Source organism: Prevotella sp. P5-92 (assembly GCF_002251245.1).
Lineage (GTDB): Bacteria > Bacteroidota > Bacteroidia > Bacteroidales > Bacteroidaceae > Prevotella.
The window spans coordinates 1-57671 of sequence record NZ_NPJG01000079.1; the positions used below are offsets into that span (position 1 = coordinate 1).

Sequence of the window (57671 nt, forward strand, 5' to 3'; positions counted from 1 at the left end):
ATAATCAATTAACATTAATCATCATGAGTTCTACATCTAAATCAAGCACTTGGAAGCTGGTATTGCAGCTTATTGTGGCAGCGCTGTCTGCTATTGCTACAACTCTCGGAGTGACGAGTTGTATGGGAGTGAATCAGTACGTGTGACTATACGATTTAACGGAAATTGTTTCAAAATAATAGGGCAAAAAAATCCTGAACCTTTTTGCAGGTCCAGGATTTTTGATTATAACAAATGATGTTTGCTCTAAAAAACATTATTCTGCAACAGGTGCTTCCTCTGCCTCAGCAGCAGGAGCCTCTGCTGGTGCCTCTTCTACGGCTACAGGAGCTTCCTGAGCGGCAGGAGCGGGAGCGTTCTCAGCTACTACTGTAACAGGAACTTCAACAGACACTTCCTTGTGGAAGCAAACGGTGGCAACATAGTCGCCAACCTTCTTGATGTCGCGCATAACAATGATCTTGCGGTCGATGTCGTGACCGAGCTTCTTCAGCTCCTCAGCAACGTGAGCGGCTGTAACCGAACCGTAAGTAACGCCTGTAGCGCTGACCTTAGCTGCGATGGTGAGAGCAACGCCGGCGAGGGCGTTTGCCTTCTGCTGTGCAGCGTCCTTGATGGCAGCGAGCTTGTGAGCCTGCTGCTTGAGGTTTTCTGCAAGAACTTTCTTAGCCGACTCAGATGCGATAACACCCTTGCCCTGTGGGATGAGGTAGTTACGGCCGTAGCCAGACTTTACGTTGACGATGTCGTTCTTGAATCCCAGACCTATGATATCTTCTTTAAGTATGATTTCCATATAAGTTACCTCCTCTTTTAATTATTTCATCAAGTCAGTTACGTATGGCAGAAGTGCTATCTGGCGTGCGCGCTTTACGGCCTGGGCCACACGACGCTGGTACTTCAGTGAAGTTCCAGTGATGCGGCGAGGAAGGATCTTGCCTTGCTCGTTGAGGAACTTCTTGAGGAATTCAGGATCCTTGTAGTCGATATACTTGATACCGCTCTTCTTGAAACGGCAGTACTTCTTCTTCGTTGTGTCCACTGAAGGTGGAGTCAAATAACGGATTTCTGTGTCTTGTGCCATGATTTATGCCTCCTGTTTGTTAGCGTACTTGTTCTTTCTCTTGATCGCATAAGCAGCGGCATACTTGTCGAGCTTGACGGTCATAAAACGGATCACTTTCTCGTCGCGACGATAGTTCACTTCGAGCTTGTTTACGAGCGATGGCTCAGCCTTGAACTCCAACAGGCAGTAGAAGCCTGTAGATTTCTTCTGAATAGCGTAAGCCATCTTCTTGAGTCCCCAGGCCTCCTCGTTCAGTATTTCTGCGCCATTGTCGGTGAGCAGCTTCTTGAATTTGGCGACCGTTTCCTTCATCTGTTCATCAGACAAAACGGGAGTTAAAATGAAAACGGTTTCGTATTGATTCATACTACTTTTAAAATGTTATTAAATGTTATTTTGCAAAATGCGGGTGCAAAGGTACTAATTTTTATTGAGAATTAATACTTTGCACCCGGATATTTTTGCTGATGCCATGATATTTAGGGATATTTAACAAAATATCTTGACCAACTGGCAATTACTCTTCGTCTGGAGTGATGAGTTTGTAGCCTTTTCCGTGGATGTTGATGATTTCTATCTGGTCGTCGTCCTTGAGGTGCTTGCGCAGCTTGGTGATATAGACGTCCATGGAGCGTGCGTTGAAGTAGTTGTCGTCGATCCAGATGGTCTTCAGTGCAAAGTCGCGCTGGAGTATCTCGTTGGCGTGGCTGCAAAGGAGGGCAAGCAGCTCGTTTTCCTTTGTGGTGAGCTTTGTCTGCTTGTCGCCGATGGTGAGGAGCTGCTTCTGTGTGTCGAACGTGAATCGTCCGAGGCGGTAAGTAGAGCTCTCTTTGTTTTTCTTTCCTCTTACGCGGCGGAGGATGGCTTCAATACGGAACACGAGTTCTTCCATCGAGAATGGTTTGGTGATATAGTCGTCGGCACCGATCTTGAAACCGTCGAGGATGTCTTCCTTGAGTGTCTTGGCGGTAAGGAAGATGATAGGAATCTCAGCGTTGGCCTGCCTGATTTCCTGTGCGAGTGTGAATCCGTCTTTTTTGGGCATCATCACGTCGAGCACGCAGATGTCGAACTTTGTCTTGAGGAATGCCTTGTATCCTATTTCTCCATCGGCGCAGAGTTCTGCTTCATATCCTTTTGCGGCAAGATATTCGCGCAGCAACATACCTAAGTTTTCGTCATCTTCACAAAGAAGAATCTTCAAGTTTTCTTCCATAATTCTCATAACTTTAGTGTATTAATGTGTTTATTATTGTTTATTTTATATTCTGTCGTGTGGTGTGCCTGAGACTTACTCTTTGCACACTGGCAGGGTGATGGTGAATGTCGTGCCCCTGCCGTATTCGCTCTCTACGTGGATCTCGCCCTTATGGAGATCGATGATCTTTTTCACGTATGCCAGTCCGAGTCCGAAGCCCTTGGCGTCGTGCAGGTTTCCTGTATGTACGCGGTAGAACTTCTCGAATATCTTCTTGAGGTTCTCTTTCTTTATTCCCATGCCTGTATCTCTTACCGAGAGGTAGAGATGGCTATTGTCGTTCCACGTCTTGAGATAGATGTCGAGCGGCTTGTCGGGATTGCGGTATTTCACGGCGTTGTCCATGAGGTTGTACACCACGTTTTGGAAGTGGGTCTCATCGACGTATATCGTGGAGTCGATGGCCTGGATGTCAGCAAATACCTTTCCTCCTGTGTGTTCCACTCTCAGCGTGAACGAGTGGGCAGCATTCTCGACAAGTTCGTTGAGGTCGAGTCTCTTTTTCTTGAACACCGCCTTTTTCTTGTCGAACATCGACATCTGTAGCACTTTTTCCACGAGGAACCTGAGGCGTTTCGACTCGTCGTTGATCACTCCGCCGAGGTGAGCCATCATGGTGTCGCTCTTCGGCACGCTCTTGTCGTTGAGCATCTGTGCTGCTAATGAGATGCTTGCTATTGGCGTCTTCAGCTCGTGTGTCATGTTGTTGATGAAGTCGTTTTTGATCTCCGTGTATCGCTTCTGTCGGAATATGACCACGATGGTGAAGATGAACGTGACGAGCAGCACGAGGGTGAATACGACTGACGGTATCATAAACCTGATGCTCGAGAAGATGTAGCTGTTGATGTCGGGGAAGTGGATTTTCACCACGCCCATCTTCGACGAGGGGTCGTTGCGGAACAGCACCTGCGAGTAAGTGTAGGCCTGTCCTTCCTCGGTATAGTCCTGGCATCGGTACACCTCACGGCCGTCAGAAGTGGAAACGGTGACGTGGTATGGTATGTTGATGCCGTTGTTGAGCAGTTCGGCTCGGATGTCCTGGTCGAGGAGTTTGAAGTTGATGCGCTCCTTCAGGGGCTTCTCGCTGGCCTGATAGAGTATGCTATATACCACTTCGTCGAGCAGGGCCTTCTGATATACGTATCTGTTTCTAACTATCTCCTGCAGCGACCTTGACGCCTCGTTAAGTGTGTTCTTGTCTGACCGCAGTATGATGCCCTTTGGTATGGTGGAGGGCTTTGTCGTGATGGTCTTGAGTTGGAACGACGAGTATATAGTGCCGTCTTTGCCTGTCACGGCATACTGATGAGAGTGCTGCACCACGTCGTTTATCTTGCCCGAACGTGTCATCACAGAGTCTTGACGGAATGCCCTGCGCTCGGTTTCGTTGACGTCCTTTTCGAGATAACGTAGTGTCTCGTTGACTTCAAGATTTCTTGAGGCCTGATAGAGACTGCGGTTGACCGATTCGTCAAACTGTTCTTTCTTCATCTTCGCCATCTCTTCGATGTAGGAGAGTTGCAGGTAGAGAAGAACCACGAACGACAGTCCCATTATTATTGCTATTGCCCAAATTGTTGACTTCTTCATGTCGGCAAAGTTAGTGTGTTTTGTCCGAACTACAATGGATAATGTTAATGAATTTTGTTAAATTTTGAATTGTTAACTTGTTTTCTCTGTTTTAATTGCAAATATGTAACTATAATAAATCCCGCTAAGTATAAAAATAACAAAACTGGAAGAGATATACATTCTATTCGTACTGCGGCAAAGGGCAGTGAGGAGATGGCGGCGAGGAGGTTGTTGAGCAAGGAGACTATTGCTTGCAGGATGGGTGTGGCCATGGAGGGAACAATAGGTAGTGGCGACATGACGAGGATCACCATTGTAAGGTAGATGACAATCGTGGCGAGAGGCAGGGTGATGAAGTTGGTGAGGATGAAATAGAGGGGCAGCCGTCCGAAGTAATATGCGGCGAGAGGTGCGGTGGCTGTTTGTGCGACGATGGTGAGTATCGTAGCCGACACGACATATTTCAGGGCGTTGCCTTCTGACAGGTGAAACAGATGGATTCCCATGAGTTCGATTTTGTTCATCAGGCTACCAGTGAGAGGGGTGACGAGAGTGACAATGGCTATCACTGCCATCATTGACATCTGCAGGCTGATGTCGAATATGGCCATAGGGTTGGCGATCATCAAGATGAGTGCTGTGAGCGAGATGTTGTGTAGCTGGGAGGACGATTTGGAATAGATGCGGGTCATGGTGAGCCACGAGAGCATCACCGCCGCACGCACGGCAGATGTGGGTAGGCCGACGAGGAATACGTAGCCCCAGATGGTGATAATGGTAAACGCTCGCACATACCATTTGCTCCTGATCGGTTTGACGAAGATGGTGATGAGGAAGAACAAGATGGAGAGATGGGTGCCGGAGAGGGCGAGCACGTGGGCGGCTCCAGAGGAAGAGAAACTGTCATATACCTTTTGGGAAAGGTGCGACTTGTCGGCGAGGACCATGGCTGAGACGGTGGCGAGGGCGTCGCCGTTGAGACCGTTGTCGCGCAGCGTACAGATTGCTTTATGCCTGATTGTCAGGGCGCCGATCCGCGCCCGTTCCCAAAGAGTCAAACCGCGCGTAGATACTGCTTTCTTGCGGTAGTTGTGATGAGAGAGGAAGGCGAAAAAGGCGATTCCTTGCGACTGTCGGTGGAGTGTGAAGCGAGGATCGTCGTTTGGTCCAGCTGGCTTTTTCAGCATACACAGTGCCTCGATGCCCATTCCTGGCGTGAGGGCCATTGCTGTGGAGTCTTTCTCGAAAGCGAGGCTTACTTTCTTCCCTTCGTAATGTCCAGAGGCAATGATGCCGTTAAGGCCTATGGAGTTTGTCCTTATGATGGGTTCAGAGGTGATGACGATGTCGTACTGAGCGATATGACTGGGATAGACGGTATGGTTTATGATTTTGTAGGTGAGCGTGTATGAAGAGCCGCATGCCATGGTGGAAAGCATCACCAAGGGCGTAGTTAAATGCCTTTTGGCGGGATGATGTATAAAGAGTGTCGCTACAATAGCCATGATGCAGCATGTGGCAACCGCGAGCGAGATCCATGCCGCAGAAGTGTCGAGGAAGAAGGTGGCGATGACTATGCCAAGGGCAAAGGCTGTTGCTATGCGAGACATGGGGATATTGATTGTTGATTGATGATTGTTGATTGATGATTGTTGATCGGTGATTATTGATCGGTGATTATTGATCGGTGATTATTGATCGGTGGGTGGTAATTATTGATAATTGATGAGGCAGGGTGGAGGTGAAGAGCGGTAGAAAAGGAGAGGGAGAGAGTTGAGGACTCCTCCTCTGACTCTCTCCCGAAGGGAAATGTTTATTACTAAGAATATGGATTTCAATCTTCCTTTTCTTCCTCCTCGTGCTCCTTGATGAGCTGCTGTTGTATGTCGTTTGGCACGAGTTCGTAGCTTGCAAACTTGGTGGTGAAGGAGGCGCGTCCACCGGTGATTGAGCTCAGAGCGATGCTATAGTTTGCGAGCTCCTTGAGAGGAATCTTGGCTTGGAGCTTCTGGTAGCCAGCCTCGCTGTCCATACCCATGATGAGGGCGCGGCGTCCCTGCAGGTCGCTCATCACGTCGCCCATGAAGTCGGCAGGAACGTAAACCTCGAGGTCGTAGATAGGTTCGAGGATCTTTGGTCCAGCATCCTTAAAGGCTGCGGCGAAGGCGTTGCGTGCTGCGAGCATGAATGAGAGTTCGTTAGAATCTACCGGGTGCATCTTTCCGTCATAGACGATGACGCGCACGTCGCGGGCATAGCTGCCAGTGAGAGGTCCGCGTTCCATTCTCTCCATGATACCTTTCAGAATAGCTGGCATGAAACGGGTGTCGATGGCACCGCCGACAACAGAGTTGAGGAAGACGAGCTTTCCGCCCCATTCGAGGTCGATCTCTTCACGTCCTTTGATGTTCATGCGGTATTCCTGTCCGCCGAACTTGAACACGGTCGGATCTGGCATGCCTTCAGCATAAGGCTCGACGATGAGGTGTACCTCGCCAAACTGTCCTGCGCCACCCGACTGCTTCTTGTGACGATAGTCGGCACGGGCAGACTTGGTGATAGTCTCGCGGTAAGGGATTTTTGGCTCGTCGAATTTCACCTGTATCTTCTCGTTGTTTTCGAGTCTCCATTTTAGGGTTCTGAGGTGGAATTCACCTTGTCCGTGAACGATGGTTTGTCGGAGTTCCTTCGACTGTTCTACTACCCATGTCGGGTCTTCCTGTCTCATCTTGGTCAGAGCCACCATGAGTTTCTCCATCTCCTGTTCGTTGACAGCCTTGATGGCGCGAGAGTATTTTGCGTTAGGATATTTGATGAAGTCGTATCTCCAGTCGCAGTCCTTGCCGTTGAGGGCATTACCAGTCTTCACGTCCTTGAGCTTCACGGTACAGCCGATATCACCGGCGCATAGCTCATCAACGGGGATACGGTTGGCTCCGGCGCAAGCGAAGATCTGTGCGATGCGTTCTTTCGAGCCACGGTCGGCATTGGCGAGGTCGGCACCGGCCTTCACCTTACCGCTCATCACCTTGAAGTAAGACACTTCGCCGATATGTGGCTCGACGCCGGTCTTGAAGAAGTAGAGTGAAGTAGGTCCGTCGCTTTCTGCTGCCACTTCCTCGCCGCGAGTGTTGTGAACCTTTGGCATCTCGCTGACGAAAGGCACTACGTTGCCGAGGAACTCCATGAGGCGTCTTACGCCCATGTCCTTACCGGCGCATACGCAGAACACGGGGAATATGGAGCGTGTAACGAGGCCCTTTCTGATGCCTTCTCTCAGCTCGTCCTCGGTGAGGGTCTCTTCCTCGAAGAATTTCTCCATAAGACCCTCGTCGTTTTCGGCGGCAGCCTCTACGAGCGCCTTGTGCAGTTCCATTGCCTTGTCCATTTCCTCGGCAGGTATATCTTCGATGATAGGAGCACCGCCTTCAGGCTTCCACGAGTATTTCTTCATGAGGAGCACGTCGATGAGCGAGTTGAATCCTGCTCCAGTGGCGATAGGGTATTGTATCTGTACGCATTTCGGACCATAGATGTCCTGCATGGTAGAGATAAGCGAGTCGAAGTCGCACTTGTCGCTGTCGAGCTGGTTAATAAGGAATATCACAGGCTTCTTCAGCTTTTCAGTGTATCTGAAGTTGTTTTGCGTGCCTACCTCGGGACCGTACTGTCCGTTGATGAGGATCACGGCTTGGTCAGTCACGTTGAGAGCCGTAATGGCACCTCCGACGAAATCGTCAGATCCCGGACAGTCGATGATGTTCAGCTTCTTGTTGTTCCATTCAACGTGGAACACGGTCGAGAAGACCGAGTAGCCGTATTCCTGCTCTACCGGGAAGTAGTCGCTGACTGTGTTTTTAGCTTCGATGGAGCCGCGGCGCTTGATGATGCCGGCTTCATAAAGCATAGACTCGGCAAGTGTTGTCTTGCCGCTACCCGCACTGCCAAGCAGTGCAATGTTTTTGATTTCACTTGTCTGATATACTTTCATATCTGATTGTTTTTTTAAAAGTGAATACTATTAGGTTCTTCCTGATTTTAGTTATCGGGGGTCTAAGTTAGTGGTTTTTTTTGAGATGACCAAAGAAACAGTGGCAGAAACTTGCATTTATTAAATAAAATTAGTACTTTTGCATTAAAATTCAAGAAAAATGGCAGGTCTTTATGTTCATATCCCATTTTGCAAGTCGCGTTGCGTGTATTGCGGATTCTATTCCACGTCGCTCTTCTCAATGAGTCGTCGTTATGTGGATGCGCTCATCCAAGAGTTGCGTCGTCGTGTCTCGGACTATGACGGGGCTTGGCGTACGGTATATCTCGGCGGAGGCACGCCGAGCACCTTGGCGGCAGACGAACTCGGACGGTTGTTCTCTGCCATCGATTGTTCGTCGGCACGCGAGGTCACCATTGAGTGTAATCCCGACGACGTCACCGCTGACTTTGTGCGTCAGTTGTCGGCATTGCCCGTCAACAGGGTGAGCATGGGAGCCCAGACCTTTGACGACGACCGTCTCCGTTTTCTTCGCCGTCGTCACAAGGCGGCCGATGTGGCGCAGGCTGTGGCACGGTTGCGTGATGCCGGCATAGCCAACATTAGCGTAGATCTCATGTATGGTTTTCCCGGCGAGACATTAGCCGACTGGAATCACGACATCGACGAGGCGCTGGCTCTTGACGTAGAACATATCTCGGCCTACTGTCTCACCTATGAGGAAAGCACGCCGCTCTATGACATGCTTCTTCGCGGCGAGGTGAGCGAGGCGAGCGAGGAACTCACCCGAGAGATGTACTATGGTCTTATAGCCCGCTTGTCAGCATTAGGCTACGAACACTATGAGGTGAGCAACTTCTCACGTCAGGGAGGGCGCTCGCTGCATAACAGCGGTTACTGGACTGGCGAGCCATATCTTGGCATTGGCGCGGCGGCCCACTCCTATGACGGAACGCGCCGGCTCTGGAACATCTCCGATCTTCCTATATATATAAATAAGGTGGAACGAGGCGAATGTGCCTATGAGAGCGAGTCGCTCACGGAGCGGGAGCTATATAACGACATGGTGATGCTTGCGCTGCGCACCAGCGAAGGCATCGACCTGAAGAAGTTAGGCGAGCGCTTTGGCAGCGATGCCGTTGACTATTGCCTGAAGAGCGCCCGCCGATATGTTGACTCATCGTTGCTTGAGCATGACGCCAACACGCTGCGTCTTGCGCATGACGGTTGGTATGTGAGCGATATGATAATATCTGACCTGATGAAAGTGTGACAAAAAAAGACAAACATAGCGTTATATGCAAATTTTAACACATAAGATTTGCCTGTTCAAAATTTTTATCGTACCTTTGCACAAGAAAATGACAGCCACGTCGTTTCCTTTATGCTTCAGTAATGCGGTAATAGCTCAGTTGGTAGAGCATTGGCTTCCCAAGCCGAGGGTCGCGGGTTCGAGTCCCGTTTACCGCTCCATTCATGGGTTTTCATGTCTTTGATGTTGTTCAGAACCGGGTCATGAACTCCACTACAATCTTGTCTTTTTCAGAAGGTTTCGCCATCGCTCCGTCGCGATAGTAGTATTTCTCATAGTTGACGCGGATATCGGAAACAAACGGCGTGGCTAGACTAATGGTCAGTCCGCCGGTGATGCGATGACGCTTGTAGTCGGTGATGGTCAGTTTTCCCTCGTCGTCGGCATTCTTTCCGTCGCTATGGTCGGTCATCATATCGTATCTCAGCAGTGGCGACACCTTTTTTACAAGACTCTTTTTGTTTTTCAAGTTGATGTCGTAGCATGCGAAAGAGTCAAACGAGTGGACGTTGGCGAAAGCATTGTCGCTATAGTGCTTAAAGAGATATTCCGCTTCCACATGCCATCCCCTTGCATGCCAATACACGCCTCCGTCATACATCATCACGATGTGACGTCCAGGTGTGATCTTCTGTGCACTCAGCATCAGGTTAAAGCCACTGGGAATCAGCACCTGAGCCTTAGCAGAGAAGTTCATGGCCTTGGTCCAATAGTCTTTCTGATCGGTCAGTCCCGAACCGTTGAACAGTCCCGCTTCCAGTATCAGCGGACATGCCCCTTTCAGCTTGTAGGCAACGGAAGCACCTACGTCGCGCACGTTGCCCACCTGTTTAGCGATGAACGAGCGGTTGGCAAAATACTGCTGATGAGGCGAACGATGGGCGTCGATGGTGAAAGGCACACGGAACTGTCCGATCTTGAAGTCGAGTCGCTCAGCCGGTGTCACCTTGGTGTATGCGTCGAGCATCTTTATCTTTCCCTCGTCAGAGAGGTCTATCTCAGCCTTGTAGCTCACGGCGTCGATCACCTTTCCCGTGACGCTTATTCTCGCGTTTCTCACTTCAAAGCGTCCTTCTCCATCTTCTGTCTGGTATTCATATTTTCCGCGTATAGTGCCGTGAATCTCAGGCGTAAGCATTTGTGTCTTAGCCTTGTTGTCGTTCTGTGCCATGGCACTTGTCGTTGCTATCATGGCTATTGCCGCAGTGGCCAGAATACGTTTTCTTTCTTTCATATCAGTTAGTGTGTAAAACAAAAATATTTCGGCTGCAAAGGTACAACCGAAATATTACAACAACGCTAATCTGATGTTACAATTCTGTTACAATTAGGTGTGAGTAAATTATGGAAGTTAAATATTATTTGGAAGTTAAAGAAGTAAAAGATGTATGTTCGAGCCGAGAAAACATCAATCTCCGAAGCGAAAAGACTATCTCTTTAACTTCTTTAACTTCAGATAATAAGTACTTCAGATTTGAATTACAATGCAATGGCAGTCTCGAGAGCGAGAACCATCATCTCTCGGAAAGAGTTCTGACGTTCTTCTGACGACAGTTCGATGTGGTTGATAAACGAGTCGCTGATGGTGAGAAGGCATGCAGCCCTCTTACCGCACATGTTGGCATTGTGGAAGAGAGCAAAGCTCTCCATCTCCACGCAGTCGCCGCCGGTACGCTCGGCTATATCCTGCCATGATCCTTGTGACGGATCGCCATAGAAGACATCGCTGGAGTGGACAACAGACGGTTTGCATGTGATGCCTAACTCAGCTGCCTTACGTTTGATAAGATCGTTGATGTCCTGGCTGGGTTTGATGGCCTTGTCGTTGCATCCGCCCTGCACCTTAGCGTAAGATGACTCGCTGACAGCAGTCTCGACGAGGGTGACGTCCATGACGTTGAGCCAGTCGCGATAGCTGCCGGCTGACCCGATGCGGATGATGTTTTCCACGCCGTAGAAGCTGAAGAGCTCGTACGAATAGATGCCTATGCTTGGCATGCCCATGCCGCTTGCCATCACAGATACAGGCTTGCCCTTATAGGTGCCGGTATATCCGAGGGTGTTGCGTACGGATGTTACTAACTTCGCATTCTCGAGGAATGTGTCTGCTATGAATTTTGCCCTTAGCGGGTCGCCTGGCATGAGGACGGTCTTGGCGAAGTCGCCCTCTGCTGCGGAAATGTGTGGTGTTGCCATAATAATTTGTTTATGAGTTATTTGTCTATTCTTATCCAGTCGATATCCATAAAGCCCATGACTCCCTTGCCGGCAGGTTCCTCGGCGCAGAAGCCAAACTTTGCGCCTATCCACTTGCCCTCTTTCATCAGGAACTCGTCGCCACACGCCTTGTATCTCTTTCCGTCGAGGCTATAAGCAAATGTCATCTTTGCGCCTTCGCTGACTTTGAGTCGGAGATATATGGTGCGGTATATGGCAGGATCGTAGTCTATCTTGTCGGCTGCTGACGGCTGGAAGGTGGCGAGTGTCTTGACGATCTCGGTCTTGCCGTGGTCAGCGCCATAGCAGGTGAGTTGCTGTAGCTGAAACTCGTTGCCGACGCGACGCACCACGAGAGCCGAATAGTCGCGTCCCATCATGATGATGCCGCCATACTGTCCTTCTTTCTTGGCTGCAAAGGTGAGCTTTGACGTTGCGGTGAAAGTGTCAGCCGGCGTCTTCTGCAGCAGCAGGTTAGGTGCTTCCCACAGACTCTTGAAGTCGGGTGAGAGTTTATGTGTGTACATTCGGAAGAAACCGTTAGATGTAGGCATGCCGAACTTCTGTTGGTAGTTGGCGTGCCACTGCCATTGCAGTCCGAGTGTGGTAGAGTCGAACTCGTCGCTCTCTACGGGGTTGACGACGGTTACAGGCGATGCCGTCTTTGGCTTGCGGTAAACGCTGACGGGCTCGCCGCAGAGGTCGCCGTTGCGGTCAATGCCCATCACCGGCCATCCCTTGGTCCATGTCACGGGATTGAGATGAACGACACGTCCATAAGCACCTTTATCTTGGAAATGCAGAAACCAGTCTTCACCCTGGCTGGTGTGGACCCATCCGCCCTGATGAGGCCCGTTGATATTGGTGTTGCCCTGAGCCATGACGGTTTTGTGCTCGTATGGTCCGTAGGGACTCTTGGAACGCATGGCGAGTTGCCATCCGGTAGCCACGCCGCCAGCGGGACACATTATCCAATAGTAACCGTCATGCTTATAGAACTTCGGACCTTCGGCGGTATGGTGTTCGTTGTTGCCGTCGAAGACAATGACGGGCTGGCTAATGGCGCAAGTGCCATCGGCACTGAGTTCCCTCACGGTGAGCACGCTTTTGAACTCAGCTCTGCTGCCGGCCCATCCGTTGACAAGATAGCATCGTCCGTCGTCGTCCCACAGTGGAGTGGTGTCGATCATTCCTTTTCCCTCGATCACGCATACTGGTGCGTCCCATCTGCCAGCGGGATCCTTGGTTTTTACCATGAACACACCACGGTCAGGATCGCCCCAGTAGATATAATAATAACCATTGTGATATCGTATGCTTGGAGCCCAGATACAACCGCCGTGTTGTGGAGTGTCATTGTCGGGCAGTGAGCTTACGGCATAGTTGATGATCTTCCAGTTGACGAGGTCGCGGCTGTGCAGGACAGGCAGTCCGGGAATGCATTGGAAAGAGCTGGCAGTCATGTAATAATCTTCGCCGCTGGCTCCTACACACACGTCGGGGTCGCTGTAGTCGGCGTTGATTACGGGGTTGGTGAAGGTGCCGTCTCCATTGTCGGGCGACCATACCTTCGACTTGTAGTTGTCTTTTGCGTCAGTTGTAGCGATGAGAGCTGCAACGAAAATGATAGAGATTAGTTTCATAATGTTTTTTATATTAAAATTTGTCTTGTTTCTTGCGTAGAGGCTTTGAGCCTCAGTTTGAATTTGCCTTCATACACCACCTGCATCACGCCTTCGATATCGTCGTCGGGGGGTGTGAACTGAAGGGCGAGATGTCCCATGGTGCGCCGCAGGTTGATCTCCACGCAAGGGTGCAGCAGATATCCGTTGCCCGTCTTTGTGCCCACAATCATCATGTCGATGCCGAAAGCTCCTTGGTGTCGTGACGTGATGCAGGAGAAGTCGGACGAGCAGACACGAGTGCGGACGGCGTCGAGCAGCGACGGGTCGATATAGCGGGCGAGCATCTCTCTCTTGTGAGTCTCGGTGGCAATGATATTGCCCGAATATGCGCCGTGTGAGGTGGTGAAGATCGACAGTCCCGCATATCTGGCAGTGCCGTCGCCGAGGCTTGTAAACTCCATGCCGAAGTCGATGATTCGGTTGTACATCGGTTCCACCATGATGCCGCCTTGTTTCGCTATTACGTTTGCCGTCCAGTCGAGCATGTGCGGGTCGATGTCGCCATCCACGAATCTCACTCCTCTACCGCTGCTGCTCCATGGCGCTTTCAGCACCGCTTTCCCCTGAAAATCTGCCACATATCCAAGGAGCTCGTCTTGTGTTTCTGCCAGACGCATCTCCCCGATGGTGTTTTCCATGCGGAGAGCCTGAAGCAGATATAGAGCCGTAGATCGGTGAGACATGTTCCTTATTAAGTTGAGTTCGTTATCAGACGGCAGTTGGACACCTTTAGGCAAATGCTGTCTGAGGATGGCTTTCAAGGTGTAGTCCCATCCCCATGGGTCGATGCTCTGGGGAATAGCGTCACGAAGCGATGTCAACTCGCGGAACGTCACGTCGTGTGTCTCCAGTCCAAAAAGTCTTTTTGCCATCATTCTCACCTTGGCATAGGCTCGAGTGGCATGTTGGCAGTCGTCAACCAAAACCGTGTCGCCTTGGTCGGCCCAGAAGGCGGGAATAAAGCCAAGATCGGCGTGAAGTTGTCTTGCCGCATGCGGCGGTGTGATTCTCCTTTGTCCGTTGGCAAGGGCGATGTCATGCTCGGGATTGAATATGTGAAGTGTCATTTCTCTTGCGTCGTTGATGTAAAAATACGAATTTGAGTGCAAAACTACGACTAAAAAACGGATTATTATTCAAAATAAGAGAAAATTAATACTTTTTTTCAAGTTTTTGCTATATACACTTTGCAAATTACGAAGAAAGTTGTACCTTTGCACCAACTTAGAAAACAAAGTAGAAGAGAGACAAGAAATGGAAGAATTCTTCAGGACACATACATATCTTGTGGAGCATACCAATGCTACTGTCCGTCGCACCCTAATGGATGAGATAGACTGGAGCGACCGTATGATAGGCATCAAAGGTACGCGAGGTGTCGGCAAGACGACCTTTCTGTTGCAATATGCCAAGGAGCATTTCCATACAGGCGACCGTCAATGTCTCTATGTGAACATGAACAATTTCTACTTCCAGGGACGTAGCATGGTGGATTTTGCAGGCGAGTTTTATCGCCGAGGAGGAAAAGTGCTGCTGGTGGATCAGGTGTTCAAGCGTTCGGACTGGAGTCAGGAGCTGCGCCGCTGTTATGACCTGTATCCAGGATTGAAGATTGTGTTCACTGGATCGAGCGTGATGAGGCTGAAGGAAGAGAATCCCGAGCTGAACGCCATAGTGAAGAGTTATAATCTCAGGGGCTTTTCTTTTAGGGAGTTTCTCAATCTCCAGACAGGGCTCTCGATGAAGCCATATACGCTTGATGAGATACTCACAGGGCACGAGCAGATTGCGAAGATGATATTACCCAAGGTGTCGCCGATGAAATATTTCCAGGACTATCTCCACCATGGCTTTTATCCATTCTATCAAGAGCAGCGAAACTACTCGGAGAATCTGCTTAAGACGATGAACATGATGATAGAAGTGGATATACTTCTGATAAAACAAATCGAACTGAAATATCTTACTAAGATAAAGAAGCTGTTCTACCAGCTTGCTGTCGAAGGTACAATAGCACCCAATGTCAGCATGCTGGCACAAGAGATAGAGACAAGTCGTGCTACGGTGATGAACTACATAAAATACCTTGCCGATGCTCGTCTTATCAATATGATATATCCCGAGGGACAGTCTTTCCCGAAGAAGCCCACGAAGGTGATGATGCACAACACCAACCTGATGTATGCCATTTATCCCATTAAGGTGGACAAGCAAGAGGTGATGGAGACATTCTTTGTGAACTCGATGTGGAAAGACCACAAGGTGAATCAACGTTTGCACGACAACACGTTCGTCGTTGACGGAGACTTGAAGTTCAAGGTGACAGATGCCACTGCCGTTCGCAAGACGCGCGTGTCAAACGACACCTATTATATCAGATACAACACAGAGATAGGCTTCGGCAACCAGATACCGCTTTGGATGCTCGGCTTCCTCTATTGAAAAGAAAAGCGATACACATTATTTATAATATAAGAGACAAGTTTAATTTTTTAATATCAACAACAAATGGCTAAAGAAAAAAAATTTATCACTTGTGATGGTAATGAGGCTGCCGCTCACGTGAGCTATATGTTCTCAGAAGTAGCTGCCATCTATCCTATCACACCGTCATCACCAATGGCGGAGCATGTTGACGAGTGGTCGGCCCGCACACGCAAGAACTTGTGGGGTCAGACAGTTAGCGTACAGGAAATGCAGTCAGAGGGTGGTGCTGCTGGTGCCGTTCACGGTTCTCTGCAGGCTGGTGCCCTGACTACTACATTCACTGCATCGCAGGGTCTGCTGCTGATGATTCCAAACATGTACAAGATTGCTGGTGAGCTGCTGCCATGCGTGTTCGACGTTTCGGCACGTACACTGGCTTCACACTCTCTCTGTATCTTCGGTGACCACATGGACGTGATGGCTTGCCGTCAGACAGGTTTCGCAATGTTCTGCTCTGGTTCTGTTCAGGAGGTTATGGACCTTACAGCCGTTCCTCACCTCGCTACTCTGAAGACTTGGGTTCCATTCGTTAACTTCTTCGATGGCTTCCGCACTTCTCACGAGTATCACAAGATTGAGGTTATGGACCAGGACGACATCGCTCCACTGGTAGATCCAGCAGACATCAAGGCATTCCGCGACCGCGCTCTCTCTCCCGAGCGTCCTGTCACACGTGGTACAGCTGAGAATCCTGAGACATTCTTCACACACCGTGAGGCTTGTAACCAGTACTATGACAAGGTGCCTGAGGTTGTTGAGTATTACCTCGGCAAGATCTCTGAGATCACTGGTCGTGAGTATCACCTCTTCAACTACTACGGAGCAGAGGATGCCGAGAATGTTATCATCCTTATGGGTTCTGCCACCGAGGCAGCCCGCGAGGCTATCGACCACCTGCTCAAGGAGGGCAAGAAGGTAGGTATGATCAGCGTTCACCTCTATCGTCCATTCTCTGTAAAGCACCTCATCGCTGCCGTTCCAAAGAGCTGCAAGCGCATAGCAGTGCTCGACCGTACAAAGGAGCCAGGTGCAGAAGGCGAGCCTCTGTATCTTGACGTGAAGAGCGCATTCTACGATGTTGAGAATCGTCCTCTCATCGTTGGCGGTCGCTACGGTCTTGGTTCTTCCGACGTTACTCCTGCCAAGATTATCTCTGTATTCAACAACCTCGAGTTGCCCGAGCCAAAGAACCACTTCACTGTTGGTATCGTTGATGACGTTACCTTCACCTCACTGCCTGAAGTTGAGGAGATGGCTCTTGGTGGACAGTCAATCCAGGAGTGCAAGTTCTTTGGTCTGGGTGCTGACGGTACTGTTGGTGCCAACAAGAACTCGGTTAAGATCATCGGTGAGAACACCGACAAGCACTGCCAGGCTTACTTCTCTTACGATTCGAAGAAGTCGGGTGGCTTCACTTGCTCACACCTCCGCTTCGGCGACGAGCCTATCCGCTCTACATATCAGATCACAACACCTAACTTCGTAGCATGCCACGTTCAGGCTTACCTGCACATGTACGACGTTACACGTGGTATCCGTGAAAACGGTTCATTCCTCTTGAACACTATCTTCGACGGCGAGGAACTCATCAACTTCATTCCTAACAAGGTGAAGCGTGTATTCGCACAGAAGAACATCAAGGTATATTATATCAACGCTACCAAGATTGCACAGGAGATTGGTCTGGGCAACCGTACCAACACCATCCTCCAGTCGGCATTCTTCCGCATTTCTGAGGTTATCCCCGTTGACCTTGCCATCGAGCAGATGAAGAAGTTCATCGTTAAGTCTTACGGTAAGAAGGGTGAGGACGTTGTCAACATGAACTACGCAGCCGTTGACCGTGGTGGTGAGTACAAGGTGCTCGCTGTTGACCCAGCTTGGGCTAATCTCGCTGATGACGCAGTTAAGGAAGACGATGCTCCAGCATTTGTTAAGGAACTCGTTCGTCCTATCAACGCTCAGGCAGGTGACCTGCTGAAGGTTTCAGACTTCGTTAAGCACGACACTGTTGACGGTACTTGGATGACTGGTACTGCCCAGTATGAGAAGCGTGGTGTAGAGGCATTCGTTCCTGCTTGGAACCCTGCTAACTGTATCCAGTGTAACAAGTGTTCTTACGTTTGTCCTCACGCAGCTATCCGTCCGTTCGTTATGACCGACGAGGAACTCGCTGGTGGCTATCAGGGCGAATCACTCGAGATGAAGGCTCCTGCAGCCATGAAGGGCATGCACTTCGTTATCGAGCCATCTGTTCTTGACTGTCTCGGATGTGGAAACTGTGCTGATGTCTGCCCAGGCAATCCAAAGCTCGGCAAGGCTCTCACTATGGTTCCGTTCAATCCCGACAACGCTGACATGCAGAAGGAAGCTGCCAACTGGACATACCTCACAAAGAAGGTTACCAGCAAGCAGGATCTCGTTGACATCAAGAGCAATGTTAAGAACTCTCAGTTCGCTCAGCCTCTGTTCGAGTTCTCTGGCGCTTGCTCTGGTTGCGGTGAGACTCCATACGTAAAGCTGATTTCTCAGCTCTTCGGTGATCGTGAGATCATTGCCAACGCTACCGGTTGCTCATCTATCTATTCAGCATCTATTCCTTCTACTCCTTACACCACCAACGCCAAGGGTCAGGGTCCAGCCTTCGACAACTCATTGTTCGAGGACTTCTGCGAGTTTGGTCTCGGTATGGTGCTCGGTAACAAGAAGATGAAGGAGCGCGTAGAGAAGCTGCTGGGTGAGATGCTCGAGAGCGACAAGGTTTCTGAGGAATACAAGGCAGCTGCCCGCGAGTGGATTGCTGGCAAGGATGACGCCGACGCTTCTAAGGCTGCAGCCGCTAAGCTGAAGCCGCTGATTGCTGAGAGCGCTGCCAAGGGTTGTCCTGTATGTCAGGAACTGCAGACCCTCGACCACTATCTCGTAAAGCGCAGCCAGTGGATCATCGGTGGTGACGGTGCTTCTTACGACATCGGTTACGGTGGTCTCGACCACGTTATTGCAAGTGGTGAAGATGTAAACATCCTCGTTCTCGATACTGAGGTTTACTCTAACACCGGTGGTCAGGCTTCAAAGGCTACTCCTCTTGGTGCCATCGCACAGTTTGCCGCTCAGGGTAAGCGTATCAAGAAGAAGGACATCGGTATGATTGCCACTACCTATGGTTATGTATATGTTGCTCAGATCGCCATGGGTGCTGATCAGGCACAGTGCTTGAAGGCCATCCGCGAGGCAGAGGCATATCCAGGCCCATCACTCATCATCGCTTATGCTCCATGTATCAACCACGGTTTGAAGGCTAAAGGCGGCATGGGCAAGAGCCAGGCAGAGGAAGGTCGCGCAGTTGAGTGCGGTTACTGGCACTTGTGGCGTTACAACCCACAGCTCGCCGCTGAGGGCAAGAACCCATTCTCACTCGACTCTAAAGAGCCAGACTGGAGCAAGTTCCACGACTTCCTGATGGGTGAGGTGCGTTATCTCTCTGTCAAGAAGGCTTATCCTAACGAGGCAGAGGAGCTCTTTGCTGAGGCTCAGAAGATGGCTCAACAGCGCTACAAGACCTACGTTCGTCAGACTAAGATGGACTGGAGCGAGGAATAATATTCTCTCATGTAAGGTAATAGAGAAAGTACTCTTTTGAAGAGTATTCTAATAATTGGCTGCGTGTCGGATTTCCGGCACGCAGTTTTTAGTGTTTATAGTTTTATGTTTATCTGCAGTTCGATATCGCATTGCGACGACTCATCGATCTGTTCCGCCCCACTTCCGATGGTGTCGCGGTCGAAATATCGTGTTGTGCCTGCCTTTGCTGTCAGCGTAGCGCCTTGCCATGGTTTCCATTTCGTTATCAGGGCGTAGCGCATGCCGTTGCCGTAGTAAGCGGGCATGTGGAAGGTGTAGAGCGGAGAGCGTTCGTTGGAGTAGAGGCGGCTGTCGTAGTCGTTGGTGGAGAAATACTTCAGTGTGGCGGCAATAGAGAATCGTTTAGTATTTAATCCCGTCTCGTTGCTCAATAGTGCGCCGCGAGAGATGGTGTCGAAGCAGTGGACAGTGGCGGTGGCCGTGAAGTCAGAATACCATTTCCCTGAGTTCCATTCTCCGCCGATGGTTGTCCTATGTGTTGTTTCCCAGGCGAGAGTTTTCTGTTTGTTGTCCAAGGTGAAGTCCTTTTGTCGGCGTCGCATTCTGTATTTTGCTACCATCGTCCATTTGTCGATGCGTTTCTTTGCGGAGAGATAAGTGTCGAGCGAGTATGCTGATGCCGACACCTTATATCGTGGGAAGGCGAAGTATGCAATGTCGAGATATCCGTCAACGACCAATCCTCCTTTTGTCTCCCACCACAGTCCGAGAAATACACCGCTCTCGTTTTGTGTCTTTCCTCCATCTGAAAATGAGTTGGAGTGTGGCGAGTGGTAGAGGTATGAGAAATAGCGGTGGATGAGTGTGAGCGATAGATGTGGCGTGAGATAGTAAGAGAGGCTGTTTAAGGTGGCAATTTTGCCTTTGCGGTTGGTGGCTGTCTCGCCTGAGAATGTCAGTCGTCGGCGTGTGACGGAGTAGTCGATGCTGGCGTTGAAGAAGTCGTTGCCTTGCGGATAGATGAGTCGGTAGATGGCCGATGTGTTGGGGACGAGCGGCCGGTTGTAGTGTGTGGCGACGGCAGTGACTCCTACATGCAACGATGCAAGGTCGAAGGCAATATGAGCGCCAGCTGTTGACATAGCGGTGTTGTTTCTCTTTTCAATTTCTTTCTCCGTGCGATGATAGCCAGAGGTGGTGATTGTGGCTACCGAACCATCATCGTTGAGTGTGGCGTCGAGATGTTTGTATGAGATAAAGGCGTTGAAAATCAGTGATTTGCTTATTTTGAGGGAGGCTGCTACGCCTTGCATGTAGTTCTGTTCCGAGCGTGAAGAGTGTTGTTTAATTACATTTTTCGAAGGTGTGGCGAAGGTCTGAGTCATCATCATTTTGCCGAGATTGAATCCTTGGTTGACGACGAGTCCCAGTCCTGAGGAGAATTTGTATCGTCCTACGGCGAGCCGTTTTACCGGTCCTAAGTTGTCGATGAGCAGATAGGCGGAATAGTAGTCATAGCCTTTATTGTTGTAGCGTGAGAAAAACGGTTCGCCGGCATCTTGTGATGCAGTGATGCCGAATTTGATGCTTTTGTCGCACGAGAAGGTGTATTTAAGCCAGTGCTTGTATTTCGGTCCGTAGTATTTGTCGTTATAACCTTTTCGTGTGTATGTAGGGATTTGGACAAAAGTGGTGAGTTCGTTTGTGTATTGGTGATGTTTCTTCTCTGGGAAGGCTGTTGTCGGTGCTTTTGCTTCTCCGATAGTGATGAAACATTCGAGGAGGCGTCGGCGGTATTCGTCGAGCGATGTGATGGCTACGAGTTCTTTTTTCGACTTCATCGCTCCGTATCGTCTGATGTAATTTACAATGTCGTTAGCTTGTATGCTGTTGAGAAAGGGTAGGGCTTCGAGTTGCTCGCATGTGGCGGCGTTGATGTTCAGCGGTTTAGCGATTGTTTCCTGTAGTGCGTCGTGCATGTCTTCCCACGAGTCGGCATTGTCGTCTAACTCTTCTTGTGCGTAGAGTGCAAACCACCGTTCCCATATCTCTTCTGTCGTTTCCGCAGGAGTGGAGTTGGTTTCCTCCTCCAAAGTTTCCACAGGAGTGTTGATATGGATCGCTTTTCGTTTGTCTGAGATGATGTTGTCGGCTAATAAATGTTGGGGAAATGGTGAGCCGCAGAGCGTCAGTAAAAGGAAAAGAACTGATGGTTTCAAGGTAATACAAGAAGACAATCCCCGTGGATATGTTTTCCACGGGGTGTGTTTTTGATAATAGTCAATAGGGCGTGTAGCGCCTGTTAGAAAGGCAGGCCGTCCTTGCCGTCTTCGGCAGCAGGTTCCTGTGCTGGAGGGAAGGGAGCGGCCGACATGTTTGGTGCGGCGGTTGGAGCCACGCCAGGAGCAGGAGCTACACCTGGAGCTGGAGCCACGCCGGCAATGGGTGCCATGCCAACTCCAGGGTTAGGTTGTATGTTTCTGTTCACGCCCCATGCGCGTACATCATTGAACCATCGTCCTTGGTATTCGTGGCAGTCGATGTCGAACGACACCGTCATCTCTTCTCCCATTTGGATATTGAACTGGCTTATCTTGTCTTCGCCGAAAACTCTGAAACAACACTTCTTTGGATATGTCTCATGAGTTTCGATAACATAATCCTGCGATTTCCATGGGTTGCCGGTGCGCTGGGACACACCACCCTGTGCCGGGAGGACGGCAATGATTTTTCCTGTAATTTCCATAAGATTTTATATAATAATTATTGATGTTTTGTCGATTTTCAACGCAAAATTACAAATTAGTTTTAATTTATGCAACTTTTTCGGCATTATTTTTGTCATAATAGCTTTTTTTTGTATTTTTGTAGTCCATTAAAGAACAATAAGAACAAAAACGACAATAAAATTATGAAGTTTACACTATCAAGCACTGCGCTAAGCAACAAACTTTTTGCCTTGGCTAAAGTCATCAACAGCAAGAATTCTTTGCCTGTTCTGGCGGATTTCGTATTTAAGACAGAGGGAAACGTCCTTTTCATTACAACCTCTGATGGCGAGAATACTATGTCAACGACATTGGAACTGTCTGAATGTGACGCCAACGACTCATTTGCCATCGAGAACCACAACCTTCTTGAGGCGGTGAAGGGATTCTCAGAGCAGCCACTTACTTTCGATGTTGACAATAACAGCAAGAACGTAAAGATAATATATCAGAACGGACAATTCTCACTGCCTATCGACGAGGCTGACAACTTTCCTAAGCCGCAGACAGTGAGCGACATGGCACCAAACATCTCTTTGTCGTCAGCTCTTCTGGCGGAGAATATCACACGCAGCGTCTTCGCTACTGCACAAGATGAGTTGCGTCCAGTGATGAACGGAATATATTTCTGTATTTCTTCCGAAGGACTTGTTGTGGTGGCCACCGATGGTCATAAGCTGGTTAGAAACAGGATATTTGACATAAAGAGCGAGCAAGAGTCGTCGTTCATCTTGCCAAAGAAACCTGCCCTGCTGCTGAAAAACATGCTCGCAAAGGACGACAGCATAGTCTCAATGAAGTTTGATAACGCCAACGCAGAAGTGGTGTTTGGTGACACACGTCTCGTATGCCGTCTCATTGAGGGACGATATCCGAACTACAAGTCGGTTATCCCGCAAAACAATCCAAACACGATGACCATCGACCGCGATACGCTGCTCGGAGCCCTGAAGCGCGTGCAGCCATTTGCTAACGATACCAGCAAGCTTGTCAGATTCCGTATCGACAGCCATGTACTCCAGCTCGATGCTGAGGATTTCGACTTCTCAAAGACAGCCACTGAGCGTATGTCATGCGAGTATGACGGTACGCCAATGAGCATTGGTTTCAAGGGCAACTCCTTTATCGAGGTGCTAAACAATATCGAGGAGAGCGAGGTGGCGCTGAAGTTGAGTGATCCCAGCCGTGCCGGCATCGTGGTGCCTTCCGTTCAACAGGAAAACCAAGACCTGCTGATGCTGCTCATGCCGATGTTGCTCAACGATTAGTAAGTCCAAGTGCCACATCATTATTGAACAAGAATACACACATGAAACTCAATATACAGAAACCATTGGTCATATTTGACCTTGAAACTACAGGACTCGACTTCTGCAAAGACCGAGTAATACAATTGTCATATATAAAGGTGATGCCCGATGGCGAAGAGAAAAGGGTAAACCTCACCATCAACCCTCTCATCCCCATACCGCAGTTCATCACCGAACTAACAGGCATCTCTGACGCTGACGTAGCTGATAAGCCATCGTTCAAGGAACTTGCCCCACAGCTGGCGGAAGAGTTCAAGGGATGCGACCTTGCAGGATACAACTCAAACAACTTCGATATTCCCATGCTCTGCGAGGAATTTCTCAGGGCAGGCATCGATTTCGATTTCAGCAAAAGTCGCATGATCGACGCCATGGCGATATTCAGGAAGCAAGAGCGCCGTAATCTCGCCGCTGCATACAAGTTCTACTGTGGGAGAAAAATGGAAGAAGACTTCGAGGCACACAGGGCTGACCAAGACACCGAAGCCACCTACCGCGTCCTCATGGGACAGCTTGACAAATATAGCGAGGAAAACGAACCAGAGGCTGAACGTCGATTGGTCAACGATATGCAGTTTCTCGCAGATTTCTCTAAGCAGAACGACAACGTGGATTTCGCTGGACGCATCGTCTGGGCTGAAAAGAAAGACGCGCAAGGCAATGTTGTAAAGGACAAGGACGGCAACGCCGTGAAGGTAGAAGTGTTCAACTTCGGAAAATATAAGGGACAAGAGGTAGCAATCGTGCTGCATAACGATCCTGGTTATTACAGTTGGATGCTGCAAAACGATTTTACCAACAATACAAAGCAAGTGCTCACACGCATAAGACTGCGCGAGAGCAGGATGATGTAAGTTGACCAGAAAGATATGCTCAAAGGTAAGAAAATTGTTTTAGGCATCACAGGCTCTATTGCAGCCTATAAAGCATGCCTTGTAATTCGCGAACTGGTGAAGAGGGGAGCGGAGGTGCAGGTGGTCATCACTCCGGCAGGAAAGGAGTTTATCACGCCGATTACACTTTCCACTCTCACTCAGAAACCAGTAGTTAGCGAGTTTTTCTCGCAGCGTGACGGCACATGGAACAGCCATGTCGCCCTAGGTCTCTGGGCTGACGCTATGCTCATTGCGCCATGTACAGCCTCCACTCTTGGCAAGATGGCTAACGGCGTGGCAGACAATATGCTCGTCACCACTTATCTCTCAATGAAGGCCCCCGTATTCATAGCTCCAGCCATGGATCTTGACATGTATGCCCATCCTTCAACTGCCAGAAACATCCAGAGATTGAAGGAATACGGCAATCTCTTTATCGAACCCGCAAGCGGATTTCTTGCCAGCGGATTGGAGGGAAAGGGAAGAATGCAGGAACCGGAGGTCATCGTCGATGAACTTGACAACTTCTTCGAACCAAAAGACCTTGAAGGTAAAGATATTCTCATCACGGCAGGACCAACATACGAGAAAATCGACCCCGTGAGGTTTATCGGCAACTACTCGAGCGGGAAGATGGGGTTTGCTCTCGCCGAGGAGTGCGCACGAAGAGGAGCTCATGTTCGACTCGTATCTGGACCGGTAAGCATCAAGGCAAATCACAGCAACATAGAACGCATCGACGTTGAAAGCGCACAACAGATGTATGACGCATGTTTAGAGAGATTCGACAAGGTTGACGCCGCCATACTTTGCGCCGCCGTGGCCGACTATCGTCCCGAACATTCAGCCACGGAGAAGATAAAACGCACTGCCGACGACATGTGTCTCAGACTATTGCCAAACAAAGATATCGCGGCAGAGCTGGGGAAGAGAAAAACCGCAGGGCAGACACTCGTCGGATTTGCACTTGAGACTGACCACGAAAAGATGCATGCCATTGAAAAACTCAAGAAGAAAAACCTCGACTTTATCGTGCTCAACTCACTTCAGAACAAAGGCACGTGCTTTATGAGCGACGAGAATCAGATCACGATACTCTCAGCCCAAGGCTCCACAGAATACGAACGCAAATCCAAGGCCGACGGGGCAAGAGATATTGTGGAACATCTGGTGAAGACCATGTACGACAAACATTGACGCACGCCCATGGTTCGGGTACACCTATCATAATAATACACGTCACGATGAAGAAAAATGTCTATATCATGTTGATAACGGCACTTGTCGCGCTTTTTAATATGAAAGCTGCGGGACAGGAACTGTCAACTAAGGTGGTGATAAACAGTACCAAGGTGGGTGTGACAGACAAAAGTGTGTTCGACAATCTGCAACAGACACTTGAACAGTTTGTCAACGATCGCCAATGGACAGAACTGCAGTTCCAAAAAAACGAACGCATCGTCTGCAATTTCAATATCACTATCGACAAGTATGACAAGACAAATAACATGTTTGAGTGTACCGCCCTCATTCAAGCCAATCGTCCCGTGTATAACAGCCAGTACACCACCACACTCTACAACAACAAAGACGCCAACTTTAACTTTGAGTTTGCGGAGTTCGACCAGCTCAACTTCAACGAGGAGACTGTAGATAACCAACTGACTGCACTCGTAGCATATTACGCCTACCTCATCATAGGACTTGATCTCGATAGCTTCGCACCGCTTGGCGGCTCAGAGATCCTTCAGCGTTGCTACAACCTTGTCAACAATGCGCAGAACCTCAACTTCCCAGGATGGAAGGCGTTTGACAACAGCCGCAACCGTTTTGCCATCATCAACGACTATCTTGACGAGTCGATGAAACCATTCCGCCAACTGCAGTACGACTACTATCGCAAGGGCCTCGACGAGATGGCCAACAACGTGGAACGAGGTAGGACAAACATCAGCGACGCCCTTGTCAACGGACTGAAGAAAAGCCACGACAACAGACCGCTTAGTCTCTTGCCGCAGATATGGACCGACTATAAGCTCGACGAACTGACGAGCATATACAAAGGAAAAGGGACACAGAAAGAAAAGGAAGAAATATACGAACTGCTCATGAGTATCAACGCTTCGCAAGCTAATGAGTGGGAAAAAGTAAAACAATGATTTATGCTGAAACAACTCTATATAAGAAACTTTACGCTCATCGAGCGACTTGACATGACGTTCCGCGAAGGATTCTCCGTCATCACTGGAGAGACGGGAGCTGGAAAGAGTATCATCCTTGGGGCAATAGGGCTGCTCAAAGGACAACGGGCAGACTCGAAACTCATCAAACGCGGTGCTGACAAATGTGTCATAGAGGCGCATTTCGATCTCTCACGATACGGAATGGAGGCATTCTTCATCGACAACGACGTGGAATATGACCCAGACGACTGTATCGTCAGAAGAGAGATTACTGCCTCGGGCAAGAGTCGTGCTTTCGTCAACGATACACCAGTGCCGCTGTCGGTGCTGAAAGAACTTGGAGAACAGCTCATCGACGTGCATAGCCAACACCAGAACCTATTGCTCGGTACGCAAGACTTCCAGATGGAAGTGGTTGATATTATAGCAGACGACCGTCATCTCATCAATGATTATCGGGCGGCATTTGACAAATATAGACTCAAACAGTACCAACTTGATGAGATGCGACGGCAGATAGAAAACAACAAGGCCAACGCCGACTTCCTACAGTATCAGTATGACGAGCTCTCTGCCGCCTCGCTGGTCGAAGACGAACAGAAAGAACTTGAGGCCTTGTCAAACCAGATGAGCCACTACGAGGACATAAAGACCGCTCTCTACCAAGCTGATAACGCACTCTCTGGGGAGGGAAATGGAGTAACTGAGAATCTCCGCACAGCCATCAACGCTCTTCACTCCATAGAGAGTGTAATGCCTAAGGCTGGCGAGTTGGCAAGTCGTATGGATGCCGACTATATCGACCTTAAGGATATTGCTGATGAAGTAGAGGCGCAACTTGACAACGTTGATTTCGACCCAAAGAGGCTCGACAACATCAACGATAGGCTCGATAAGATATACAGTCTCGAAAAGAAATACCATCTTGACACTGTGGAGCAGCTCATCCATATGCGCGATACGCTGAGGAAACAACTCGAAAATATAGAAAACGGCGATGGCGACCTTCGTATTTTGGAGGGTGAGGTGGAGAAGACGCATAAGGAAGCTGAGGCAAAGGCTGCGACGCTTTCTGAGGCAAGGCACAAGGCGGCGAGGAAGATAGAGAAAGAGATAAGCCAGCGTCTCGTTTCCCTTGGCATGCCGAATATTCAGTTTGTCATCTGCCTCACTTCTACCGACCTTACTCCCTCAGGTGCAGATAAGGTGGCATACATGTTCAGTGCCAACAAAAATGTGCCGCTCCAACCAGCCGCCCAGGTTGCGTCGGGTGGTGAGATAGCTCGTCTGATGCTTTCGCTGAAAGCTATGATAAGTGGTGCGGTAAAGTTGCCGACGATAATATTTGACGAGATAGATACAGGCGTGAGCGGGAAGATAGCCGAGCGAATGGCAGAGATAATGTGTGAGATGGGCAATAACGAGAGACAAGTGATCAGCATCACCCATCTGCCCCAGATAGCCGCCATGGGAGCCACTCACTACAAGGTATTTAAGGAGGACAAGGATGATGTCACCGTGAGCACCATGACGATGCTCTCAGCAGAAGACCGAGTGAGAGAGATTGCCCAGATGCTCAGCGGCAGCGACATATCCGAAGCGGCCATAAATAACGCCAAAGCGCTGCTAAAATATAAATAATTGGCCGGAGTTTTCCGGATAATCTGGATATTCCAGAGTATCCGGAAAATCCGGAAAATCCGGAAAATCCGGAACTCCCGGAACTCCCGGAACTCCCGGAACTCCCGGAAATTCATAGAAATTCCAGATTACCTGGACACTCCGGAAATAAAAAAATAAAATAAAAATGAAAAGACTGATAAACATAATTGTTGCCATGCTCTTCTGTTGCATGGTAGTGGCCCAGCCAAGCAGTTGGGCAAAGAAAGCGGTAAAGTCGCTCTTTACCATAAAGACATTTGATGCTAACGGAGCACTGCTCGGAAGCGGCAATGGGTTTTTCATCGGCGAAAACGGTGAAGCGGTAAGCAACTGCACTCCCTTCATTGGAGCCGCCAAAGCCATCGTCATCGATGCCGGGGGAAAACAGTACGACGTAGATAGGATAGTAGGTGCAAACGAGATCTACGATGTAGCTCAATTTCATGTAAACATTAAACGAAGCCTGCCTCTCTCAGTTGCTACTACTGCAGACGTCGAGAGCGTAGTGTTTATATTGCCTTATGCACAGAAGATTGCGAGACCTATCGAGAGTAAGGTGACAAAGATTGAAAAGGTGGGAGCTGACTATAGCTACTATACTATAACACTTAATGCATTAGATAATGGAGCTGTTTCTGAGAAGGGAAATGGCTCTGTTTTGAATGGTGCTGGTTCAAAGAAAGAAAATGGTTTGGCGGCAGTGAATGCTGTGGGCTCTCCAGTGCTGAATGCTGCTGGCGAGGTAGTGGGGATGCTGCAGGCTGCTATGGATGGAGAGAGGCAGTATGCTGTGAGCGTGAAGATGGCAACGGACTTCAAGCCTTCGCCACTGGCAATAAACGACCCTACACTGAGACAGATAAAGATTAAGAAGGCCCTTCCTGATGACGTGGAAGAAGCTCTCGTTGCCTTGTATCTGGGAACGTCAAATCTAGACTCTCTTGCCGTAAACACTCTTATAGATGACTTCATAACCAAGTTCCCAACGTCAATCGACGGATATGCCTACAGGGCAGACCGTGCTTTTAGGGCTCTTGATTTTAAGGCTGCTGACGACGATCTCCTTGCCGCAATCAAAATGGGAGAGAAAAAAGAATATGCGCATTATAACTATGCAAAGATGATGTTCGACAAACTGGTCTATCTTCCCGAAAAACCTTTCGACGCTTGGACACTTGACAAGGCAAAGGCTGAGATTGACCAGGCTATAGCCATTGCCGATGAGCCAGGATTCGGAAAACTTAACGCCCAGATCCTGTTTGCTCAGAAGAAATATGACGAGTCTGCAAAGGTCTATCAGTCGCTCGTTGACCGTGGCGATGCTTTGGCGGAGAACTACTACGGCATGGCACGATGCAAGGCTATGCTCAAAGACACCACGGCTTGTTTGGCCATGCTTGATAGTGCTGTCGCCACGTTCAGCCGCCCATATCTCAAGGAGGCGGGCTTTTATATCCTCGAACGTGGTAAGATGCTGATGGACATGGGTAAATATCGTCTCGCTGTCAACGACCTGAACGACTACGAGCAACTGATGATAACTCATGTGAACGACAACTTCTATTATCTTCGTTCGCAGGCAGAGGTTAGTGGTCGCCTTTTTAAGCAGGCTCTTGACGACCTTGACAAGGCCTTGTCGTTGAGTCCGGGCAACACTCTCTACCTTTCGGAGAAGGCATCCCTACAGTTGCGCGTGGGGCTTACCGACGATGCGATGGCGACGGCTAAGGAGTGTATCAAGGTCAATCCCGACCTCAGCGACGGTTATCTCTTCCTTGGTGTGGCGCAGTGTGTGAAGGGCATGAAAGACGAAGGACTGAAAAACCTCGAGAAGGCGAAGACTATGGGTGAGGCGCAAGCACAGGCTTTCATCGAAAAGTATTCGAAATAATGGATATAGCATCCGCCTTATTCGATAAAAAGGGAATATCCGCCTTATTCGATAAAAAGGGAATATCCGCCTCATTCGATAAAAATGGAATATTCGTCGTATTCGGCGATTGTTTACAAAAAAAAGAGTCAGGGGTTAAGGATTCAGTGTATCCTTAACCCCTGACATTTTTTCAATCGTCTTTTTTCTGCTTTTTTTGAAATAAATACCTTATTTCTTAGCTTCTTCCATTTCGCCTTCTACATAGAGTCGGGTCATCTCAATGACTCCGTTAGTGCGGACAGTGATCGACTTCTTGAAGTGTCCTGGAAACTTGCCAGCTCCGTTGTATGTAACTTTTATCTGTCCCTTTTCACCCGGTTTGATGGGTGTTTTGGGATATTCAGGCACAGTGCATCCGCAGCTTGCTATGGCCTGATTGATGATCAATGGAGCGTTGCCAGCATTGACGAAGTTGAAGACACATGTCACCTTTGGCGACGATTCAGAGAATTTTCCGAAGTCGTGTGTTATTCTTTCAAACTGAATGTCAGCCTGAGGTTGTTTCTTGTCTGCCTGCTGTGCGAAGCCTGCCATAGTGCAAAGCACCATCAGCGTCATAAGTAAAATTTTCTTCATCTTTTTTCTCGTTAAAAATTAATCTGCCGCAAAGGTACAGATTTTTTGAATATTACGCAACCCTCTGCGGTAGTTTGTAGTATAAAACATGTTAATTCTCGTGTATATTTCGCTATTTTGTGCAAAAAAAATCGCTCAAGAAGCATAATTAGCCACCGAGCGAACAATCACATTTATGAAAAACTTTTTTGCGTAGTGGATAGGGGAATCGAACCCCTATGCCAAGATTGAGAATCTTGTATCCTAACCATTAGATGAATCCACCATCATCATGTCTCTTTTGCATTTGAAAGCCTCTTCGGTAGTGGATAGGGGAATCGAACCCCTATGCCAAGATTGAGAATCTTGTATCCTAACCATTAGATGAATCCACCATCTACCTTGAAAGGGCTGCGGAAGCTGGGGGATTCGAACCCCCGGTACGATAAACTCGCACGGCAGTTTAGCAAACTGCTGGTTTCAGCCACTCACCCAAACTTCCATTTACGGCGTTTACCGCAGCACTTTCCCTCAAATGCGGTGCAAAGGTACTAACTTTTTTTCATTCTGCCAAATCTTTTCTCTGTTTTTTTCGGTTTTCATAGAAAAAAGGGGCTAAATCAGTTGTTTTTCACCGCTACTACCTTTCCAAGTGACTCGTCGAGATAGTAAGTGTCGCAAAAATCGTTTTTTTCTATTTTGTAGTTCACCCTCAGGATGTAGAGCATGTTTCGTGCCGAAGGCGACGCGTAGGTAAGTCCTTTCTTGTATCGTCCGTTATTCTCGGCGTTGTGTCTTATCATCGTGAGTGTCGAGTCTTTTATCTTCTGTGTGGAGTCGAGTTGGCTGAAGCCTGTTATCTTCATGCCCTTTGCGTTGTTGAGATTGGCTGCCATAAATTCCTCGACGGCCGTCTCGGCATTGCCCTGCCTGCCGTCGCATGAGACGGTAAGCAGAGCAATACATATTATTATATATAAGGTGTGTTTCATTTGTCGAATGTTGTGTGGCAATTATTTCACTGGCACTTCTTTGAGTACTGCGAGGAGATGATCCCACACCATCTGGACGGTAGGGATGTGAATGCGTTCCTCGGGAGTGTGTACGAAGCGTAGGGTAGGGCCGAACGACACCATGTCGAGGTTGGGGTATCTTTCTGAGAACAGTCCGCATTCCAGTCCGGCATGTATTCCGCGTACTATCGGGTCTTTGCCGAAGAGTCGCTTGTAGGTGTCAACCACGGTCTTTGTGAGTTGGCTGTTGGGGTTCATCTTCCATGCTGGATAGCCGTCGTTTTGTTCCACGCTTGCTCCGGCGAGTTCGAAGAGAGCCTTGATGGTGTTGCACATGTTGTCGAGGTTGCTCATCACGTTGCTTCGCTGCGAGCTCACCGCCTTGATACAGTTCTCCTCGGTTACGATGCTTGCTATGTTGCTCGATGTCTCCACCATTCCTCCGAGTGCCTCGTCCTGGCAGATGGCAAACACGCCGTTGTCCACGGCCTGCATGGCGCGTATGAAGTTGTCGGACATGGCCTTTGGCAGCACTTTCTCAGCCTCTGTACTCTGCATGCTGGCTTCAAGGGCAGAGTCGGTGACGTGGTATTCCTCTTCCACCTGGCTGATAAATATGTTCCAGTCAACCCTTACCGTTTCCTTCTCGCAGGTGGGTACGGCAATCTTAAACTTGCCGTCGCGCGGTATGGCGTTGTGCATCTTTCCTGAGTTGAACTGTGCGAGTCTGATAGGCATTTTCTCCATTTCGAGATAGAGGAATCGGGCGAGGATCTTTATGGCGTTGGCGCGTTTTTTGTCGATGTCGTCGCCCGAGTGTCCGCCTTGTAGGCCTTTTATAGCGCCTTCGATGAAGAAGTAGTCCTCTGGCGCGTCCTCTCTTGTGAAGTCAAACTGTGCGAATGTGGAACGTCCTCCAGCGCAGCTGACGAAGATCTGTCCCTCGTCCTCGCTGTCGAGGTTGATGAGCATGTCGCCGGTCATGAATCCTGCTTCCATGCCGCTGGCTCCTGTGAGCTGTGTCTCCTCGTCGCGTGTAAAAACGCACTCGATAGGTCCGTGCTCGATGTCGTTACTGTCGAGCAAGGCGAGCTCCATGGCGCATCCTATGCCGTCGTCAGCTCCGAGGGTGGTGCCTTTGGCTGTGAGCCATTCACCATCGATATAGGTCTGTATGGCGTCGTTGTCGAAGTCGAAGTCCACATCTACGAGTTTGTCGCACACCATGTCCATGTGGCTTTGTAGTATCACGGTCTTCCTGTCCTCGTATCCCGGAGTGGCAGGTTTGCGTATTATAACGTTGCCTGTCTTATCGACTTGTGTGTCCAGATTGTGGCTTTCACCCCATTTTCTTAAGTAGTCGATCATCTTCTCTTCACGCTTCGAAGGGCGTGGAATTTCGTTGATTCGGGCAAACTGCTCGAACACGCATGCGGGTTTTAATACAGTTTTAGTCATTATTTTGTTATTTTTTTATGATATATGTCCGATAATTAATTTATTTGTAGTACCTTTGCGGCGCAAAACCACTGCAAAAGTAATAAATATGTTTGAGATTCTACTATCATCCGCGTTAATAATTGCTATAAGCATGGCATTTTTATGCGTAAAAGTCATTTTCAGGCGCAATGGCACCTTCAAGTCGCAGCATATTCACGACAGCGAGGCGATGAAGGAGCGCGGCATACACTGTGTCATGGACCAGGACCGTGAGGCACGCACACCCGTGAAGAGTGCTGTGGCTGAGAGGCGCGACGCGAGGCGGTCTGCCGACAGTGGTAAGGAACAGTAAAACAAGAAAAACGATATAACAATAATGGAAAAGAACTTAAGACAAGCATCGCTATGTATCCATTCGGGATACGAGCCAAAGAACGGAGAACCCGTGGAACTGCCCATCGTCCAGAGCACCACGTTTAAGTATGAGAGCAGCGACGAGATGGCAAAACTCTTCGACCTTGAGCGTGATGGATATTTCTATACTCGTCTCGCCAATCCCACCAACGACGCTGTGGCATGCAAGATAGCCGCACTCGAGGGTGGTATAGGTGCGGTGCTAACGTCATCGGGGCAGGCAGCCAATTTCTTCGCTGTGTTTAACATCTGCGAGGCGGGCGGACATATTGTCGCCTCCAACGAGATCTACGGCGGCACGTACAACTTATTTGGCGTGACGCTGAAGAAGCTCGGCATCGACTGCACCTTCGTCAGTCCCGACGCTACTGAGGAAGAGATAGGACAAGCCTTCCGCCCCAATACCAAGGCTCTTTTCGGCGAGACCATCTCAAATCCCGGCTGCAAGGTGCTTGACATAGAGAAGTTTGCACGCATAGCCCACAGTCACGGCGTGCCACTCGTCGTGGACAACACCTTTGCCACGCCCATTAACTGCCGTCCGTTTGAGTGGGGATGCGACATCGTCACCCATTCCACCACGAAGTATATGGACGGCCATGCCACCCAAGTGGGCGGATGTGTGGTCGATAGCGGCAATTTCGACTGGATGGCACATGCCGATAAGTATCCCGGACTGTGTACATCCGACGAGTCGTACCACGGTCTCACCTATGCCAAAGACTTCGGCAAGAAGGGTTACATCACCAAGATCGTGGCGCAGCTGATGCGTGACTTCGGCTCAACGCCTGCTCCCCAGAACTCGTTTCTGCTCAACTTAGGACTTGAGACGCTTGCCGTGCGTATGGAGCGCCATTGCAGCAATGCGCAGCGCGTGGCGGAGTATCTCAGCGCCGACCCGCGCGTGGCGTGGGTGCGCTATTCAGGTTTGCCTGGCGACAGCAGCCATGCCCTTGCCATAAAATATATGCCTGGTGGCAGCTGTGGCGTGATAGCTTTCGGTCTTAAAGGTAGCCGCGAGACCGCCATTAAGTTTATGGACTCGCTGAAGATGATCAACATCGCCACCCATGTGGCCGACCTTCGCACCTGTGTGCTCCATCCCGCCAGTCACACACATCGCCAGCTCTCTGACGAGCAGCTCCGCGCGGCAGGCATTGCACCTGAGTTTATCCGTCTCTCGGTGGGCTTGGAAGACGCCGACGACATCATCGACGACATCAAGCAGGCGTTGGGATGAGAAATAGGAATATTGAAGTAATAAAGGATTCTAAATAATAAAGATAAAGAAATGAACAAGAGAAACATTTTCCGCACGCTGAGCGTAGCTGCCCTTGCCGCCGTAATGCTCACATCGTGCAACAACTCGGCACCAAAGATGGACGAGAAGCAAGAAGCTGCACAGCCAGCAGGTAGCACCGACATGAAGATAGCCTTTGTAGAGGTTGACTCGATCATGTCGCAGTATAAGTTCTGTAAGGAGTACTCGCTCGTGCTCCAGAAGAAGAGCAACAACGCCCGCAACACCCTCGCCGCCAAAGAGAAACAGCTGCAGGCAGCCGCCGCCAACTTCCAACAGAAGTTGCAGAATAACGGCTTTGCCAGCCGCCAGCAGGCTGAGAGCGTGCAGGCAGCCATCCAGCGTCAGGGCCAGGACCTTCAGGAACTCCAGAACCGCCTCGGCTCAGAGCTCGACTCAGAGACCGCGAAGTTTAATGCCGCCCTGCGCGATTCTATCCAGAACTTCCTCAAGGACTACAACAAGTCGAAGAAGTACGACCTCATCATCTCCAAGGCAGGCGACAATATCCTCTATGCCGACAAGCGTCATGACATCACCATGGACGTAATCAACGGCCTCAACAACCGTTATAAGTCAACTATCAAGGCAGCTGAGAAGAAGTAGGAGAGGGGAGAAGAAAATTTTTTTTTGATTATTACGTTATGTGAAGGCGGCGCTTGGAAATATTTACCCTGAGTGCCGCCTTTTTTGGGGTGGGAAATCTTTGCTGCTACGACATTTCTCTTTCCCTTCAGCTCGACGGGCGTGAACTTAGCTATCCCCGCCATTTCTTCCCTCAATTCCATTCATGCCTCGAATATTTTACTTGCCGAGATGCAACTTTTCCTATGCAAAGATAGTAATTTTATTGTTACGCTCCAAATTTTTTGAAAAGAAAATAGTTCTGAAAAGACATTGGTGTGGTCATCACGGTCATTATGGTCAAAGTCATTTTGGTCATTTTCGTTTCGGGGATGTGTTTTCAGTGCCACTATATAAATATAATTAAAATTATATTTATATAGTGAGTCGGAAAGAGAGTGCGAAATCCTTTTTGACCTTAATGACCAATGACCTTAATGACCGCGTCTCGCTATGCTCAAAGTGAAAAGTGAAGAGTGAAAAGTGAAGAGTGAAAATTGAAGAGTTGTGGTCAAAGTGGTCATTATGGTCAAAGTCATTTTGGTCATTTTCGTTTCGGGGATGTGTTTTCAGTGCCACTATATAAATATAATTAAAATTATATTTTATATAGTGAGTCGGAAAGAGAGTGCGAAATCCTTTTTGACCTTAATGACCAATGACCTTAATGACCGCGTCTCGCTATGCTCAAAGTGAAAAGTGAAGAGTGAAAAGTGAAGAGTTGTGGTCATTTGGTCATTGGTCATTATGGTCATTTTCGTTTTTCAATTTCACTTCCCCCCATAAACCAGAAACTATACACCATAAACCTTCATCACAAGTGTCGGGAAACTGACGATGGACCTTCGGGAAAAGTATTGCAGAATCAGGCAAAATGTCGTACCTTTGCAGCAGATTTGAGTGATACCTCATTTCAGTCATCACTTATCACCGAAGGTGGTCTTAATTTATGACTGGCGCCGGTCATAAGAGACGGCAAATCTTCGCCTGAGGATGTGGCTCTCGTGGCTACCGAGAAGCAGAATGCTTTCGCCATCGCGCAGTATGCCGACGTGATGACCATCGAGAAGTTCGCCAAGCACATCGCCACCCACGGCTGCGTCTATTCACGTGCCGACATCAGCGCAATCCTCTACATGGCAGTCGATTGCATGCGCGAGCAGCTCCTCGAAGGCAAGAAGATTCGCCTTGGCGATCTGGGTGATTTCAGTGTCTCGCTCCAGTCGTCATTGTGCAGCGTTGCAGGCAGCCTGCACTTCGGCAGGCACTTCGGCGCAGCGTTCGTAATGGCAGACGTCGGCGGGATAGTCCTTGGCGGTCCATATCATCGAACCGCTGGCTACGAGACGGGTGACGATGTAGGAATGAGCCCATTCGCCACGGTCGTAGTCGTAGCTGCCGCTGATGACATAGCCGAGATATGGGTCGGAGGCGACGCTGAACGTGCCGGTGATATGACGGCCATACATGCTGTCAAACGACTGGTAGATGTCGAACGTCTGCTCGCGACGGTTGAAGACGATATAGCAATAGACGCCATCGGGCACTGGTTCGCCGTCGTTCCACGTGACAAGGCGCCACGTACCATGGAGATTGGCGGGAGTGACTTCTAACGAAGGCTCTTCCTCGATGTCGTCGTCGCTGCTACAGGACACAAGTGCCAAGGACAGCAGCACTGCAATGAGGAGAGTGAAAAGGTGTTTTACGTATTTCATTGTTATTCTTGTTGTTTATTATTTCTATTGATGTAAAGGATTTTTGCGATTCTTCCTAATACCAATGCGTGGCATCTGCGGCGGGCGGTCTTACATAAAGTAGAGACCCTACATCGGCGACAATCAGCGACAAACAGCGGCAATCAACTTGTCAACTAAAAGATTCTCCTCATTTCTTCTCCTCCCTGCTGACGGTGACGTGGACGGTGCGGTCGGATGGACGGCCATCGACGCCTTCAATGATGACGGGGAAGGTAAAGACCGCGGGAAGCGTGGCGGGAATGAGGTCGGCGACAACGGTGATCACGAGGTCGGCCTCGGCGCCTGGCTCGACTACAGCCGGCTCGGTGGAGAGACGGGCGTAAGGCGGCAGCACGAGGCTCGACAGGCGCAGCGGCGCATTGCCGCTATTGCCGCAGAGGATGCGCGCTGAGGGCCTTGTGGCGTGACCGACGACTTCTACAGCAGCCTTTCGCTGCTTCAGACGCAGGACGCCCATCTTGTGGGGGAAACGCGACCATATGTCGGCGCCGGGCAACACCATGCCCGTGAGCGTGAGACGCGCAGCCGGGGCTGACGGATGGCCGGCGAGATATACAAAGACGCTGCTGTCGATGGTGCCGGGATAGCGGTTGGGACTGAACGTGACGCTGACCACGCAGCTGTCTTCAGGCGCTATCTCCATCGGCTCAACCGTGGCGCGCGTACAGCCGCATGAGGCCGACACCTTCTCCACCTTGAGCGCATGCCCGCTGACATTACGTCCTACAAAGCGGTAATGGCGCGGAGCGTCGTCCTCGGTCATCGTGCCAGCATCGATCACGGTGGCATCGAACCGCAACTGACCTTGTGCCGCCACTGTGCCGAACAGGAGCAGAAGGAGAAACGACGCCGCTGTACGAGCCTGGAGTAGGAAGAGCGACACCGTTGCACGCGACAGCGACAAAGGCCTCGCGGCGACGCTATGATCACATCCAGCCATTGTCGGAAGCGTGGTTACGGACGGTGACTACGACGGTCTGGTTTGTGCCGTCAGCCGAGCGCACGGTGAGCGTGGTGCTACCTGTTTGCTGGCCGCAGACGACGAGCGTGGTGCCCTCGACGCTGGCAGAAGCTACGGCAGTGTCTGCCACGCTGCAGGTGAAGCCTGAGGCAGTGGCGAAATATAGTGAGAGGTCGAACGACGTCTGTGAGCCCACTGCCACATACACGTTTGGCAACTTCATGGCCGAGCTGAGTTCGTTGTTGCGGATATTGTTTAGCAGCAGACCGGCATCGATAAGTCCTGTGCCCATCTTGCCGATATATGCCGCGAGCGACATCACATTGGCAGATGCTCCCATGGTGGTATGGTTTTTGTAATACGTCTTTGTGGCTCCGCCTCCATAATGGCTGTCGAGCGGCTTCACCGACTTCTTCAGCAGTTCGATGTAGTCGGAAGCACGATAGTGGCGGTGAAGTCGCTTAGCGTAAGCAAGGCCGAGGGCAGCCACTCCCGACACGTGTGGACACGACATCGACGTGCCGTCCATATAGCCGTAGGCAGGCTGGCCGTTGCGTATCATGGTGGAGAGAACTGCTCCCTGCTGAAGCGTGGTCTCGTCCCAATACGCCACTTCTTCCTCGCCTATTTTGGAATAATAGAGAAGGTCGCCGCCTGGCGCGCTGATGGTGACGAGCGAGCCGTAGTCGGTGTAGCTGGAGGGAGTGAAGTCGGCTGCTGTAGCCGCCACACACACGCACTTAGAATAGGCGCCCGGGAAGGAGGGATTGGGCGAGAACTCGTTGCCTGCAGCAAACACTACTACGCCGCCGTCGATGACGCCATTGGGAGAGCCGGCGTTATGAATGAAATAGTCAAGTGATTCTTTCTCAAGCGGATACATTTTCTCCCACTCTTTCTCGGTGGCCGGACCGGGAGTGTAGCCATCGACGATACTTGCCTCTGAGGAATTGTAGCCCCAGCTGCACTGAAGCACCACGGCTCCGTTGTCGGCGGCATACTTGATGGCGCGCGCCTCGCCTGCCAATGTCACGCTGCTCTGTCCTGAGAACACCTGGCACGTCATAATCTTCACACCCGAATCGGGACTGCCGTCGCCGCCTGCCACTCCGCAGACACCGATGCCGTTGCCGTTGACAGCGGCTATGGTGCCCGACACGTGTGTGCCGTGACCAATGTCGGAGGCATCGTTCCACGTTATCTTGCCGCTGTTTGCCACGAAGTTGTAGCCGTGCTGGTCGCCGGCATAGCCATTGCCGTCAGCATCCACCGACGAGCCTTGTGTCTCGCCAGCGTTGTTCCACATGTTGGCGGCAAGGTCGGGATGGGTGTACATCACGCCGTCGTCGAGCACGGCGACGATGATCGACGGGTCGCCAGTGCACGACTGCCATGCCTCGACGATATTGACGTCGCAGCCTGCTTGTGCAGTGGCGTGGTTATCGTTAAGGCACTCGAAATCGTAGTGTCCCTCGCCAAGGTTGTTGTAGTGCCACTGATGGGCAAAGCCTGGGTCGGAGGGGAACGACGTGGAGCGCGTTGTGGCTACTGGCTTGAGCATGCTCTTGCTGACATAGATGCGGCGACTGTCGGCAGTGGAGCGTTTGAGTCGGCCGTTGGTCTGCACTTTGGTCACCTCGCCAAGCTGCTTGAGACGGCGCACGGCCTCGCTGAGGTCGGTGTCGGCGTTAAACTTGACGGTGTACCAGAGATGAAGTCCCGCGGCGCGAGTGCGTGCCTCTGTGCGGCTATCGACGGGGAAGACCCGTTCGAAGCTGTAGCTGCCGAGGATGTCGAGCACCTCGTCGGTCGAAGGGATGCCCGAACGTGTGGCTTTGCCAGAGCGCGTCAGCTGCAGCTGGCGGTCGAGGATCTCGGTCATCTCGTCGGAGAACTTGATGAGCAACTCGCCCGATGTGGCGTCGGAAGGGATGACAACATCGGTGTCGGCGACGTCGGTGTCGGGTTCGAGGGCGGTGAGAGAGCTATCGGAGCAGCCTGTCAGCGCCATGGCAAGTATTGCTATATGAAATATGTTTCTGTTCATTATTTAATTATATGTAGAGATTACTGTATTGTTCTTGATCAATGCCCCTTCGCATCAGAGCCGTTATCATCTACATCGCCTGCAGCCACGAAGATGCGGTAGTAGAGCGGATAGGCGACGCCATCGACCTGACTGTTGTTGCCGGGGTCGGAAGTGCCGTAATAGTAGTCGTAGATGAAGTCGTCCCACTTCATGTTGGCGAATCCCACTGACGCGCCCAAGGTGTTGACGCCACGCTCCTGCTGGGTGAAGAGGAGCGTCTCGGGATTCCACGACACGAGATGCGGATGGAAGAGAACCCACTTCGGCACGTCGCCCGTGAAGAAGTTGAGGTTGAGCGACAACGTGCGGCACTTGGGCAACACTCGCGGTATCTGGCTTCCGAAGACGTGGTCATAGACCACGGTGCCGTCCTTGCGGCGGCAGGTGACGGGGCGGTCGTAGCCCGAGAGGAGCCACTTACAGGTGTCGCCGACGAGCTTGTCCTGCCAGTCGGCGCTGGTTGACGAGAAGTCGGAAGCGGAATAGCGTGTGGGCTTGCCTGCCGAGCGCAGAGCACTATCGATCTCGTCGTCGGTAGGCAGTTCGCCTTCGAGGAAGCAATAAGAGAGTCGCAGCGTGCGGAGGTTGTCCCACGTGAGCAGCGAGAGCAGAGCCTTGCGCTGCGGACCGGCACTGACATTGCCGTACAGGCCTATTGGATAGGTGTTATAGATGTAGTTGCCCTGTGTGTCGCGATCCATTGCGGAGAGGTTGATGCCCACGTCGGTGCGGCGCTCAGCATTGAGCACGAGAGAGGTGAGACGGGGGAAGTTCTGTTCGTTGATCACATTTGTGATGTCAGAGAGCTTGCTGAAGTTGTTGCTCGAGAGATTAAGACTCTCAAGGCTTGCACCAAGCTTGACAAATGAAGACGGCAGGCTGGTCATGCCGTAAGCCTGCACGGAGAGATGCTTGAGGTGAGCCAGCGAACAGATGTCGTCGCCCAGTGATACCTCGCGTATCTGGCTGTTCTCGTTGGAGGCGAGCGTGAACGACTCGAGGAAGCGGAGGTTGGCCACTTCCTTTGGCAGGCTCTCACCCGACTTGAGGTTAATCATGCTGAATTTCACGCTGCGCACGCGGCCTAAGGCTTCGGGATGCTGCTTGACAAAGGCGTCGGTGGCTTCCCAGAGCGTGACGTTCGACCAGTTGCGCATGTTGTCGCTGGTGTCGAACGATGCCATGGAGTTGAGCTTTTGGTTAATCATGATCACCGAGAGAGAGTCGCCGGCGCGGTTGTCCTCAATGCGAGGTGCGGCCTTCTGGCGCACGGTGAGCACCACATCGCCCGTGGGGTTGCCGTCGGCATCCACGAGTTGCTCGTCGGCATTGACGGGAACGAGATGCACCTTTGCCACACGTGTGGCGGGCACGACGTTCATCGTCCAGCGGAACTTGAACTTCACGCTGCGCGGACGAGCTTTCCTGTCAAGAACGATGCCGAAGGATGTGCCAGCGAGCTTGTCCTCGTTCTTACTGTTGAGCAGCCAGCCCTGACGCTCGCTTTCATTAGCGAGCATCTCGTTCTCGGAGATGTCGCCCTCGAACGAGTAGTCGATGCTGCCTATCTTACACTCTACGTTGGCTGAGACGGTGATGTCAAACTCGCGGTCGTCGTATGATGCGGAATTTTCTATCTCCACCTCGGGCTTGTTGACGGCGATCTGCTTGCCGAAGCCAAACTGCGAGACGGTGAGCGTGCGGCGCTGTCCGTTGTCGCCTACAAAAGTCACCTCGGCGTCGCGGCGACCGCTGAGCAAGGTGGTATCTACCTTTACGGTGGCGGTGGCTGAGCCTATGCCATTGGCGGGCGTGACCATGAGCCACGTGTCGGCAGTGTTGGCCACCCAGTGTTGTGTCGCGCTGACGGCAACCTCTTCGCTACCGCCCTCGGCACTTACCAGCAGCACGTCGCGGTCGATGACGAGTCCGCCGGAGATCTCTTCTGCATTGTCGTCGCTACACGCCGTCAGGCCGACAGCAAGCGAGAAGAGCCATGTCAGTTGTTTTATGTATTTCATATTGTCGTTTTTTACTTTTATTCTTATTTACTAAGAGAATCAACTTGTCAACTCGTCAACTTTAAAATCGTCAATTCTCCAAGTCCAATGCGTCGCATCCTCGTATGTCTTGTGTCTTGTCGTAGATGAGGAGATAGAGTCCGGCCTTGATATATGGGCAGACGCTGGTGACGTCGATGGAGATGTTGGGATTGCCCTTGATGTTCACTATCCAGAGGCGCGAGGTGAGTTTCTCCTCCACCTTGCGGACGTCGTTATCGCCAATCTGAAACTGTATGAGACTGGGACACTGGGTGATGCCTGTAGGCCAAGCCTTCAGCGTGCGGTTGCCTTGGTCGTCGCGCTGGTGGTTGATGGCGAAGGCGCGCAGGTTGGCACTGTTGAGCGGCTGCGTGGGCACCTCGCTGAAGCAGTTGTAGCTGAGGTCCATATTGGTGATATAGGGCATGTTGTCGCTAAGGAAATCGTCGGAGAGCGACGTGAGCTTGTTGAAGCGGAAGTCGAGTATCTGCAGCAGATGGGCGTTCTTTCCCTTAATGGAGCCCTTGGGGATGCTGGTGATCATGTTGCCGCTGATGTCGAGCGTGGTGATGGGCGATCCGGATGAGATGAGCTCAGAGGGGAAACGGGAGAGACGGTTGTTGCTCAGCGACACGGTGGAGGCGTTAATGCCTTTATAAGTGCCGTTAGCGAGATCGACGCCAGTGATCTCGTTGTGGGAGAAGTTGACCGACCCCATCACTCTTACCGAACTGGCATCGAAGATGTTTGGAATCACGGTGAGCTTGTTGTAAGAGAAGTTCAGTCCTTCCACATCCTCGGTGAAACCGCAGAGGTCGGTGGGGATGGTCTCTATGCTGTTGTTGTTGAGATAGAGCGACGTAAATTTAATATCGGTGCCGAAAGCGTTGACGGTCTTCACGTTGTTGTGTGCCACGTCGAGCAGGGCGAGCTTAACCATCTTCGACAGCGCCGCCGACGGGGGAAACGCCTCAAGATTGTTGTAGCTGAGATACATGATCTGTATGCTCTTTCCCACGGGACTTTCGGCCAGACGCTGCCAGTCGGAACGCAGCTGGGCGGCTGAGATGCCTTTGTTGCAGGCGAGGTTGAACGCCTGTATGGAGGGAAGGAGGAAGAAAATCTCAGGCACTCGAGTGAGCTTGGGACAGTTGTAGAGCTCCACATCGGTGAGTTCGCTCATTGCCGCCCATTCGTCGCCAGTGTATTCCCCGGCAAAGCTGTGATAGGGCGATGATGCGTCATCGTAGAAGCGTGTACAGAACTCGTCGGACTCGACGGGACAGTTGCCCACATACAGCTGCTGCAATTTCGACAGACGGCAGAGGGCGCGCGAGATGCCAGTGATTTTGTTTGTCAGCGTGCCTATCTGCGCGTCTTTGAGGCTGATGCGCGAGTCTTGGCGTATCTTCTTGTCGGCATTCTGTGGGTCTGAGTTGTAGCTATCGACGATCATCTCCGACATGCTGGCGCGCGGGTCGTACTTCAGGAAACGATTCTCGTAATCGTGGCGCATGGCAAGTCGGCGGGTTGAGGTGAGCGTAGATGCGTCGTAGGAGTTGAAGAGGTTGGCACCGATCTTCTCGTCGTGAGAACCGAGGTTGAGCACCTTCAGTTCGGTGAGTTGGCCGATGGCGTCGGACAGTATGCCCTTGCAGCCGAAGCCGGCGAGGACGATGCCGATGACGCGCCCGTTATTGTCGAGCGTCACGCCGGGCTGCTCGCCCCACATGTCGAGCTCCTTGTTGAAATTCCAGTTGGCACCGTGGAACGTGGCGTCGCCGTAGAAGCTCCAATCTTTGCCGCCAAGCGATTCCCAGATGGCCTTCAGAGCCTTATAGTCCTTGATATACTCGCGAGTCTCAGAGAGGATGATGGGCACTTTGGCGCTGTCGTTAAGCTGGTTGTCGGCCACGACAAACGCTTCGCCCTTCACGGGCTGGGTCTCGAAGGTCTTCTTTACCGCTCCACTCTTGCCGTAAGTGGTGTATGACGTGACCTGATACGTGCCGGCGGGCAGCGACACAGCCGAGTCACAGCGTGCGGTGGCGATGTCCATATACTTGTCGTCAGGGTTGTCGGGATTCTGGTGCAGCTCGCTGTCTTCCTCGTATGTCACCTTCAGCTCGGGAAAGGTGATGGTCTCGCGGGTGAAGAGGTTTGTGACGCTGACATCGACGAGACGGATGTTGGAGAAGAGATACTCGCCGCTGCCTGAGCGGGTGTTGTCCCAATGCTTGGTGAGACGGAACTTCACGCTTCCGCGACTGACTGTAGCGACCGTAAGACGCTGCACGGCCATTCCTCCGCCGACAACGGTAAACTGCTCGCCTGACGATGACGCAAGGAGTTCCTCATCGACGGCGTCGTAGAGATAAAAGCCGACGATGGTGTATTTGCCTGCTGCGAGTTTGAGTTTCTCGCTGCGCAAACCGTACTCGGCATTGGCGGCGTTATAAGCGGTGAGAGGCAGGGTCTGAGATATGGTGTTGCCGTCAGAAACCATGACCACCTTGATCTTCTTGGCGTCGTCGAGCCGTTCCAGCTGGCTGGTTGCCCTTGTTCCGTCAGACTTTGTACCGACGGCCTTTGTGCCGTCAGCAACGCCACGTTTCAGGAGCTGAAACTGCACATATCCGTAGCTGTTGTCCCATTCTCCGGTATTTTCGTCCGAACAGCCTGTGGCGATTGTCGCGAGAAGGACGACGAGGAGCGAGAGCAACGTGGTGCTAAAATATCTTGATGTGTTCATTGTTGAATATTTCGTGTGAAAAAGGGATTAATAGTCGTCGCGTTCAAGTACCAGAACCTTGAGCGTGGTGCCGTTCTGCCTGAAGGCGATGAAGAACGGAGCTTCGTCGGTCACCTTGTAGCTGAAGGTATAGGTGTCGTTCGTGTCCATTGCTACCTCGGGAACAAGTGATGTGCCCCAGCTGCTAAGACCGAAGATGTCGCTGAGGTCCTGCGGCTCGTAGCCGGCGATGTTGGGTGTGATTGTGACATAGTCACCCACAGAGACTGTGGCCACATAGATCTCGTCGCCGCTGTATCCGAGATAGTTTGCCGCCACCTCGTTATAGATACCAGTGGTCTCTTTCTTGCAATCCACTTCCTTCCATCCGCCGACGAGCACCGTGGGAGCCTTAGAGTCGGCTTCGGTGCCGCTCTGCTCCTTCTGTACGAAGTGCATGAGGAAATAAGGGTTGTAGAGCCAGCTGACGTTGCCTTCCTCGTCGAACATCTCGTAGAGGTTGGAAAGCGACTCATATACAGCCTTGGGCAAGGCATAGACATAACAGTCGCGCTCGCCGCCGTCAAGAGCATCGACGGTGATGCGGATGTCGCCATTCTCGCCCGATGCTTTTACAAAGTGGTCGTAACATGGTTCCACGCCCCACGACTCGGTCTGGAAGACGACGAGGGTGAAGTCGTCTGCTGCTGTCTTGAGCGTGAAAGGAACGAAATTGCTGAAAGTGAAGGTGTCGTTGCCTCCATTGCCAGAAATTCCCGTAGAACCAGTCTGTGAGAATGTCTTTCCGTCGAGTGATACGGTCCAGTCTGCCCATGGCGAAGAGGTGGGATAGACGATGTCCATGGTGTTTGTCGGCATGCCGTTGAAGCGCACGGGAATGGTCTTCATGGCCTTACCATCTTGCGAGGCGATGGTGATGGTCTCGCCCTCGTCTATAGAGATGGCATACTTGGCGTTTCTCACGCCTTCCTTAAACATGGCTCCGCCAACGGTGAGCTCACCGGCACGTCCCACCATGAAGCCGCCTTCAAGTTCCACCCATTCAGGCGTATTGGTGACGGCAAAACGATAGTTGGCCTTTACCGAGAACTTCACATACTTGTCGTAGCCAACGACGATACCGGTAGAGGTGATGTCGTTGCCTGCCTCGTCAAAGACGCTGACGGAATAGCCTGATGCAGAACGCTGAACCTCGGCCACGGCCACTTTCTCGCCGCCCATGGTGAGATAGAGCTGTGTGACGGTGAGTTCTTTAGCCTCGTCGTCGGCAGTAAGCAGCACTTTGACGGTTTGTCGGCCCGGAGTGCCGTTGACAACAAACTGGCTGTCGGCATCGTCCGTCTGGAGCTTACACCAAATGGCGTTAGAAGAGAGGCTCCAGTTCTGGTTAGCCTCAAAGGTGAAATCGATAATATCGCCGGCTGCACCGGCAAGTTTCTGTACCTGTGGGAATACTGGTGTCACGGCGGCGTCATCGTCGTCGTCCGAACAGGCGGTGGTGAGGCAGAGCGAAAGTGTCGCCATCACGACAAACCAATATCTTGAAATCGTTGTTTTCATATCTTTATTTTTTTTCTTCAATTCTTCAATCTTTGACATTGTCAATTATATTTATTTTTCAATACCCTTCCTCCTTTAGTTTCTCCGCCTCGGCGTCGCTGATCCATTCCATGACGGTGACGTATGTGCCAACGGTGCCGAAGAGCGAGCCGTCTTTGTTTTGCACGCTCATGGTGATATATTGCAGGACGTAGTTCTGGCATGTATTATAATAAGAGGTGTAGATCGAGGGCTGGCTGATGCGCAACTTGCCGTCTCCGTATATGGTGCCAAAGGCTTCGCCCGTCTTGCCTGCCACCTGACTGTCCATCTCCACTTTCGGCTCAAGCACGTTGTCGGTGTTGAACTTCAGCTTCAGGTCGTAGCCGTCGTAGTAGATGTCTTTCAGCAGGATGGTGTTTGGCTCGTCGGCCACCAACTCGGTGCGGATGAGGCGGCTGGAGACATTGTTGAGATACTGGCTGTAATAGGTGGAGGTGACGATGCACCAACCAGTGAAGTTGTTGATGTCAAATGGACAGGCTTTCTGCATCACCACGTGGGCATAATCCTTGTATAGTTCCCACTGATACTCGTCGGGGATGACAAGACGGAGGGTGAAACCGAGCGAGTCGGTGGCTCCGATATTGTCGTAAACGCCCTGTACCATGACGTTGCCGACGGTCTCGCCAGCTTTGATAGTTACGGTATTGTCGAGGATGCGGTAGTGAAGGCCTTCAACGGCATTGCTCTGACGCTCGTCGATCTCTACAGCGAAAGTACGGTCGTAGTCGGTCGTCTCTGTTGCCGAAACCGGTACTGAGAAGATCTTGTTGTCTTGTTCCACGGCATACTGGTAGAGTGTGTCGGAGAACATGATATGGCTCGGTCCGTTATATACGATATGGTCCTGGGTACAGCCTACAAAGGCTGTGGCAATGGCCAGTGCGGCAACATATTTTTCGAGATATTTTTTCATTGTTGTATCTGATTAGTGTATGATTTTGTCACTTGTTGCTCTCATTCGGTTCGATTTCCGATCCAGGTGACTCTAATTCGTGCTGCGGTATTGGCCAGACAAAGAGAGGATCGTCTTTCTCCACCTTAAGGTCGCTCTGCACGAAAGTGGCGGCTGACTGCTCGGATGCCTTGCGCTCAAATCCTTTGTGCCAGCGCTTGAGGTCGTGCAGGCGGAATCCTTCCATATATAGTTCCTTCACACGCTCAGACTCGATAATGTCCATCGCATTGGTCTCGCTGAGCGAGGTATTGCCTCCGTATGACGAGTAGCGCGCCACGCGAATGGCAGAGATGTCCTTTCCTGCCTTGCTGTATTCCTTTTTGTTGGCATAAGCCTCGGCACGGATGAGATACTGTTCAGACAAGCGGAAGACCATGGGTTGGTGAACATGGAGGATATTGTTGCCAAGGAAAGTGGCGTCGCCGAAATACTTACTCAGCAGCGGCCATTGCAGTCCGTGTTCGTATCCGGTGACACGGGTGGTGAAGATGGCGGCTGCACGGAGGTCGTTGCTGTTGTAGGAGTTGATAACCCACTTGGCGGGAACATAGTCGGGACGGTAGCTCACGTAGTTGTAGTTGTCGAAGATCGTGCCTAATGCTCCTCCATAACTGTTGACGGTGAATCCCACTTTCCAAATAGCCTCGCGCGAGTCGCCGTAGAGCCATATATATTTATAGTCGTTAACCGAAGTGCTATAGGTGTTGGAAGAGGCATTCTCAAGCACGTAATACTTGCTGCTGATGACCTTTGTGGCATACTTGATGGCATCGTCCCAGCGGTGCATGTACAACGACACGCGGGCACGAAGGGCGTAACACGTCATCTCGTTGAAATATATCTCGTTGTAGAGAGTGCCCGAGAAGTCGTCTTCGAGCTTCAGCAACTCTTGAGCCTTGTCGAGGTCGGCAAGAACAAACTCATACGACTTCTTGAGAGAGGCGCGACGTGTGGGTTCGTCGCCTTTATAGTGCTCGGTAAGCACCACGCCAAGTGTCTGGGCAGCCTGCTCGTCGCTGTCGTATGCCTTGCAGAAAAGCTTGATCAGCTCGGAGTAAGCTAAGGCACGCGCGAAATATGCCTCCCCGCAATACTGGTCGAGCCTATCGAGAAGATTGTCGTCGGTGGTGTTTGCTTTCACCTTCTCCACATTGTCGAGGAGGAAGTTGCAGCAGTTCACCACGTCATAGAGGGCGGCATAAACCGCCTCGATATCTGTGTTAGTGGCCTTGATGTCGTTCCAACGGAAAATGTCGCCATAGACGTTGGTATAGCCTTTGACGCAATACACAAAGTCGGCCTGAAGGTCGGGAAGGATGGTGAGATTGCCCGAATAGAGGGCGCTGCTCTTGAAACTGTCGTAGATGCCGATGACGAGTTTGTCGATGTCGCCAACGGTGGTCACGGCATCGTCCATGGGAATGGAGTCCTCGGGATATTTGTCGAGACACGAGGCGAGCGACAGCGCAGTCACCGCCGACAGCATATATGTCTTTATCTTGTTGATGTTCATCTTTTGTTTCTCCTTATGCATTATTAGAATGAGAGTTCCATTCCGAGGGTGAACTGCCGCGAAGCAGGATATTGTGCCTGATAGACGTTAGATGCCACCTCGGGGTCGAGACCGCTGAAACCGGTGAAGGTGAAGAGATTCTGTGCCTGTGCATAGACACGCGCCAGGGTGAAGAAATGCGTCTTACGCAACCACTCCTGAGGCAGCGAATAAGAGAGACTCACGTTTTTCAGACGAAGAAACGAGGCATTCTCGAGAAAACGGTCGTCAAGTTGTATCACCTCGCCCCAACGGGGAATGTCGGTGATGTCGCCCGGCTGCTTCCAGCGGTCGTAGAGAAGACGGTTCGACTGGTTGTAGGCTGTGCCGAAGGTGATACCGCTCTCTTCGAAGTAGCGGTCGTTGTTGATGACATAACGTTCGCCTATCCAGCTGAACTGAACAGATAGCTGAAGGCCTTTCCATCTGACGCTCGTGCCGAAACCTCCCATCCACGGGGCGTCGTATGTCTTGCCTGTCATCACCTTGTCGCTCTCGCGGAACACGTTTGTCACGTTGCCGTACTTGTCGTACCACAGTTGTTCGCCGTTAGCCGGGTTGACGCCAGCGTAACGGTTCATGTAGAACTCGCTGACAGAATGATCCACGACGTATTTCAGTCCGGTGGTGGAGTTGACATATTCGGTGACACCGTTATACAATTCCTTCAGACGGTTGCGGTTGTAAGAGACGTTGGCGCTGACGTTCCATGTGAAGTCGCGGGTGCGGATGATGTCGCCGTCGGCACTCAGTTCGAGTCCTTTGTTTTCCATCACGCCTACGTTTTTCCAACGGTAGCCTTCGCCCGTGACGGTATATGACTCAGGCACGCGCATCAGCATGTTTGACGTGCGCTTGTAATAGGCTTCAACGCTGAAGTTAATACGGTCGAGGAATCCGAGGCGCAACGCTATATTGTTTGCCCAGGTGGATTCCCATCCCAACTCTTCGTTGCCGCTTTGAGAGGGATAGAAGCCGGCGGTGTCGTCGTAGTTGGCGCCGCCCGAGACGAGGGCAAGGTGGTAGTAATTGGGAATTTCGGAGTTTCCCGACGTTCCCGTACTTAAAGATATCTGTGTAGTAGTCAACCAGTTGATATCCTTCAGCCAATTAGACTGTTTAGCGTTCCACATGAAGCCTAACGACCAGAATGTACCCCAACGATGGTCTTTTCCAAAACGTGACGAAGCATCGGTACGCAGGGAGAAGTCGGCGTAATAGAGTTCCTTGTAGTTATATTCGCCGCGCATGAAGAATGACATGTAGGAATAGTCGGACGAGGAGTCGCCCCAACGGCTTGCACGCGTTCCGGCCGACACGTTGGTGAGAAGGTCGCTTGTCTGCCCCTTGGAATAAACGCTGAATCCTTCCGAGTGGTAGTTGACAGCCTCTTGGCCGAGCATGACATTGAACGAGTGAATATCGTCGAGCGTGAAGCGGTAGTTGGCTGTCGTGGTCTCGGTAAGACTCAGCATGTCGCTGCTCTGACGCGCCGCCGTGCCCTGTCCGTTGTTTGACGAGAGACTCGGAAACGACTGGAGGAAGGCCGTGGAATGGGTGAAATCAACGCCAAACTGCGTCTTTATGGTGAGATTTTCCACTGGATAGATCTCGGCATACATCGTGGTGAGCAGCTTGTATTTCTTGTTTTTTATTGGATTGTTGGCCATATACACGATAGGATTCTCGCTGGTGCCGGCCCACTTGCCGTTGGAGAGCGATGCCAGCTTGCCGTCTGATGTGTATGGATTCCAATATGGCTGCATGAAACGGCATGCGGAGATGGGAGTGACGGTGGTGTATGTGCCATCGTCAGCCTGCTGAGCCTCCTCATAGGCCGCCATGGTGTTGGTGCCTATCTTCATCCAATTGCTTGCCTTCACATCGGCATTGGTGCGGATGTTGTATCGGGTGAAGGTGGAGTTTTGGGCGATACCGTCCTGATCATAATATCCGCCTGAGACATAGTAGTTAAGACGGTCGGTGGCGCGGTTGACCGACAGTTCGTAGCTCTGCAGCGGAGCGCGGTCGTTAAACACCTCGTCGAGCCAGTTGACATCGGTGCGAGACAGAAGCTCGTAATCTTTTCCAGCATCGAGCCCAACCTCTTTCTCAAACTGTATGCGCTCGGCAGTGTTCATCATCGTCCATTTGCCCTGTGCCAGTTCGGAAAAACCATATTGTGCACGCAACGTGACCTTGGCCTTGTCCATCGACAGTCCTCGCTTTGACGTGATCACCACCACGCCATTGGCCGCACGCGCACCATAAATAGAAGTGGAGGAAGCGTCTTTCAACACCGATATCGATTCTATGTCGTTAGGACTGAGGGTGTTGAAGTCGGAACTGGAGATGGGCACTCCGTCGAGGATAAACAGCGGCGATTTGCCGGAATTGATGGAGTTGGTGCCTCGAATCTGGAACGTGGCGGCCTTGCTTGGCTCGCCAGAAGAAGAGATGACCTGCAGACCGGTGCTCTGTCCCTGAAGAGCTTGGTCAAAACTTGCCGCAGGCACGTTTTCAATCTTCTCAGATTTCACTGTCGATACCGAACCGGCTATCGTTCCCTTCTTTCTCACGCCATAAGCCACCACGACAACCTCGTCGATCATCTTTGAGTCGGGCTGCAGCGTGATGTTGAGCGTTTTTGTCTGTGTGTTGACCGAGTGTGTCTGTGGAGCCATTCCTATGTAGGAGAAGGTCAGTTTGCCTTCCGTAGCTCCCTTGATCTCGATGGAGTAATTGCCATCGATGTCAGTCACCACACCATTGCCTGTCCCTTCTTGCTTGACAGTCACTCCAATCATCGGTTCATTGTCTTCTGACGACACAACGACTCCTCTCACACGGAAACTCTGTCCCAGCGAGGATTGGATAGACAGCAAGGCGAGAAAGACAAGTAAAAGAGTTAATCTTCTCATCCTTGGATATTTTCTATTGTTTTAAATAAATTATTATAAAAATTCATTCACTTATCGGTGCAAAAAATGTACCAATTTGCAAAATTAGCTCTTTTCTACCAAATAAACAAACATATTTGCTAATTATAACATTTTTTACCAACAGTTTTTTATTTTGTCGATAAAAAACGCAATGTCACAGAGAAAAAGCCTTGATACTGTTTCCTGGCTTTTCCCCTGTAGCATAAGTATTTGTCTTTAGGTAAAAGAGTCTGTTGACTGACTATTTCTTGTCATAGGCATGGACAGGGTAGTCGATGGTATAATGCAATCCACGACATTCCTTTCGCTCTATTGCCCATCGGGTGATGAGATAACCCACGTTGATCATGTTGCGCAGTTCGCAAATGTCGCGGCTTGCCTTGACACGCTTGAATAGATTTTCTGTTTCCTCATACAGCATGTCGAGACGATCCCATGCGCGCTTCAGACGGAGGTCGCTACGCACAATGCCTACATAGTTAGACATTATCTCTCCTACTTCCTTCACGCTCTGGGTGATAAGCACCTTTTCCTCGTTGGTCAGAGTGCCTTCGTCGTTCCATTCGGGCACCTTGTCGTTGAAGTCGTATAGTTCGATATGTTCAAGAGAATGCTTGGCGGCGGCGTCGGCATATACCACAGCCTCAATGAGCGAGTTGGAAGCCAAGCGGTTGCCGCCGTGAAGACCCGTACACGAGCATTCTCCCAAGGCATAAAGACGGTCGATGCTTGAAAGGCCGTTGAGGTCAACCTTTATTCCACCACACATATAGTGGGCAGCAGGACGCACGGGAATATAGTCGCTGGTGATATCTATGCCCATCGACTTGCACTTCATATAGATATTGGGGAAATGGCGCTTTGTCTCCTCGGGATCCTTGTGCGTGACATCGAGACATACATGGTCGAGACCGTGGATCTTCATCTCCTTGTCGATGGCACGTGCCACAATGTCTCGGGGCGCAAGCGATAGACGTTCGTCGTATTTCTCCATAAATGTCTTTCCGTTAGGTAACTTGAGAATGCCGCCATAACCGCGCATAGCCTCCGTAATGAGGAAGGCGGGATGGGTCTCGCCAGGATGATAGAGTGCCGTGGGATGGAACTGTACAAACTCCATATCTGCCACCGTTCCCTTGGCACGATAGACCATGGCCTCGCCGTCGCCGGTGGCGATGACAGGATTGGTAGTAGTCTGATAGACCGCGCCACATCCGCCGGTACACATCACAGTGACTTTGCTGAGATATGTGTCAACCTTCTCTGTCTTGGGATTAAGCACGTATGCTCCGTAGCAATGGATATATGGAGTACGCCTCGTGACGCGCGCTCCCAGATGATGCTGCGTGATAATCTCCACAGCGAAATGATTCTCCTTCACGGTGATGTCGGGACAACTGCGCACTGCCTCCATCAGCCCGCGTTGGATCTCGGCTCCTGTGTCGTCCTTATGATGCAGTATGCGGAACTCAGAGTGTCCGCCCTCACGATGCAGGTCAAACTGTCCATCGTCCTTCTTGTCGAAGTTGACGCCCCAGTTAACCATCTCCTCAATTTGTCCGGGAGCATTCCTCACCACTTGCTCCACAGCCCGACGGTCGCTGATGAAGTCTCCGGCAATCATCGTGTCCTCGATATGCTTGTCGAAGTTATCAAGCTCTAAATTCGTGACCGAAGCCACACCACCTTGTGCAAACGACGTGTTGGCTTCGTCGAGTGAAGTCTTGCATATCATGCACACCTTACCTTTGTGCGCTCTTGCTACTTTAAGGGCGTAACTCATACCGGCAACACCTGCGCCGATAATCAAAAAGTCGTATTTGAATACCATACTATTCTACTTGAAATGTATTATTTTGGTGCAAAATTAGATATTTTTATTCATTTATGCAAAACGTTTGCCATATTTTTTGTTTTTCAAGCGAAAATATCTAACTTTGCACTCACAATGAAGAATACATTATATATAATATACGCCTTCTTGGCCTCGATATGTGGTTATACAACTGTCGCGGCACAAGACGACTCGCTGACTGTTGACAGCCTTGTGACAACCGACCAATTGGCACACGAGATGACTCCATGGCCACAAAGTCTGCAACAAAGGCTCGACGCGCTTACCGGGCATGAGATGTTTGAGACATCTCAACTCGGACTCATGGTTTATGACCTTACTGCCGATAGCATTCTCTACACAAAAGGACACCGACAGCTGCTGAGACCCGCATCGACAATGAAACTGGTGACAGCCATAGCAGCCATCGACAAGCTCGGCGGATCGTACCAGTTCCGCACGTCGCTTTACTACACCGGCTACGTTGCCGACAGGACTCTTTCTGGCGATATATACTGCGTAGGAGGATTCGACCCACGATTTAATACCGACGACATGAAAGCCTTTGCCGACGGCATCAAGTCGATGGGAGTGGACACAATAAGAGGACGAATCCTTGCCGACAAAACCATGAAAAACGATGATGGGCTGGGAGAAGGATGGTGCTGGGACGACGACAATCCCACGCTGTCGCCTTTGCTGGTGTCGGGGAAAGACAAATTCATGGAACGATTCCTTCTCGAACTGAAAGAGAGCGGTATCACGGTGGAGGCAATCACCGGAGAAGGACGGCTGCCTAACGGGGCGTTCATCATCTGTACACGATTCCACAGCATCGACCAGATACTGATGAGAATGATGAAAGACAGCGACAACCTATACGCAGAGTCTATGTTTTACCAGGTTGCGGCTGCTGGCGGCGACCGACCTGCCGACGCCCGGCACGCCAGAAAGGTTATTGCACGGCTGATAGAACGCACCGGGCTGCAACCGTCAAGATACAAGATAGCCGACGGCAGCGGACTGTCGCTCTACAACTACGTAACTGCCGAAATGGAGGTGGCACTGCTGAGATATGCCTACCGCAACCCCGAGATATTCATTCATCTCTATCCTTCACTGCCCATAGCTGGACAGGATGGAACGCTGAAGAAGAGAATGAAAGGTGGATTCGCCTCAGGCAACGTTCACGCCAAAACGGGTACACTCACATGCATCACCTCTCTCGCTGGATATTGCACGGCTGCCAACGGGCACTTGCTCGCCTTCGCTATCATCAACCAAGGCGTGATGCACGACAACAACGGACGCAACTTCCAAAACCGCGTCTGTGAGGCAATGTGCAGGCCATAAGCATTGGATGATTGCAAGTCTTTGGCACCAGAGATTTGCCATAGGCATAGGAAAAATGCAAACAGTAGTAAAAAAAATGAAACGAAGAAAACAATATGACTATCATGCAACAAAACGACTCCACAAAGCGCAATAGGCTAATAATACGCACCAGCCGACATTCGCTGACCTTCGCCACACAATGTATCGACGAACCAGAAACGTCGGTGGTAATGCATCCCTTCATCACCAAGGGAACAATGTCCATTGCTGCTAACCTGCGTGAAGCTTTCAGGACAATGGAAATTTTCAGCGCAACATACCATAAGGTGGCTGTCGTCGCCGATACGCCAAAGATAATAATTCCTGTCGATCTGTTTAAAGAAAACGATGCACCGGCATTGTTCTCACATTCTTATTCCACCATCGACAACATGGTAGTGAAGTCGAACATCGTACCCGATCTGAACGTCGCCACCGTCTTCGGATTGACAAAAGACCTGCATACGGTGATCAACGACCGCTACCCTGAAGCCACACTATTCTGCGCCTCGACACCTGTATGGCGATACCTGTTCAAACGCAGTTTCCTTGGTACCAAAGGAAAGGTATATGCCTACTTCCACGACCAGCTTCTAGAAGTGCTAAACTACGGACAAAACAGATTCAGATACAACAACACGTTCGACATTTCCAACGCTCACGACGCTCTCTATTTCATACTGAATGTGTGGAAACAACTGTCGATGAACCAACAGCAAGATGAACTGCATCTCGTGGGCGACATTCCCGAACAGGAATGGTTGGAAAACGAGCTAAAGGGCTATATAGCAAAGGTTTATACCATCAAACCATCATCAGACTTCAACCGCTCTCCAATAGCTCAGATAAAAAGCATGCCATACGACATGATGACGTATCTGATAAAAGGACGATGAACGGTGAGCGTATAATACATAATAATGACGATGAAAGGCGGGTGTAAAACACATTTTTTAAGAAAACATGAGAATAATAACAGGACAATACAAGGGACGACATTTCGATATTCCCCGTTCGTTTAAGGCAAGGCCGACAACCGACTTTGCGAAAGAGAATATCTTCAACGTGCTCAACGCATATATTGACTTTGAGGATGCTATGGCACTCGACCTCTTCTCTGGCACAGGAAGCATATCGCTCGAACTACTGTCAAGAGGTTGTAAAAACGTGGTGAGCGTGGAAGCTGACCGCGACCATTATGCCTTCATAAAACAATGTCTTGCAAAACTCGGCACCGACCGCTGTATCACCATCCGAGGCGACGTGTTCAGGTTTCTGAAAACATGCCACCAACAGTTTGACTTCATCTTCGCCGACCCGCCCTACGCCTTGAAACAACTGAAGGAAATACCCGACATAGTGCTCTCGGGCAATCTGCTCACCGATGATGGAATTTTCGTTTTCGAACATGGCAAGGACTATGACTTCTCGTCGCATCCACACTTTGTGGAGCATCGCAGCTATGGTAGCGTGAACTTCAGCCTGTTTACATCACGGGAGAGAGAAGGCGCACCAGACTGAGCCAAAGGCGCATGAAGAAACGATTGCGGCGGTCGTCAACCTCGTATGGCGTACACAACAGCTGGTCGCACTCAAAGACGCGCCTGAAAGAGTCAGCTGTGCCGCTGTCGTAGAAAAAGACGTTTGCCTCAAAATTGTTTTCAAAGCTGCGGAAGTCGATGTTCGTCGAACCACATGAAGCCAACATGTCGTCAATCACCCAGAGCTTGCTGTGAAGGAACCCGCCATCATACTCCAGCACCTTCACTCCAGCGGCGACCATCTCATCGAGATACGAGCGCGATGCCCAATAGACAAAATGCGAGTCGCAACGTTTGGGCACCATCACCCTGACATCCACGCCCTCAAGGGCAGCCGTCTTTAGCGCCACCGCCACAGGCTCGTTTGGCATGAAATATGGTGTCTCTATATAAATATATCTTTTTGCCCTCAACACTATGCCGAGTATGCCAAGCATAATCTCAGGTTGTGGCGTGACGGGCGTGCTCATGACAACTTGCGCCACACAAGAGTTTGACAAAGCACCGTCTGAAGGCGGATAATATTTGCGGTCGCTTATCAGCGTGCGGTCAACGAAATACCAGTCGAGCAGGAATGCCCGCTGCAAGCCATAGACACCGCCTCCTTTGACTCGCACCATTGTGTCGCGCCAATGACGTCCATCTCTTCCCTGCACATAACGCCTCGCCACATTCATACCTCCTATATATCCCGTTGTGCCGTCCACCACCACAATCTTTCTGTGGTTGCGGTAATTCACCTTGCTCGTGAAACTCCTGAACCTCACTGGCATGAAAGGCCACGCCTCTATGCCTTCGCGCCTCATTCGCTCGAAAAAACGGCGTTTCACTCTCCAACAACCCACATCGTCATACACCAGCCTTATCTCCACGCCCTGCCGGGCTTTGTCGATAAGCATGTCGGCAAGGAGTGTTCCCAACGCATCGTCCTCAAAGATATAGAAGTCCAAATGTATGCTGTGCCTCGCCTTGCCTATGGAATGGAAGAGGTCGAGGAAGAAAGCATGTCCGTCTGTA

General features: G+C 50.7%; 43 protein-coding genes, 4 tRNA genes and 1 pseudogene (1 of these 48 running past the window's edge). 18 read left to right on the top strand and 30 right to left on the bottom strand.

The window, feature by feature from the left end; translation table 11 throughout:
* Positions 1-23: 23 nt before the first annotated feature.
* Positions 24-146 (top strand): smalltalk protein, encoded by a 123-nt coding sequence (locus CIK99_RS15350; protein ID WP_158215874.1) that lies wholly within the window; start codon positions 24-26, stop codon positions 144-146.
* Between the two features lie 110 nt (positions 147-256).
* Here CIK99_RS15350 and rplI read toward each other — a convergent pair whose 3' ends face one another.
* From rplI to CIK99_RS08115, 7 genes are all read right to left on the bottom strand, one after another.
* The gene (gene rplI / locus CIK99_RS08085) at positions 257-796 is read right to left on the bottom strand and encodes a 50S ribosomal protein L9 (protein WP_094381027.1); all 540 of its coding nucleotides are present in this window, start codon (positions 794-796) and stop codon (positions 257-259) included.
* A gap of 21 nt (positions 797-817) precedes the next feature.
* A complete protein-coding gene (gene rpsR / locus CIK99_RS08090) occupies positions 818-1084 on the bottom strand; it encodes a 30S ribosomal protein S18 (protein WP_094381028.1) in 267 nt (88 codons plus the stop codon).
* 3 nt (positions 1085-1087) lie between these two features.
* Entirely contained in the window at positions 1088-1432 is a 345-nt protein-coding gene (gene rpsF / locus CIK99_RS08095; RefSeq protein WP_094381029.1) for a 30S ribosomal protein S6, read from the bottom strand.
* Positions 1433-1583: 151 nt separating this feature from the next.
* The gene (locus tag CIK99_RS08100) at positions 1584-2282 is read right to left on the bottom strand and encodes a response regulator transcription factor (protein ID WP_094381030.1); all 699 of its coding nucleotides are present in this window, start codon (positions 2280-2282) and stop codon (positions 1584-1586) included.
* A gap of 75 nt (positions 2283-2357) precedes the next feature.
* Positions 2358-3917 carry a sensor histidine kinase KdpD gene (locus CIK99_RS08105; RefSeq protein ID WP_094381031.1) on the bottom strand — a complete coding sequence of 520 codons (1560 nt, stop codon included), beginning with the start codon at positions 3915-3917 and terminating at the stop codon, positions 2358-2360.
* A gap of 44 nt (positions 3918-3961) precedes the next feature.
* Positions 3962-5509: a ComEC/Rec2 family competence protein gene (locus CIK99_RS08110; protein ID WP_094381032.1), complete on the bottom strand. Its 1548-nt coding sequence runs from the start codon at positions 5507-5509 to the stop codon at positions 3962-3964.
* Positions 5510-5733: 224 nt separating this feature from the next.
* On the bottom strand, positions 5734-7890 hold the full coding sequence (locus CIK99_RS08115) for a translation factor GTPase family protein (RefSeq protein ID WP_094381033.1): 2157 nt from the start codon (positions 7888-7890) through the stop codon (positions 5734-5736).
* 160 nt (positions 7891-8050) lie between these two features.
* Here CIK99_RS08115 and hemW point away from each other — a divergent pair, with 160 nt between their 5' ends.
* Together hemW and CIK99_RS08125 are read left to right on the top strand one after the other, a co-directional pair.
* Positions 8051-9163, top strand: coding sequence for a radical SAM family heme chaperone HemW (gene hemW / locus CIK99_RS08120; protein ID WP_094381034.1), 1113 nt, complete (start codon positions 8051-8053; stop codon positions 9161-9163).
* Between the two features lie 124 nt (positions 9164-9287).
* A tRNA-Gly gene (locus CIK99_RS08125) sits at positions 9288-9363 on the top strand.
* Positions 9364-9392: 29 nt separating this feature from the next.
* On the opposite strand, the gene CIK99_RS08130 is transcribed toward CIK99_RS08125, so the two are convergent.
* From CIK99_RS08130 to CIK99_RS08145, 4 genes are all read right to left on the bottom strand, one after another.
* Positions 9393-10436 carry a porin gene (locus CIK99_RS08130; protein WP_371591002.1) on the bottom strand — a complete coding sequence of 348 codons (1044 nt, stop codon included), beginning with the start codon at positions 10434-10436 and terminating at the stop codon, positions 9393-9395.
* A 245-nt stretch (positions 10437-10681) separates the two neighbouring features.
* Complete coding sequence (gene deoD, locus CIK99_RS08135; RefSeq protein ID WP_094381035.1) at positions 10682-11398, bottom strand: purine-nucleoside phosphorylase; 717 nt, start codon at positions 11396-11398, stop codon at positions 10682-10684.
* Positions 11399-11415: 17 nt separating this feature from the next.
* Complete coding sequence (locus CIK99_RS08140) at positions 11416-13062, bottom strand: glycoside hydrolase 43 family protein (protein WP_094381036.1); 1647 nt, start codon at positions 13060-13062, stop codon at positions 11416-11418.
* Positions 13063-13070: 8 nt separating this feature from the next.
* Positions 13071-14171 (bottom strand): hypothetical protein, encoded by a 1101-nt coding sequence (locus tag CIK99_RS08145; RefSeq protein WP_094381037.1) that lies wholly within the window; start codon positions 14169-14171, stop codon positions 13071-13073.
* A 187-nt stretch (positions 14172-14358) separates the two neighbouring features.
* Between CIK99_RS08145 and CIK99_RS08150 the strand changes: the two genes are divergently transcribed.
* Positions 14359-15546 (top strand): ATP-binding protein, encoded by a 1188-nt coding sequence (locus tag CIK99_RS08150; RefSeq protein ID WP_094381074.1) that lies wholly within the window; start codon positions 14359-14361, stop codon positions 15544-15546.
* Positions 15547-15612: 66 nt separating this feature from the next.
* Entirely contained in the window at positions 15613-19191 is a 3579-nt protein-coding gene (gene nifJ / locus CIK99_RS08155) for a pyruvate:ferredoxin (flavodoxin) oxidoreductase (RefSeq protein WP_094381038.1), read from the top strand.
* Positions 19192-19286: 95 nt separating this feature from the next.
* Here nifJ and CIK99_RS08160 read toward each other — a convergent pair whose 3' ends face one another.
* Both CIK99_RS08160 and CIK99_RS08165 read right to left on the bottom strand, forming a co-directional pair.
* Positions 19287-21275, bottom strand: coding sequence for a helix-hairpin-helix domain-containing protein (locus tag CIK99_RS08160; protein WP_144007940.1), 1989 nt, complete (start codon positions 21273-21275; stop codon positions 19287-19289).
* 200 nt (positions 21276-21475) lie between these two features.
* On the bottom strand, positions 21476-21919 hold the full coding sequence (locus CIK99_RS08165; protein ID WP_094381040.1) for a DUF3127 domain-containing protein: 444 nt from the start codon (positions 21917-21919) through the stop codon (positions 21476-21478).
* 165 nt (positions 21920-22084) lie between these two features.
* On the opposite strand from CIK99_RS08165, the gene dnaN reads away from it, so the two are divergent.
* The 6 genes from dnaN to CIK99_RS08200 all read left to right on the top strand — a co-directional run bounded on the left by dnaN (position 22085) and on the right by CIK99_RS08200 (position 29862).
* A complete protein-coding gene (gene dnaN / locus CIK99_RS08170; RefSeq protein ID WP_094381075.1) occupies positions 22085-23209 on the top strand; it encodes a DNA polymerase III subunit beta in 1125 nt (374 codons plus the stop codon).
* Between the two features lie 41 nt (positions 23210-23250).
* The gene (locus tag CIK99_RS08175; protein ID WP_094381076.1) at positions 23251-24105 is read left to right on the top strand and encodes a 3'-5' exonuclease; all 855 of its coding nucleotides are present in this window, start codon (positions 23251-23253) and stop codon (positions 24103-24105) included.
* A gap of 15 nt (positions 24106-24120) precedes the next feature.
* Positions 24121-25323, top strand: a complete 1203-nt coding sequence (gene coaBC / locus CIK99_RS08180) for a bifunctional phosphopantothenoylcysteine decarboxylase/phosphopantothenate--cysteine ligase CoaBC (RefSeq protein ID WP_094381041.1) — start codon at positions 24121-24123, stop codon at positions 25321-25323.
* A 47-nt stretch (positions 25324-25370) separates the two neighbouring features.
* Complete coding sequence (locus CIK99_RS08185; RefSeq protein WP_094381077.1) at positions 25371-26285, top strand: DUF4835 family protein; 915 nt, start codon at positions 25371-25373, stop codon at positions 26283-26285.
* Positions 26286-26288: 3 nt separating this feature from the next.
* Positions 26289-27950 (top strand): DNA repair protein RecN, encoded by a 1662-nt coding sequence (gene recN / locus CIK99_RS08190; RefSeq protein WP_094381042.1) that lies wholly within the window; start codon positions 26289-26291, stop codon positions 27948-27950.
* 166 nt (positions 27951-28116) lie between these two features.
* Positions 28117-29862 carry a hypothetical protein gene (locus CIK99_RS08200; protein ID WP_144007941.1) on the top strand — a complete coding sequence of 582 codons (1746 nt, stop codon included), beginning with the start codon at positions 28117-28119 and terminating at the stop codon, positions 29860-29862.
* 210 nt (positions 29863-30072) lie between these two features.
* Here CIK99_RS08200 and CIK99_RS08205 read toward each other — a convergent pair whose 3' ends face one another.
* From CIK99_RS08205 to CIK99_RS08230, 6 genes are all read right to left on the bottom strand, one after another.
* The gene (locus CIK99_RS08205) at positions 30073-30480 is read right to left on the bottom strand and encodes a DUF1573 domain-containing protein (protein WP_094381045.1); all 408 of its coding nucleotides are present in this window, start codon (positions 30478-30480) and stop codon (positions 30073-30075) included.
* 193 nt (positions 30481-30673) lie between these two features.
* Positions 30674-30745, bottom strand: a tRNA-Glu gene (locus CIK99_RS08210).
* 37 nt (positions 30746-30782) lie between these two features.
* A tRNA-Glu gene (locus CIK99_RS08215) sits at positions 30783-30854 on the bottom strand.
* A gap of 19 nt (positions 30855-30873) precedes the next feature.
* A tRNA-Ser gene (locus tag CIK99_RS08220) sits at positions 30874-30961 on the bottom strand.
* Positions 30962-31079: 118 nt separating this feature from the next.
* On the bottom strand, positions 31080-31451 hold the full coding sequence (locus CIK99_RS08225) for a hypothetical protein (RefSeq protein WP_094381046.1): 372 nt from the start codon (positions 31449-31451) through the stop codon (positions 31080-31082).
* A 21-nt stretch (positions 31452-31472) separates the two neighbouring features.
* The gene (locus CIK99_RS08230) at positions 31473-32930 is read right to left on the bottom strand and encodes an aminoacyl-histidine dipeptidase (RefSeq protein ID WP_094381047.1); all 1458 of its coding nucleotides are present in this window, start codon (positions 32928-32930) and stop codon (positions 31473-31475) included.
* 133 nt (positions 32931-33063) lie between these two features.
* On the opposite strand from CIK99_RS08230, the gene CIK99_RS08235 reads away from it, so the two are divergent.
* The 4 genes and pseudogenes from CIK99_RS08235 to CIK99_RS15765 form a co-directional block, all read left to right on the top strand.
* Positions 33064-33264: a hypothetical protein gene (locus CIK99_RS08235; protein ID WP_371591003.1), complete on the top strand. Its 201-nt coding sequence runs from the start codon at positions 33064-33066 to the stop codon at positions 33262-33264.
* Between the two features lie 24 nt (positions 33265-33288).
* Positions 33289-34566 carry an O-acetylhomoserine aminocarboxypropyltransferase/cysteine synthase family protein gene (locus CIK99_RS08240; RefSeq protein WP_094381049.1) on the top strand — a complete coding sequence of 426 codons (1278 nt, stop codon included), beginning with the start codon at positions 33289-33291 and terminating at the stop codon, positions 34564-34566.
* Between the two features lie 51 nt (positions 34567-34617).
* Positions 34618-35232 carry an OmpH family outer membrane protein gene (locus CIK99_RS08245; protein WP_094381050.1) on the top strand — a complete coding sequence of 205 codons (615 nt, stop codon included), beginning with the start codon at positions 34618-34620 and terminating at the stop codon, positions 35230-35232.
* A 983-nt stretch (positions 35233-36215) separates the two neighbouring features.
* Positions 36216-36476: pseudogene (locus CIK99_RS15765) on the top strand (HU family DNA-binding protein); the annotation flags it as partial.
* Here the strand turns inward: CIK99_RS15765 and CIK99_RS08255 are convergent.
* From CIK99_RS08255 to nadB, 10 genes are all read right to left on the bottom strand, one after another.
* Entirely contained in the window at positions 36477-36965 is a 489-nt protein-coding gene (locus CIK99_RS08255; RefSeq protein WP_094381078.1) for a lipocalin family protein, read from the bottom strand. It abuts the pseudogene before it with no gap.
* Between the two features lie 169 nt (positions 36966-37134).
* A complete protein-coding gene (locus tag CIK99_RS08260; RefSeq protein WP_094381051.1) occupies positions 37135-37947 on the bottom strand; it encodes a DUF1573 domain-containing protein in 813 nt (270 codons plus the stop codon).
* The gene (locus tag CIK99_RS08265) at positions 37934-40015 is read right to left on the bottom strand and encodes a subtilase family N-terminal domain-containing protein (protein WP_094381052.1); all 2082 of its coding nucleotides are present in this window, start codon (positions 40013-40015) and stop codon (positions 37934-37936) included. Before CIK99_RS08265 ends, CIK99_RS08260 begins: the two co-directional genes overlap by 14 nt.
* A gap of 38 nt (positions 40016-40053) precedes the next feature.
* Positions 40054-42078, bottom strand: a complete 2025-nt coding sequence (locus CIK99_RS08270; RefSeq protein WP_094381053.1) for a BACON domain-containing protein — start codon at positions 42076-42078, stop codon at positions 40054-40056.
* Positions 42079-42148: 70 nt separating this feature from the next.
* A complete protein-coding gene (locus CIK99_RS08275) occupies positions 42149-44851 on the bottom strand; it encodes a DUF4458 domain-containing protein (protein ID WP_094381054.1) in 2703 nt (900 codons plus the stop codon).
* Positions 44852-44878: 27 nt separating this feature from the next.
* Positions 44879-46411, bottom strand: a complete 1533-nt coding sequence (locus CIK99_RS08280; RefSeq protein ID WP_158215942.1) for a DUF5003 domain-containing protein — start codon at positions 46409-46411, stop codon at positions 44879-44881.
* 58 nt (positions 46412-46469) lie between these two features.
* Complete coding sequence (locus CIK99_RS08285; RefSeq protein ID WP_094381056.1) at positions 46470-47369, bottom strand: DUF4984 domain-containing protein; 900 nt, start codon at positions 47367-47369, stop codon at positions 46470-46472.
* A 28-nt stretch (positions 47370-47397) separates the two neighbouring features.
* Positions 47398-48924 carry a RagB/SusD family nutrient uptake outer membrane protein gene (locus tag CIK99_RS08290; RefSeq protein WP_094381079.1) on the bottom strand — a complete coding sequence of 509 codons (1527 nt, stop codon included), beginning with the start codon at positions 48922-48924 and terminating at the stop codon, positions 47398-47400.
* Positions 48925-48947: 23 nt separating this feature from the next.
* Positions 48948-51884 carry a TonB-dependent receptor gene (locus CIK99_RS08295; RefSeq protein ID WP_094381057.1) on the bottom strand — a complete coding sequence of 979 codons (2937 nt, stop codon included), beginning with the start codon at positions 51882-51884 and terminating at the stop codon, positions 48948-48950.
* Positions 51885-52146: 262 nt separating this feature from the next.
* Positions 52147-53736, bottom strand: coding sequence for an L-aspartate oxidase (nadB, locus tag CIK99_RS08300; protein ID WP_094381058.1), 1590 nt, complete (start codon positions 53734-53736; stop codon positions 52147-52149).
* A gap of 117 nt (positions 53737-53853) precedes the next feature.
* Between nadB and dacB the strand changes: the two genes are divergently transcribed.
* The 3 genes from dacB to rsmD all read left to right on the top strand — a co-directional run bounded on the left by dacB (position 53854) and on the right by rsmD (position 56634).
* Complete coding sequence (dacB, locus tag CIK99_RS08305) at positions 53854-55092, top strand: D-alanyl-D-alanine carboxypeptidase/D-alanyl-D-alanine-endopeptidase (protein WP_094381059.1); 1239 nt, start codon at positions 53854-53856, stop codon at positions 55090-55092.
* A gap of 95 nt (positions 55093-55187) precedes the next feature.
* A complete protein-coding gene (locus tag CIK99_RS08310; RefSeq protein ID WP_094381060.1) occupies positions 55188-56009 on the top strand; it encodes a DUF3822 family protein in 822 nt (273 codons plus the stop codon).
* 67 nt (positions 56010-56076) lie between these two features.
* Positions 56077-56634, top strand: a complete 558-nt coding sequence (gene rsmD / locus CIK99_RS08315) for a 16S rRNA (guanine(966)-N(2))-methyltransferase RsmD (RefSeq protein ID WP_094381061.1) — start codon at positions 56077-56079, stop codon at positions 56632-56634.
* On the opposite strand, the gene cls is transcribed toward rsmD, so the two are convergent.
* Positions 56600-57671, bottom strand: partial view of a cardiolipin synthase gene (gene cls / locus CIK99_RS08320; RefSeq protein WP_094381062.1) — the 3' portion only. Its footprint extends 347 nt past the window's final position; only the last 1072 of its 1419 coding nucleotides appear in the window; its start codon lies beyond the right edge, outside the window — the gene reads right to left on this strand; it ends in the stop codon at positions 56600-56602. The genes rsmD and cls overlap by 35 nt on opposite strands.

What these genes read in the sequence shown, in the direction of transcription:
- CIK99_RS15350 (WP_158215874.1), top strand. Translation starts at nt 24, where the DNA reads ATGAGTTCTACATCTAAATCAAGCACTTGGAAGCTGGTATTGCAGCTT.
- rplI (WP_094381027.1), bottom strand. Translation starts at nt 796, where the DNA reads ATGGAAATCATACTTAAAGAAGATATCATAGGTCTGGGATTCAAGAAC.
- rpsR (WP_094381028.1), bottom strand. Translation starts at nt 1,084, where the DNA reads ATGGCACAAGACACAGAAATCCGTTATTTGACTCCACCTTCAGTGGAC.
- rpsF (WP_094381029.1), bottom strand. Translation starts at nt 1,432, where the DNA reads ATGAATCAATACGAAACCGTTTTCATTTTAACTCCCGTTTTGTCTGAT.
- CIK99_RS08100 (WP_094381030.1), bottom strand. Translation starts at nt 2,282, where the DNA reads ATGGAAGAAAACTTGAAGATTCTTCTTTGTGAAGATGACGAAAACTTA.
- CIK99_RS08105 (WP_094381031.1), bottom strand. Translation starts at nt 3,917, where the DNA reads ATGAAGAAGTCAACAATTTGGGCAATAGCAATAATAATGGGACTGTCG.
- CIK99_RS08110 (WP_094381032.1), bottom strand. Translation starts at nt 5,509, where the DNA reads ATGTCTCGCATAGCAACAGCCTTTGCCCTTGGCATAGTCATCGCCACC.
- CIK99_RS08115 (WP_094381033.1), bottom strand. Translation starts at nt 7,890, where the DNA reads ATGAAAGTATATCAGACAAGTGAAATCAAAAACATTGCACTGCTTGGC.
- hemW (WP_094381034.1), top strand. Translation starts at nt 8,051, where the DNA reads ATGGCAGGTCTTTATGTTCATATCCCATTTTGCAAGTCGCGTTGCGTG.
- CIK99_RS08130 (WP_371591002.1), bottom strand. Translation starts at nt 10,436, where the DNA reads ATGAAAGAAAGAAAACGTATTCTGGCCACTGCGGCAATAGCCATGATA.
- deoD (WP_094381035.1), bottom strand. Translation starts at nt 11,398, where the DNA reads ATGGCAACACCACACATTTCCGCAGCAGAGGGCGACTTCGCCAAGACC.
- CIK99_RS08140 (WP_094381036.1), bottom strand. Translation starts at nt 13,062, where the DNA reads ATGAAACTAATCTCTATCATTTTCGTTGCAGCTCTCATCGCTACAACT.
- CIK99_RS08145 (WP_094381037.1), bottom strand. Translation starts at nt 14,171, where the DNA reads ATGACACTTCACATATTCAATCCCGAGCATGACATCGCCCTTGCCAAC.
- CIK99_RS08150 (WP_094381074.1), top strand. Translation starts at nt 14,359, where the DNA reads ATGGAAGAATTCTTCAGGACACATACATATCTTGTGGAGCATACCAAT.
- nifJ (WP_094381038.1), top strand. Translation starts at nt 15,613, where the DNA reads ATGGCTAAAGAAAAAAAATTTATCACTTGTGATGGTAATGAGGCTGCC.
- CIK99_RS08165 (WP_094381040.1), bottom strand. Translation starts at nt 21,919, where the DNA reads ATGGAAATTACAGGAAAAATCATTGCCGTCCTCCCGGCACAGGGTGGT.
- dnaN (WP_094381075.1), top strand. Translation starts at nt 22,085, where the DNA reads ATGAAGTTTACACTATCAAGCACTGCGCTAAGCAACAAACTTTTTGCC.
- CIK99_RS08175 (WP_094381076.1), top strand. Translation starts at nt 23,251, where the DNA reads ATGAAACTCAATATACAGAAACCATTGGTCATATTTGACCTTGAAACT.
- coaBC (WP_094381041.1), top strand. Translation starts at nt 24,121, where the DNA reads ATGCTCAAAGGTAAGAAAATTGTTTTAGGCATCACAGGCTCTATTGCA.
- CIK99_RS08185 (WP_094381077.1), top strand. Translation starts at nt 25,371, where the DNA reads ATGAAGAAAAATGTCTATATCATGTTGATAACGGCACTTGTCGCGCTT.
- recN (WP_094381042.1), top strand. Translation starts at nt 26,289, where the DNA reads ATGCTGAAACAACTCTATATAAGAAACTTTACGCTCATCGAGCGACTT.
- CIK99_RS08200 (WP_144007941.1), top strand. Translation starts at nt 28,117, where the DNA reads ATGAAAAGACTGATAAACATAATTGTTGCCATGCTCTTCTGTTGCATG.
- CIK99_RS08205 (WP_094381045.1), bottom strand. Translation starts at nt 30,480, where the DNA reads ATGAAGAAAATTTTACTTATGACGCTGATGGTGCTTTGCACTATGGCA.
- CIK99_RS08225 (WP_094381046.1), bottom strand. Translation starts at nt 31,451, where the DNA reads ATGAAACACACCTTATATATAATAATATGTATTGCTCTGCTTACCGTC.
- CIK99_RS08230 (WP_094381047.1), bottom strand. Translation starts at nt 32,930, where the DNA reads ATGACTAAAACTGTATTAAAACCCGCATGCGTGTTCGAGCAGTTTGCC.
- CIK99_RS08235 (WP_371591003.1), top strand. Translation starts at nt 33,064, where the DNA reads ATGGCATTTTTATGCGTAAAAGTCATTTTCAGGCGCAATGGCACCTTC.
- CIK99_RS08240 (WP_094381049.1), top strand. Translation starts at nt 33,289, where the DNA reads ATGGAAAAGAACTTAAGACAAGCATCGCTATGTATCCATTCGGGATAC.
- CIK99_RS08245 (WP_094381050.1), top strand. Translation starts at nt 34,618, where the DNA reads ATGAACAAGAGAAACATTTTCCGCACGCTGAGCGTAGCTGCCCTTGCC.
- CIK99_RS08255 (WP_094381078.1), bottom strand. Translation starts at nt 36,965, where the DNA reads ATGAAATACGTAAAACACCTTTTCACTCTCCTCATTGCAGTGCTGCTG.
- CIK99_RS08260 (WP_094381051.1), bottom strand. Translation starts at nt 37,947, where the DNA reads ATGGCTGGATGTGATCATAGCGTCGCCGCGAGGCCTTTGTCGCTGTCG.
- CIK99_RS08265 (WP_094381052.1), bottom strand. Translation starts at nt 40,015, where the DNA reads ATGAACAGAAACATATTTCATATAGCAATACTTGCCATGGCGCTGACA.
- CIK99_RS08270 (WP_094381053.1), bottom strand. Translation starts at nt 42,078, where the DNA reads ATGAAATACATAAAACAACTGACATGGCTCTTCTCGCTTGCTGTCGGC.
- CIK99_RS08275 (WP_094381054.1), bottom strand. Translation starts at nt 44,851, where the DNA reads ATGAACACATCAAGATATTTTAGCACCACGTTGCTCTCGCTCCTCGTC.
- CIK99_RS08280 (WP_158215942.1), bottom strand. Translation starts at nt 46,411, where the DNA reads ATGAAAACAACGATTTCAAGATATTGGTTTGTCGTGATGGCGACACTT.
- CIK99_RS08285 (WP_094381056.1), bottom strand. Translation starts at nt 47,369, where the DNA reads ATGAAAAAATATCTCGAAAAATATGTTGCCGCACTGGCCATTGCCACA.
- CIK99_RS08290 (WP_094381079.1), bottom strand. Translation starts at nt 48,924, where the DNA reads ATGAACATCAACAAGATAAAGACATATATGCTGTCGGCGGTGACTGCG.
- CIK99_RS08295 (WP_094381057.1), bottom strand. Translation starts at nt 51,884, where the DNA reads ATGAGAAGATTAACTCTTTTACTTGTCTTTCTCGCCTTGCTGTCTATC.
- nadB (WP_094381058.1), bottom strand. Translation starts at nt 53,736, where the DNA reads ATGGTATTCAAATACGACTTTTTGATTATCGGCGCAGGTGTTGCCGGT.
- dacB (WP_094381059.1), top strand. Translation starts at nt 53,854, where the DNA reads ATGAAGAATACATTATATATAATATACGCCTTCTTGGCCTCGATATGT.
- CIK99_RS08310 (WP_094381060.1), top strand. Translation starts at nt 55,188, where the DNA reads ATGACTATCATGCAACAAAACGACTCCACAAAGCGCAATAGGCTAATA.
- rsmD (WP_094381061.1), top strand. Translation starts at nt 56,077, where the DNA reads ATGAGAATAATAACAGGACAATACAAGGGACGACATTTCGATATTCCC.